The organism is Streptococcus suis, assembly GCF_019794615.1.
Taxonomy (GTDB): Bacteria; Bacillota; Bacilli; order Lactobacillales; family Streptococcaceae; genus Streptococcus; species Streptococcus suis_AI.
Window position 1 is genome coordinate 1 of record NZ_JAIMDU010000011.1, and the last position, 57,671, is coordinate 57,671.

Genomic DNA, 57,671 nt, shown 5'->3' on the forward strand with positions numbered 1-57,671 from the left:
ATTGTCAGTTACCAACTTGTCCCATAGTAAGTTCTACCTTATTTTTTTGTCTCAGTCTAATTTCCAGCTTTTGTGTTAGACTAGAACTTACTTTGAGAAGTTAGCTTTTTGGATTCTTGGTGAAAAGTCAGTCAGAACACCTTGACAAATAGTTTAATTTCTTATAAAATAGATTGGTATGTTTAGTAACTGATCAAAACTAGCCGGCTAAACGAATACGAAAATCTAGAGGAGGTATTCATCGTGAAACGTACTTTTCAACCAAGTAAAATCCGTCGCGCACGTAAACACGGTTTCCGTAACCGTATGGCAACAAAAAATGGCCGTCGTGTGTTAGCAGCTCGTCGCCGTAAGGGACGTAAAGTGCTTACTGTAGTGTAATTGATGAACAAGAAACCAGCAGAAACTCGAGTCTGCTGGTTTTTTTCTTCTCATAAGAATCTTCTGAAATATGTTACAATAGTAGGAAAGAAAGTGATGGAACGATGATACAAATATTTGACACCCACACCCACCTCAACGTAGAGCAGTTTGACGGTCGGGTCCAAGAAGAATTAGACTTTGCCAAGGAAATGGGGGTCACCCTCCACAATGTGGTCGGTTTTGACCGAGCAACCATTGACAAGGCTATGGAACTGGCTGACCAGCATCCTGAAATTTATCTGACACTGGGCTGGCATCCGACAGAAGCTGGTTTTTATGATGACGAAGTGGAGAAATTTCTTCTCCAAGCTCTCCAACACCCTAAAGTAATTGCCCTGGGGGAGATTGGGCTGGACTACTACTGGATGACGGCGGATAAGGATACTCAGGCTCGTGTTTTCAAGCGACAGATGGAGTTGGCCAAGCAGTTGGATCTGCCCTTCGTGGTTCATACTCGTGATGCCTTGGAAGATACTTACCAGATCATCAAGGAAGTCGGCGTCGGTCCGCGTGGAGGCATCATGCACTCCTTCTCTGGAACGCTGGAGGAGGCTCAGGCCTTCATGGACTTGGGGATGCACATCTCCTTCTCGGGGGTGGTAACCTTTAAAAAAGCCGTCGAACTTCAGGAAGCGGCGCAAGCATTGCCCCTAGAAAAAATCCTGGTCGAAACGGATGCGCCTTACCTGGCTCCAGTTCCTAAGCGTGGTCGGGAAAATCGCACCGGCTACACCAGATATGTGGTGGAAATGCTGGCCCAGCTTCGCAACCAGTCGGTCGAAGAAGTGGCGAAAGCGACCTACGAGAATGCAAGGAGCTTGTTCAGAATTGACTCAGAAAATTAAGATACAGGAAGTCCTCGTTGTTGAAGGCAAGGATGATACAGCCAACCTAAAACGATTTTACGAGGTGGATACCTACGAAACCAGAGGCTCTGCCATATCAGACGATGACTTGGAACGCATCGAGAAACTCCATGACCTGCGGGGCGTCATTGTCTTTACTGACCCAGACTACAATGGAGAGCGGATTCGGAAGATGATTATGCAGGCCATTCCAACGGTCAAACATGCCTTTTTACAGCGTGACGAGGCTCGGCCCCAGTCCAAAACAAAAGGGCGGTCCTTGGGCATTGAGCACGCCAGCTTTGAGGACTTGGAAAAAGCCCTCGCAGGCGTGCGTGGTCATTACGATGATGAAAATAACTTTGACATCACCAAGTCCGATCTGATGCGCCTAGGGCTCCTTATGGGCGGCGACAGTCGCAAGCGGAGGGAATATCTGGGAGAGAAGCTCCGCATCGGCTATTGCAACGGCAAGCAACTGATCAAACGCTTGGAGCTATTTGGGATAAGTTTGGCGGAAGTCGAGGAGGCGATGGAGAGCTATCATGGATAGGGTCTACGCTGTTAAGTGCTTGGTTAAAAACGAGTTTGAACCTTCTTATGAAAATTATTCATCTTATGAAGAAGTGACCTACTTGCTGCCGGCTAATGTCCTTGTTTGGGAGGATGAGCAGGTTGATAAGAACAAACTAGCAGACTATTTGCGTGGTCTAGTTGAAGATGGCTATGTCAATGCGGATGGTATATGGAAGCAGAGCTGTTTGTTTCATATTGCCGGTGTGCAAGAAATGGACGACATGGTAGAGTTTGATGGCCCAGCCGTGGAAGTCTATCGCTGGTTTTACAATTTTGAACGTCTAGTTACTGAGGAAGAATTTTTGAATCTCTATTATTTTGATGATTTGGGGAGATAAACAATCTAGAGCGGAAATGACTATTTCTGCTTTTTTGAAGATTGCTACTGACATCTATTCGTGTTACAATATAGAAAACTAGGAGATTGGGATGGCCAAAATGTGTTCAAAGTTAATTTGAAAAAAACTAAGGGCAGATTGCTTTTAATCAACTGCTTTTATTTCTGGTATTACTGTATTTTTCGGAACGTTGCTGAAAAAATGAATTTCGTATTTTATTGGATAAAAAATATATACTACTTTCCTATATTTTTTAAAAGAGGTTGGGAAAGAGTTTCTAATGTTTATTGATGAATACAATTAGTTGGTATCATATTAATTTGTTGGAGAGAACTATATGAAAAACAATGATAGACTTAAATTGATGGTATCGGTATTGTTTGGTATTGTGATAGTGTCCTTGTTTCTACTGGTGAACTATTTTACACATGGAAGTCATTTAATCTTTGAAAAATTGGTTCAAGGAGAAGTATTGACAGGCTTGATGGTAGCCTTTCCGACTCTGATGCTTTGGAACTATTCGATTATTGATAGGAATAATAGCGAGAAAGAAAAAATAGAAAATGATAAAAGTCGGATAAAAAATGAAAAAAGACAGATAGCTCAACAAGCTTTAGAGATTGTTAAACATTATGACGAGCAGCTATATGATATTACCAATGAGATTGCCAAAGATGGGAGTCTAAGTTTACAAAAGTCTTCCAAAATTGTGTACATTATAAGAACATTCGAAAAACTATTTCAGGAATTGAATGCTGAGGAAGAAACGGGAATATATCTCGACTTGACTCAGGTTTTAGCAACTGTCTGTACGATTCGTTATCCTGAAAATTTACTCAATGAGCCCCGTGATAAGGATGTTACTCTTTGGAAAGAATCTTTAGGAAGTGTACTGCAACCGTTGCTTAAAGCTATTTTAGAAAAACATGACGAAGCCGGAATGAAGATGTTGGAATCTCCATCAGTGAAGTATTTTTGTTTGGTTGTTTTCGATTATTCGAATATAGGCTGTATTGAATTTAAAGATAAATCATTTGTGGAATGTAGATTTACGAAAAAATTTATTGAAACAAATAAATTTGAAAATTGTGAGTTCATTGATTGTTACATAGAGGATTAAAAATGATAGAGTTTTTAAAAGATTTTTTAAAGAATAACAGCATAAAAGGGAAAATTACACTAGGTAATGAGGAATTCTCTGAGGATGATCTTAAGGATATATTGGAAGATCAATATGACGTAGCAGTCGAAGAGACTGTTGTGGAAACTGAGAATGTAATATTAGATAAAAGAGAAAATATTGATGTGACACCATTTGTTACTGGCAATCAGTATTATGATTTGGCAGTAGATACGAATATTAGTTCGAGGAAGGAAATTTATAAAGAGATCGTCAGATTGTTGTCCGAACAAGGAGTTGAGGACTTTGGGCTTGAAGTTAATGATAAGAAAATTAGTATTAGTAAGAATTATCTGAACGAAGAAAATAAAGATCAGTATCCTTCAAATGTAGTTTGGGCAGGTTGGCACAGTCTGTATGATGAAAAAATGACTAGTTCAATGAATTTTAAATACTATATATTCTGTGTTCGCGATAATAGAGAATCCAGCAAGTATTTTACGATTGTTTTTCACGAAAATGAATTAAAAGAGGTTCTACGTAGGAAAAATGTTGACAAATCTGGAAAATACAATTTTTATTTTACTGGATATGATAATAGAAATAAATGAGTTATAGTATGAGAATCGCAGACAAAAACGTTACTCGTGCCGTCCTTGAACGCCACGGGTTTACCTTTAAGAAATCTTTCGGTCAGAACTTTTTGACCGATACCAATATTTTACAGAAGATTGTGGACACGGCAGAGATTGACCGAAATGTCAATGTCATCGAGATTGGTCCTGGAATCGGGGCCTTGACCGAGTTTTTGGCGGAAAATGCCGCCGAGGTCATGGCCTTTGAGATTGATGACCGCCTGATTCCAATTTTGGCGGACACCTTGGGTCGCTTTGACAATGTGACTGTGGTCAACCAAGACATCTTGAAGAGCGACCTACAGACCCAGATTCAGAATTTCAAAAATCCTGACCTACCTATCAAGGTCGTGGCCAACCTGCCTTACTACATCACCACACCCATCCTCATGCACCTGATTGAGAGCAAGATTCCCTTCAGCGAGTTCGTGGTCATGATGCAGCGGGAGGTGGCCGACCGCATTTCTGCCGAGCCAAACACCAAGGCTTACGGTAGCCTGTCCATTGCGGTCCAGTACTACATGACTGCCAAGGTGGCCTTCATCGTGCCTCGCACCGTCTTTGTGCCCGCACCAAATGTGGATTCCGCCATTCTCAAAATGGTCCGCCGCGAGCAACCCATGGTCAGCGTCAAAGACGAAGATTTCTTCTTCCGGGTGTCCAAGGCCAGCTTTGTGCACCGCCGCAAGACCCTGTGGAACAACCTGACCAACTATTTCGGTAAGTCCGAAGAGGTCAAGGACAAGCTGACGCAGGCACTTGGCATGGCAGAGCTGGAAGCCAGTGTACGTGGAGAAGCACTTTCTATGGCTGACTTCGCGCGTTTGTCTGACAGCCTCCAGGAAGTTGGCTTATCATGATACTAGCGCAGGCAGTTAGTTAATCAATTAGCTCAGTTTTGTGGATTGAGAGAACTGTCCTCCTTGACAATGAAAGCTCTCCAAGCCGAGCAAGGACTAGAACAAGTAAATGTTCTAGCCTTTTTTGGTGGTTCCATTCTAGCTGGTGGTGAACAACTGGCAGAAGCTATTCGAAACACGCTCGCTAAGACCTACATCATCGTAGGTGGAGCAGGTCATGTTTTTGATATTCATTGAATAATAGAGCAAAAACAAAAAGCTCGTCAATAGCAAATATCCGTTGGTATCCTTTGAGATGTAAAGTTTCAAGGAAAAGATATACGAAATGTGCTTTGATTGAGCTTTTAAAATAATGATTATAGACTATCTAAAATTTGTTGGGTAGATAAAATAGTGGCAAATTCTTCGTTCAGACTAGCCAAAGTCGAGTCTTGAATTTCTTGGGCACTAAATATTCTACCTTTATGGTCATGTAGTGGGAATGATGCAGTAGCGTCTTCCGCTAATGTGACTGAAAAACCTAAATTTGTAGCCATACGGGTGGTGGTGGATACACAATGAGGGGTTGTCAAACCGGCAATAATTAAACGACTGACACTTTGTTCTTTGAGAATTGCTTCTAAACTTGTTCCGATAAAAGCACTGTTAACAGTCTTGGTGATGACTAATTCATCTTCCAAAGGTTTCACTATATCAATAGCAGAGAACCCGTTTGATTTAAAATAGAAACGAGAATCTGGATGCTGGCTCCAATGATGGATATGAAAAATAGGTAGTTGGTTTTGTCTAAAATGTTTTAGTAACTTAGCTGCCTGGACTTCGGCCTGATCATTACTAGAAGAGCCCCAAGACCCATCTCGAAATGTTTGTTGAAAGTCAATTAGTACTAATGCCGTTTTCATTTTAACTCCTAAAAAAAATAAATTTATGGTATTTTAACACAGATAAAAGTTGTAGTAAAGTAATATGGTTGTGCTGGCTCGATTATTATACTCCGCGATTACATATTGAAAGTGAATTCGTTTTCTTATTTATCTGGGTGTAAACAGGGGTGTTATTCATTGACAGGTACATGAAAGCTTGCTATACTAGGGAGAACTGAGGCTGGGCAATATTGTTCCAGCCTTATCCTTTGTGGGAGGCAATTCGATGCTTGTTTTTCAATAAATTACGGTCGAATTTTAAGATTAGTGTGTAGAGGTGCCTCACCTAATTGTGCTGGTTAAATAAATATACTTGAGAACAAATAATAAAATTGAAGTAGTTTTTTCTTCCTAAAAAGGTATGCATATGTTTAAGAATACATTAAAAAAACATCCCCACCTTGTGGCTATTAGCCTATTTGTGGGCTTTTCTGTATTGTTGCTCGTCCCTCATATTGTGACCCGAGGGATGGTAACAGGAGCAGACTTGATTTTCCACTACAATCGGTTTTATGATGCGGCCATGCAAATGAAGGAAGGCAATTTTTCCTATATTATCAGCTTGTATGGTTACCAACAGTCAGGACGGATTGTCAATGCGCTTTATGGTCCATACTTTGCATACTTGCAGGGTGCTTTGGTTCTGTTGAGTGGGACATGGTTTCGTTATCAAATTCTATCCAATTTACTTTTAGGTACTTTAAGTGCGACCTCTTTGTATCTTCTCATGCGCGAGCTTAAAGTTAACTATTGGCATGCGATTTCCTTATCCATGTTCTTTGTGACTACGTATTCCATCCAGTATTGGTGGGCGACACAAGGATTTACTAGTTGGGGTGTGGCGTTATTTCCACTTTGTTTGATTCCTGCAGTTCGTTTCCTACAGACTAAAAAAGTGCCGATATTCCTCATGGCAGGAGCGGTAGGGCTCATGTTGCAGGTTCATATGCTTTCGACCTTATTTTTAGTCATTGCCTACGGGATTATTTTCTTAATTGGCTGGATGAAATCACATCAAAAATTGAAGATTATCAGAGATGTTGTCTTTTCGGTAGGTATTTTTCTCCTTTTAACCATCAATATTTGGTTACCACTTATTTACATAAATGGAACAAATACATTAGTACCGCCATTTGTGAATAAGAAATTTGTCTTGAATACTGTCACATGGCTCAAAACTGCTTTTCTATATTATCCCTATCCTCTACCTCTTTTCTTTGGAATCTATCTCTATTTCTTAGTGAAAAATTGGAAGAAACAATCAGTGGTTCTAGCGGGTCTAGCATTGACCTATGTGGTATTTCTCATTCTGTCGACTAACCTATTTCCATGGCAGTTGATAGCAGGGAAAGGTATTACTATAGTAGAATTGATTCAATTCCCTTTCCGATTTTTCCTTTATGCCAATGCCTTGTTACTAGCGGTGGTAGGAGTGCAAGTTTCGGGATTATCAGAAAAATTGCAGAAAAACTTTTCAGGTATAATCGTTGTTTCTCTTCTTATTGGCGTTGGTTTTCTTTGGCGGGAAAGCTACAAGGAAATAGAAGGGCACTATTATAGTGATACCTTCTTGCAGAAACGAATTTATACAACTCTATATGGTACGACTGAAGAATTACGCGATTCATTTCATTCGACAGATTTAGGTGAATTCATTCATCTAGCTCAGAAGTCTACTCCAGATTATGTCCCGGATTTAACAGTAAAATCTGGACCATTAACGAATGAAGAATCAGATGATACCTATTATGTTTATCGTGATCAGGTTATCCTACCAAACCAATCTTTTGATAAGCAAGTTGATGGGAATCGGCTAGTGATTACATGGACAGCAAATGAAGCAGAAGATACAGCGATTCCGATTATTGTTTACCAAGATAGCCAGTTGGTCCTAAATCATCAGGTGTTAAACAGGGAAGATATAAAACTTTCCACTATCGGAGTCCCAACAGTCAAAAGCCAAAAAGGGCAGAACAGCCTTGTCTTATCCTATAAGCAACAGTGGTGGTTGTTACCGGTGATTGCGATTAGCTTGATGGGGTGGGGATTATGGCTTTGTTATTATATGGCTTTCTATCGCAAATCAAAACTTTTAAAATTGAGAATATACAATGAAACAAATCAATCCTAAAGTAAGTAAGCAATTTGTCCTTGTCATAGTGATGACCGTGATTCTAGCAATGGGACGTGCTCTACTACTGAGTGGTATGGCTTATCCAATATGGTTTATTCCTTTATCGATAATAGCCTATCTTATCTTTACTTTTTATATTTTAGTCTTATTAGAAAAATATGAAGAGTTTATCAGAACTAAAACGTTTGCAAAATATGTTGGTTATTTTCTGGGTTTTCTTTACCTTGTTATGTTAGTCTATCGGCTCAATGCTAAGAAGTTTCAACCCTGGAATATTTTTCGGAACAATCTTTTTCAAATTGAGCTGCTTTTGATGCTGGCATTACCAATTATTTTGGCTCTTTTCTTACATAAGAATAGAGTGGTTCGTGAAAGGCTTCGTTCTTGGTCGACAAAGCATTTGGTACCCGATGTTTATTTATTATTAACGACTTTGTTCTCACTTAGTCCATTAGCAATTTCATATTGGAAAGATAGCCATTATGAGAGTTTAATCGAAAATGGTTCTTATACGGAATTTTTCAGCCAGACTCCCATTTTTGCGGCCATACATTTTGTGGCAATGTATTGTTTTCTACGCTATCTTTACAAATGTTTTAATGAGTTTAAATCAAATCGGACCAATGTGCATAGTATGCTTTTCATTAGTTTAGCCTTGGCAACCATTTCACATATTGGTTATCAAGCATCTATGGCAGGAGGCACAGGTTCTTATTTTACTAGGCACCTTTTCCCAGGGGCGATTGTTTTTCAAATTGCGTGTCTCTTTTTCTTAAATGTGATAATCAGTTTGGTCCTTAATCGACAAATTTTATCAGTTGCGTTAATCGCCTGTTTGAACGTAACTTTGATAACAGCTAATTTTCTTAAGTTCCGTTATCGTTCAGAGCCGTTAACTCCAAATGATTTCAAGTGGATTGGGAACATTGGGATGATTTTTAGTTTTATTAGCGTGAGAGTGGTACTTGTTACGCTTCTATTCTTGGTTATTCTGCTTTTTATTTATCGCCATCTTCGTACTCGCTTTTTTTTAGGGGTAATTGTTCAATCTTTTTGGAAACGACTCGCCGGAATTTCCGTCATCGTATCGTTGATCGTTGGAATGGGATGGGCGATTCGTAATGAGAAAGATCACAAGATTGTTGGTTGGGTTCCAATTCTTTCTCCGGTTAACAATTGGCGGAATGTTGACTGGAAAGGCTATGCTTTTGTGGCACGTTACCGTACATTATCCTTTCTCTGGTTGCAACAGCTTAGCAAGACAAGTATGGAGGAACCTCAAGATTACTCCGAGAAAACAATGAAGGCCATTGTTAAAAAATATACAGAGTTAGCTGAGGAAATCAATGCAGAACGGGGTGGGCAGCTAACTGACCAAACGGTTATTTATGTATTGAGCGAAAGTTTTGCGGATCCTCGTCGTGTTCCTGGGGTGACGATCAGTCAAAATGTAATACCTAATATTGAATACATTATGAGTCAAACAACAAGTGGTTTGATGAAGAGCGATCATTATGGTGGTGGGACGGCTAATATTGAATTCCAAGTATACAGTGGCTTGCCTTTCTACAATTACAACTCCTCTATTTCATCGGTCTATTTAGATGTTGCACCGAATATGAAGAAATTCCCAAGTATCAGTGACTTATATAATGAAAGTAATCGGGTCGCTATTCATCCATACTACGATACCAGTTACAACCGTAATACTATTTATAAACAGTTGGGGATTGATCGGTTCTATACCTTGAATAGTTCACAGTATCCGATAACTGTAGCGGATACAGATTACCAAGGGAATTTTGTTAGTGATCGAAAGACTTATGATTTGATATTGGATCAGGTTCGTTCTACTGACAATAAATTTGTGTCTGCCATTACTATGCAGAACCATGTGCAGTGGAATTCTTCAGAGCCTGCTACAATTACAGCAACTGGTCAAGGTTTTACTGCTGAGGAGAATGAAAACCTAAATAGCTATGTTCGTCTCTTATCCTTTACAGATCAGGAAACAAGGGATTTTCTAGACCAGCTTAAGACCTTGGATAAGAAAGTGACAGTTGTTTTTTACGGTGACCACCTACCAGGTTTGTATCCAGAGTCTGCTTTCGTGACGGACCCAAGTGCGCAGTACAAGACGGATTATTTCGTGTGGAGTAATTTTGAAACAGAAGACTATCATTACGACTTGGTCAATTCTAGCGACATGAATGCACTTATGCTGGAGACGACCAATAACAAGGTCAGTCCTTACTATGCTCTCTTGACGGAAGTGCTCCACAAGGATCGAGTGGGTCAGGCGGAACGCGACGCAACAGTTGCAGAAGAGCTCAAACTGGTCCAATATGACCTATCCACGGGAAAAGGCTACCTTTTGAAATACAAAGACTTTTTCAATGTGGCGACTGAAACGACAGAATAAAAATAGACCAAGTCAGATAGCTGGCTTGGTTTTGTTATGTGAAAAATCACACAAACTTGGAAAGTTGTGGTATAATAACGGTGTTTAATACAGATTTTTTATTGCTTTGCTTAGAAATCTATAAAATGGTGGAGAAGAAATGAAAAAGAGGGATTTTTGGCTAACCTTAACTTGTATTTTTGCAGTAGCCCTGCTCAATGTTGGCTTTCTGTACCAATATCGCTATATTATTGATGCTATTGCAGCTGGAGATAGACAGGCCTTTGAGTCCTATTTTGTGCTGATGGGGCTAACTGTCCTTGTCATGCTGGTCTTTGAATACATTCGTCAAATTGCCAATGTCAGCTATCTCAATCAAGTGGGTTTCCATTTGCAGGCGACCTTTATTGGGAAAATGTTTGATTTACCTTTTAGGCAGTTTGTTGAGCAAGGGGCAGGTGCTTATATTTCTCAGCTCAATAATGATTTGGAGACGGTGAAAGAAGATTATTACGACGCTTTCTTTACGATTTTTCAAGGTGTTTGTACCTTTGGCATTGCCAGTCTAGCCTTGCTTAGCCTGGATGGTCTGACCGCTATTTTCTTGATTCTGATCTCATTCTTACCAGTTGTGATTCCCTATTTGTTTAAAAAGCGGAGAAGGCTCAATCAGGAAGCGGTTTCAGACCGTCAGCAGGTCTATAATACAAGGGTTTCAGATGTCTTTCTGAGTTATTTGCAAGTGAAAAATAGCCACAAAAGACAGCAAATTTTAGATGGGCTGAGTGATCGCTATCAAGCAGTCAATGACAAGGTCGATCAGGCCAATCGAACGACAGTAACCATGCGGCTCTTAGTCGGTTTCGTCTTTTATCTGACCACGCTTTCGATTATCTTTATCGGTGGTTTTCAGGTTTTATCTGGGGCCTTGACCATCGGTGGCTTGACAGCTATTTTGACCATTTCAGAGCAGTTGGTGGATCCCATTAATAGCATTGCGGCAGCCTTTTTGGATAGGCATGCTGTTAAGGAATTGAAGAAAGAGTTTGAGCTATCTACTTTGGGTCAAGAAACGAAGGGACAGGAACTAGCTTCAGCTTTCCAGAGTATTCAACTGGTCAAGGCTAGTTATGCCATGGGTGAGAAACAGGTCTTTGAAGACCTGACCGTAGCGTTTGAACGTGGCAAGAAGTATTTAATTCTTGGGGAAAGTGGTTCTGGCAAATCTTCCTTGGCTCTTATTTTGACCAAGAATAGCCAACTGCAAGCAGGGGATATTTACTTTGATCAAATCTCTCTTTCAGACTTATCCTACAAAGCCATTCAAGACAAGATTTCCTATCTGCCACAAGAGGGAGCCCTTTTCCATGATACGGTTCTATACAACTTGACCATGGGACAGGATGTTTCAGAAGATAGGCTGATGTCCCTCATTAAGACCATGAACCTTGACAGTCGTTTCCCAAGTTATACTTCTTTGAGCGAGGAAATTAGTGATGATAGTGGACTGTCTGGTGGACAAAAGCAACGCCTGCTCTTGATCCGTGCCTTGCTGCAAGATAAGGATATCTTGTTGCTGGATGAAAGTCTATCTGCCTTGGATCAGGAAACCTATACAGTAATTGAAACCTACCTTACTTCACTAGCTGATAAGACGCTCATTCATATTTCCCACCGCGTGTCCGATGAGGTTCTTAGCCGTTATGATGGGGTAGTACGGATTGGGGCAGGTGAGTAAAATTAAAACAACCCAAGTAAGTTTATCTTACTCGGGTTTATTAACTAAAAAAGAATAGACTCTAAAACTAAAATATATTCTAATAAGATAGATAATATAGATAGATGAGGTTCTGTTTTGATTATTTCAAAATAAAAATTTGTATAATTTTTTCTAATACCGTAATGGCAGAAAAGAGTGAGACAACTATTAGCAGAGTTCGAGTACTTTTTTTCATATGAAAGCTCCTGTTTATGATATTGTTTTCTAAACTTTGTAACTAATGTAACACATACTTTATAAGTTGTAAAAAAAATCCCGTATATGCAAAAGAGGAATTGTGAAATGAATAGTTTTGGCCAAACATTTAAATTTATTAGGGAAGGTAAGGGAAAGAGCTTGGTGGAGGTTGCCAGAGGGCATCTCTCGACTTCGCAACTCTCACGGTTTGAAAACGGGGAATCTGACATAACAATTAGCAAACTTTTTGGTGTATTAGCAGAGTTGAATGTAGACTTTGATGAGTATTGTTATGCAAGTCAGGATTTCCAGAGAGATGAGTTGACTATAATTTTAGAACAACTGAGACAATCAATATATGGTAGAGATATAATGAAAATAAGAAAAATGCTGTCCGATCAACTAGTGAAAGCCCAGGGGGATTATCGTAGAGAATTTTATCGATTAAATGCTGTTTTAATCAAAATTAAATTAAGTGATCTAGATCAGGTGACAAAAGTTTCTTTGGATGAGTTAACGTATTTAACAGACTATCTCTTCCGAGTAGAGAATTGGGGCTACTATGAATTGACGTTATTTGCTAACACAATGGATGAATTGAATCATAGCTGTACTATGCTATTCTGTAGAGAATTGATAAAACGAACACAGTATTTTTCTGAAATACGACAAAATCGAAATGCTTTATCACAAATTTTACTAAATGCATATTTGGTTTGCATTGACCGAAATAAATTGTCGGATGCAGTTTATCTTGAAAAAATCATAAAAAATAATTTTTTTGAGGAAACGGCTGTGTTTGATCGTATTCTTTTTCGATATGGAAAGGGTTTCTATGACTATAAAAAGAATAAAGATCAAAATGGTATATTAGAGATGAGAAAGTGTATCGGTTTGCTGAGAGCAGTAGATAGTCAGAATATAGCAGACTGGTATGAAAAGTGTTTAGAAAATGTAATTGTGAATGATTGATTGCATAAATGGGATACGATTTTATTTATCCCATTTTTTTGTTTATAATAAAGTCACTTTGAAGGGAGAAGTAATATGTACACATTTTCAAATAATATTTCTTGGCAGAAAATAAATGATTATATTTATATTGTGAATGAGAGCACAGGACAAATTTATTATCTTGATCATATAAGTAAATATATATGGGAAGCAATTGACAATTCAATTGAAATTAGTAGTGTAATACAAGAGTTAAGTGACACTTACAATTTGAATAATGCTCAACTCAACAAAGATGTATTTTCATTTTTAATAGAGTTACAAAAAGAGGGGTTACTTTTATGAAAGATAATGCATCGTTTTTTTCGCTTTCGACTGTCATGGATGATGCATTTAAAAATGATAGTCCGGTTTTTGTAATAATTGAATTGACAACAAGATGTAATTGGCGTTGTAAACACTGTTATCTTCCTGAACATGCAAAAAATGGGTTGTCTACTGAGGACTTGAAAGAAATACTGAATGATTTACGGAAGTTTGGGGTTCACCATGTTGCGTTTACAGGTGGTGAGTTATTCATGAGGAACGATGCGTTGGATATTATCGAATATGCAAGAAAAAAATATTTTCGGGTAAGTATTTTGAGTAATGCTTCCTTAATAACTGATAGTATTGCAAAAAAACTCAAGGAATTATATATTACAGACTTTTCATCTACAATCTTTTCAATGGTGCCTGAAGTGCATGATTCGATAACAGGCATAAGAGGTTCGCATCGAGCAGCTATGAGGGGAATTAGAAGATTAAAAGAGAATGGAATAAAGATTGAACTCAAATCTCCAATTTTAAAGCAGAACAAGGATTCATTTGATAGTGTTTATTCCTATTGTCTAGAGAACGGATTCTCTTATTTATCTTCTACTTGTATCTTTCCTCGAACCGATGGTAATTATGCTCCATTAAGCTACTCACTAAATAATAACGAGTTAGAAGACGCGATTAAAATTTCTGATACGATAATGAATTATGAAGTCCAAGATTATTTAACAGAAAATATGTGTACTATTCTAAAAACTAGTTTTGCTATCTCGGCTACAGGGGATGTTTTTCCGTGTAACTCATTTTTTGTAAAAATGGGTAATATTTTGGAAGAATCCATTGTAGATATATGGAACAAGCCAAAATATCTGAATGTTAGAAATCTGAAAAATAGAGACTTGACTGATTGTTTAGAATGTGAGCTTGTTTCAATTTGTGATAGATGCCCAGCTACATCTTATTCAGAAGGAAATAGTTTTTATGGTTGCTCTAGTATAGCTAAAAATATTGCTAGAGCAAGATATAATAATTTTAAAAAGGAGAAAACAGATGTTAATTGAAAATAATGTTACTTATGCGGTGCCTCTATTGAATAAAGGGTTAACAGAACCAATATATGCATGCAGGCAAGGAACTTGTAATGGAAAATCGCATAATAAATGTTCTACAGAGGTAGATGAACCATCGGAACTTATTATGATTAGAAAAATTAGTTGATAGTTTGTAAATGATGTGGCTTAGGGTAGGGAGTAGCCTTCGCTCCCTTTTATTTATAAAAAATGTTAGGAAAAAGAAATGAAAAAAATCATCTATCAATTGAGGTCTGTTATTGCCATTCAGTTGATTTTCCATATCTTATATAGTTTAACAAATGTCGCTTTGCCGGAGTTAAATAAGTATCTTTTTGATCATATTTTTCAGATGGGCTGGATAGGACTTGTCTGGCTCTTATTGGCCTACGCTTTGACCATCATTGCCAATTCAGTCTTTCAGTACATTTCCCAGGTTTATGAGTGGAAGGTGTCTCAGGGATTCTATGTCACGGCTAAAAAAGGTCTGGCAAACAGCTTGTTATCACAGCCTTTAGCCAAATTTTTAGAGAAGAATGTCTCTGCCTATCTATCCATTTTTGACAACGATTTGGAAACCATTGAGGAGAGTTACCTGAGCCCCCTCATGGACATTATCCGCTCTAGTTTGAGCATGTTCATCTATGCGGTTTCCCTCTTTCTCTTTGTTCATCCCCTGGTTGCGGTTGGGATTATTCTGTCGTCTGCCTTGGCGGTTTTCATTCCCAAGTGGATTTCTGGTCCTCTTTCTCAGCGTCAGCGGGCATTTTTACAGAGTTTGGAAAGTTATTTTCAGGTGGTGACAGACCTCTTTTCTGCTAAGAACCGCGTTAATACCGAAACTTTCGGCTCCATCAGCCGTGTCCATCATCAGTCAGTAGAAGAAAGTGAGCAAGCCCGTTTTCGCTTTGGGCAATTCAAAACCTTGGCCAATGTTGTCAATGGATTTTCCATGTTTTTGGTGCAATTAACAGCTTTTGGCTTGGTCGGCTACCTCTTGTTGCAAAAAGAGTTGACCATTGGAGCTGCCATTGCGACTTTTAGCTATGTTGAAAATTTCATCTATCCTATGAAATACATCCTCTTGGATGTCAATTATATCCATTCGACCAAGGAAACGGTAGCCAACCTAGAAGACTATCTTGTTGGTCAGGTCTTGTCTGAGCAAGTGCCAAGCTATCCCAATGTGACAGCCTTGGAAGTGAAAGATGTAGCTTATCATGTGGGAGAATTAGCAGTCACCGATTTTTCCTATCGGTTTGACAAGGGGAAAAAGTATGCCATCATTGGTCAGTCAGCCAGCGGGAAATCCACTTTTCTACGAGTGTTGGCAGGAGAACTAGCTCTGGACAAGGGAAGTATTTCCTATCTGGAACATGATGTTTCACATGAAATGGAAGCAGCTACCGCCTTCTATCTCAGCCAGTTTGAGCATCTTTACCATACCGATTTTGAAAACAATGTGTCTGTTTTTGGGACCTATGAGAAGGGAAGAGATGTCATGCTTGGCTTGTTGAAGAGCTTGCCAAAGAGTTTACAGGACACCTTGCGTACAACAACAGACCCCAGTCTCTTGAGTGGTGGCGAAAAAAATATCCTGTGTCTGCTCCGTGCCCTGATGAGTGGTAAGGATGTCTTGCTCTTGGATGAACCGACCGCCCATTTAGATCCTGCCCTGACCAAGCAGGTCTTGACCAACCTCTTGCAGCTGGAGGACAAACTTATCATCACCATCTTGCACCAATCAGACCCTGCCATCCTAGACATGTTTGATGTGGTTTTGGAAATGCGTGATGGGAAATTGAGTGAGAAGATATAAAGGATAACCCCAAGTCATAAACTTTGACTTGGGGTTGTCCTTTATAAATAATGCGGAGGAAGGGATTTGAACCCTCACACCCAATGGGCACATGCGCCTGAAGCATGCGTGTCTGCCGTTCCACCACCTCCGCTTGCTTTTTATTATACTATTTTTCAATTGAAATAACTAGAGTAAAATGTAAAATCGAAACCGCTTGCGGTTTTTTCTTAGGAAATTTGGTATAATAGGAACAAGTACATACAAAGGAGTCTTCATTGCAAGGAAGAATTATCAAGGCCTTGGCTGGTTTTTACTATGTCGAGGCAGATGGACAGATTTATCAAACCAGAGCCAGAGGAAATTTTCGTAAGAAAGGCCAAACGCCCTATGTGGGTGATTTTGTGGATTTTTCTGCGGAGGAAAACTCAGAAGGCTATATTTTAAAAATCCATGAGAGGAAAAATAGTCTGGTTCGACCTCCTATCGTCAATATCGATCAGGCGGTAGTTATCATGTCGACCAAGGAGCCTGATTTTAATGCCAATCTACTAGACCGTTTCCTAGTGCTTTTGGAACAGAAGGATATGGATCCCATTATTTATATCTCTAAGATGGACTTGGTAGAAGATCGGGCGGAGATGGATGCCTTCAAGGCTATCTATGAGAAAATTGGCTATCCTTTTGTCTATAGTTTGGAGGAATTGACGCGATTATTGCAGGATAAGGTGACGGTCTTTATGGGGCAGACAGGGGTTGGCAAATCGACTCTTCTCAATCGCATTGCACCAGAATTAGCCTTGGAAACAGGGGCGATTTCAGATAGTCTGGGGCGTGGTCGCCATACCACTCGTGCGGTCAGTTTCTACAATGTCTTCGGTGGGAAAATTGCGGATACGCCAGGTTTCTCATCCCTAGACTATGAAGTCAAGGAGGCTGAGGCACTGACAGATTGTTTCCCAGAGATTGCGGAAGCCAGCCAGAACTGCAAATTTAGGACCTGTACCCACACTCATGAGCCGGATTGTGCAGTCAAAGAAGCTGTTGCCAGCTCTGCCATTTCCCAAAGTCGCTTTGACAATTATCTCCAATTCCTCAGCGAAATCCAAAATCAGCGTGAAACCTATGCCAAGGTAAGTAAGAAATTCAAATAGAAAGTTGGTTCTGTATGTCACATTATAAGATCGCACCGTCTATTTTGGCGGCAGATTATGCAAATTTTGAAAAAGAGCTCAAGCGTCTAGAAAAGACAGGTGTGGAGTATGTGCACATTGATGTCATGGACGGTCATTTTGTGCCAAATATTAGCTTTGGGGCGGATGTGGTTGCGGCTATGCGTCCTCATAGCAAGCTGGTTTTTGATTGTCATCTCATGGTGTCCAATCCTGAAAATCATATTGAGTCCTTTGCACGTGCGGGTGCAGATATTTTAACCATTCATGCAGAAGCAACGGTTCACCTGCATGGAACCTTGCAGAAAATCCGTGCTGCTGGTATGAAGGTGGGCGTGGTCATCAATCCAGGTACACCTCTTGTGACCATTGAGCCTGTGCTTAACTTGGTGGATCAGGTGCTTCTCATGACGGTCAACCCAGGTTTTGGTGGTCAGGCCTACATTCCAGAAGTGGCTGAGAAGATTGAGGCCTTGGTCAAACTTCGTGAAGCTAAAGGCTTGACCTTTGACATCGAAGTGGACGGCGGGATTGACGATAAGACCATTCATTCAGCCAAAAATGCGGGTGCCAATGTCTTTGTGGCAGGTTCCTACCTCTTCAAAGGCGATTTGGATGCCAACGTTGCCAAATTGAAAACAGCCCTCCATGATTAAGATTGCCCTAATAGCAGGTGGTTCATTTGACTGTCTTCCTGAGCCTGTAGACCTCTATGTAGGGGTAGATGCAGGCTCACTTCGTCTACTGGAACATTCCCTACCTCTTGACTGGGCTATCGGTGATTTTGACTCGGTGACATCTGAAGAATTAGGGCGGATAAAGGATCTAGCAGAGCGGTTCCTACAAGCACCTGCTGAAAAAGATGACACAGACTTAGAATTAGCGTTAAAGGAAGTGTTCAAAGTTTATCCGCAGGCCCAGGTTCACATATACGGTGCTTTAGGTGGACGCATGGATCATATGATGGCCAATCTCTTTCTAGCTGCAGAGCCTGACTTGGCACCCTACATGGAGCAAATTGAATTGGTGGACAGTCAGAATATCGTTCGTTTTCGACCAGCAGGACGTCATGTCATTCAACCTATTCAAGGAATGACCTATATTTCCTTTATGCCGTCGGACCAGAGTTGCCTGACCATTCGTCATGCCAAGTACCCGCTGGATGCCAGCAATTATTTTTTCAAAAAATGCTATTCCTCTAACGAATTTATAGATAGAGACATAGTCATTCAACTGGATAAGGGCTACGTGGTCCTGATCTACAGTAAGGACAAGAATTAGATGGATATTGTTTTACTTATTTTGCTGATACTGGTCTTGCTCGCCTTGGTTTTTCTTTATGGAAAATGGCAGAGCTTGGCCCTGCTTTTGCAAGATCAGGCAGAAGACACTGCAGACAACTTGTCTGATCAGCTCAGCTATCAACTAGAAAATGCAACCCTCAAACAGCAGCAAGCCATTCATCAGGAAGTGGAAAGACTCCGCACGGAGCTTTACCAACAGCTAACAGACATCCGTCAAGAGCTAAATAAGAGCCACTTGGAAACGCGAGATGCTACCGACCGCCGTTTGCAGGCCATTCAGGAGTCCAATGAAAAACGCCTGGAAGAAATGCGGCAGACGGTTGAGGAAAAACTAGAGAAAACCCTGCAAACCCGCCTACAAGCTTCCTTTGAAACAGTGTCCAAGCAGTTGGAATCGGTCAATCGTGGTCTGGGCGAAATGCAGACGGTGGCGCGTGATGTTGGTAGTCTTAACAAGGTTCTGTCTGGCACCAAAACCCGTGGCATCATGGGTGAATTGCAGCTGGGACAGATTATCGAAGATATTTTGACACCTAGCCAATATGAGCGAGAGTTTGCCACGGTTTCAGGCTCTAGTGAGCGCGTGGAGTATGCGGTCAAGCTACCAGGACGGACTGAAGGCGACTATATCTATCTGCCGATTGACTCCAAGTTTCCGCTGGCGGATTACTATCGCTTGGAAGATGCCTACGAAAGTGGGGACAAGGACCAGATTGACTTCCATCGGAAAAATCTCTTGGCTGCTATTAAACGTTTTGCAAAGGACATTCAGAGCAAGTACCTCAATCCGCCTGAAACGACTAATTTTGGTGTGTTGTTCTTGCCAACCGAAGGGCTTTATTCAGAGGTGGTCCGCAATCCGATTTTCTTTGACGACCTTCGCCGTCAGGAAAATATTGTGGTAGCAGGACCGACCACCCTTTCTGCCCTGCTTAATTCGCTCTCTGTCGGCTTTAAAACCCTCAATATTCAACGGTCGGCCGATGATATTTCCAAGGTCTTGGGCAATGTCAAGCTGGAATTTGGCAAGTTTTCTGACCTCTTGCTTAAGGCTCAGAAACAACTCAATCAGGCCAGCAGCAATATTGACAAACTCCTAACCACTCGCACCAACGCCATCGAGCGTAGTCTTCGAGCCATCGACCTATACGAAGATGACCAAACTAAGGGACTGCTTGGCTTATCCCCATTAGATGAGGAAGATAATGAAAATTAACCAAATGAAAAAAGATGAATTCTTCGAAGGATTCTATTTGATTAAAACAGCAGAAGTCCGTCAAACACGGGCTGGTAAAGACTACCTGGCTCTGACCTTCCAAGATGAGACAGGTGAGATTGAGGGCAAGGTCTGGGACGCCCAACCAGGGAAAATCAAGGATTTTACTGCTGGAACTGTAGTTCATATGCAGGGACGCCGTGAAGTCTACAATAATTCACCCCAAGTCAATCAGTTGGTTCTCCGTTTACCAAAAGCTGGCGAACCAAACGACCCTGCTGAGTTCAAGGAAAAGCCACCTGTGGATGTCAAGGACACCAAGGACTACCTAAATCAGATGATTTTCCGCATCGAAAATGCCACTTGGCAGCGGATTGTCCGTGCTCTTTACAGTAAATATGAAAAGGAATTTTATTCCTATCCAGCGGCCAAGACCAATCACCATGCCTTCTATTCAGGTTTGTCCTTCCATACAGCGACCATGGTCCGCTTGGCTGATAAAATTGGTGACATCTATCCTCAGCTCAATAAGAGCCTACTCTTTGCAGGAATCATGCTGCATGACCTAGCCAAGGTGATTGAACTGACAGGTCCTGATAACACAGGCTACACTGTCCGTGGAAATTTGATTGGGCACATTTCCTTGATTGATGAAGAGATTACCAAGGTTTTGGTGGAATTGGGCATTGATGACAGTCTGGAGGAAGTGACTGTTCTGCGCCACGTTATCCTCAGCCACCACGGGCTCTTGGAGTATGGTAGCCCAGTCCGTCCGCAGATTATGGAGGCGGAAATCCTCCACATGATTGACAACATCGATGCGGAAATGATGATGATGCTATCGGCCTTGGACAAGGTCGGTCCAGGCGAGATGACCAACCGTATCTTTGCCATGGACAACCGCGCCTTCTATAAGCCCAATATCGACTAATGGTAGTTAAGATTTTATCTCGACAGCCCCTCACCAAAGGCTGGTCCACGGACCAAAAGTACAAGGTCCAGCTAGAAGATGGTCGCTTTGGTCTGTTGAGAATAGCAGAGCGGCCAGCCTATGAGGCTAAGCGATTAGAGTTTCAGTTAGTTGAAAACCTGTTTGGTTTAAGTTTGCCTGTGGCAGAGCCACTAAGATTTGGGGCGGATGATTTGTCAGTCTACACCCTTTATGAATGGGTGGAAGGACAGGATATGAATGAAGTGGCTTCCGATTTGCCTGATTCTGTCTTGTATGAATTGGGCTGTCAGGCTGGAAAGTTTTTACGAGCCCTGCATGGTCTGCCTATTGATCAAAGTCTGCGCGACTGGAACAGTTTTTATCAGGCAAAGATTGACTGTAAATTAGCTGCCTACCAAGCAGCTAGTCATTCCTATCCAAATGGTCAAGCTATGATAAACTTTGTCCAGGCCAATCGCCACTTGCTTGAAGGGAGGCCGATTGCCTACCATCATGGAGATTTTCATACAGGGAATTTTCTACTGGGAAGAGATGGAAAACTAAAAATCTTAGACTTTGATCGCTACGATATAGGAGACCCCTGGGAAGAATTTAATCGATTGATTTTCACGGTAGATTTGTCTCCAGCCTTTGCACGTGGTCAGGTGGATGCCTATTTTGATGGCGCTATTCCAGAGGAATTTTGGAGACTCACTGCACTTTATGTCACAGTAAATAGTCTAGGAGCTCTTTCTTGGGCAGAACAAGTAGATCCCGAACAAATTCCCTTGATGCAGTCACAAGCTGAGAGAATAGTTGAGTGGTATGAACACTATAGGCATTTTTTCCCTACATGGTATCGGTAGTATTTCTATAAAATGCGAAAAAAGACGGACTTTTTATATAAAAAGTTCGCTTTTTGTTGTTTTTGTGATATAATAGAAAAAATAAATTTAGAGGATGATTATATGAAGTTAAGAAGAAGCGAACGGATGGTAGTGATTTCCAATTATCTCATCAACCACCCTTATGAATTGACAAGTTTGAATACCTTTGCTGAAAAGTATGAATCAGCTAAATCTTCCATTTCCGAAGATATTGCCATCATTAAAAAGGCTTTTGAGGAAAGCTCGATTGGGAAAATTGAAACCATCACTGGTGCTAGTGGAGGTGTTGTGTTCACACCGTCCATCTCAAAAGAAGAGTCGTTGCAAATCGCAGAGACACTGCGCAGTCAGATGGCTGAAAGTAGCCGTATCTTACCTGGCGGTTATATTTATTCCTCAGACCTCTTATCAACACCTCACATCCTAAAAAATGTGGGTCGCATTATTGCTAATGCATTTAAAGATGAAAAAATCGATGCTGTCATGACAGTTGCAACAAAAGGTGTTCCATTAGCTAATGCGGTTGCCAATGTTCTTAATGTACCATTTGTCATCGTTCGCCGTGATTTGAAAATTACTGAAGGGTCAACTGTTTCTGTCAACTATGTGTCAGGATCTAGCGACCGTATTGAAAAGATGTTCCTGTCTAAGCGTAGTTTGAAGGCGGGAAGCCGTGTCTTAATCGTCGATGACTTCTTGAAAAATGGTGGAACTATCAATGGTATGATTAGCCTCTTGTCTGAGTTTGACTCGACTTTGGTAGGCGTGGCTGTCTTTGCGGAAAACCAAAAAGGGGACCGCAGCGTAGCGAATTACAAATCCCTGCTGGCTGTGACGGATATCAATGTCAAGGAAAACCGCGTTGACGTCGAATTGGGGAATATTTTTGAATAATTCTGTAGCCTCTCTAACGAGAGGTTTTTTTGTATCCGTGAATATCCTGTTATAATGATGCACAAATTTACTGTTGAAATAATGCAAGGAGGGATTTGTTAGTGCGATTTTATGGGGAAAATCCAATATAATTGTAACAAAAAAATAGCAAAAATTATTGACTAAAAACAAATACGTTGTTATAATACAAATATAAACAAGTTTTATTGAATATATAGTTCTGTGAAGAATCCCAGTTACGAGTGATATAAAGTTATTAAAAAATTTCCTTGTTCAATCGTGTAACCAATCCGATTATCATGCTGTCAAAAATCATCTGTATTCTATAGCTATCAAAAAAATGTCAGGGTAATGAAATAATGAAAATTGAAAAAGTATATGTACTTATCTTTTTTGGGTGTCTAATGCTTTCATCCATCACATTTCTAGCATATGATCATGTCAACGAAGAAATAAAGAAATACATTATTTGGGTCAATATTCTATTCTTTATAGTAGTCCTAGCCATGATTCTATATGCAAAATTGATTTTAAAAAAATAATAGTTACACTTGCAAAAGTGGATGCTACAGTCGTTGTTGGTGTGGTTGTGTAGTACAAAGGGAGACGTTGTAAGTTCTGGTGATGAAACTTCAAAGTGAAAAAGAAATTTCAATGGTTGTTATACTACTTATTGCTTTCACTATTCTAAGCATTTTAAGTGTAACGAATAAACTTATTTTAAACAGGCGCATTCATACAGAACTAAGAATAAGGAGTGGTTTACACACGATTTTTCAACAGTTCTGTGAGAGGGAAGTTGTAGATCCCTCTAAAATTGTCGAATCAAAGGCTTTTTGGTATCGCCCAATAGCACATACAGTCGGAGTAAAAAATATAGAAAGCAATTATTTGGTTGATGCCTTTGCTTTTTTACATGAACTCTATCATTCTAAGGACAGAAATAGATTGCTAAAGCTACAATCCTTTACATCTCTATATTTTAATCTGATTTCGGTATCTCTGAAGTTATTAGCTTCGTATTCATTATTGTTTCAGAAATACATTTCTTTTTTGAAGTCGCTAATGCTAATTGATTCGGCCATGCTACTAGTTTGTATACCCATCACGCTATCTATAGAAACATACGCTTCTGAAGGAGCTCTCTCCTTTTTAGAAGAAAAGCAGTACCTAGAGCCAAATAGACTTGTGAAATGTCTATCAAGCCAAGCAATACTTAGCTATGTTTTTCAATTCATTATTTATTCAATATTGTCAATGATTTTGTTCTATCTGGTGGAGTAAAAATAAAGTTTTTGGTGAAGTTGGTATATATAGGCTTGTTTTATCTGCTATGGACGGAAACTCATGTTGTATGCAGGTGTTCTAGTTTTTTCAAATTTCCTAATTCCATTTTTAAAACAGTGGGAATACAAGTTACGTAGGCAAGGTAATAGTGAAGAAGCGGATTTTCAAGATTTATCGTACGACAGTTTAGGGTTAATGCAGACTGTTGTTTCTGGAAATACTATGGAAAAAATAAAATTTGTCAAAGAAATAGGTTACGTTATTCTGGTAGCAATATTGTTGATAGCCTTTATCTATCGATTGGGCTTGTCCAATGTCGGGAAGCTTGAATTGATGATCTATGTTATGTTTTTCAGTCTTGCCCTTGTGCATCTGTTGAAACGAAACAAGAAAAAATAATTTAAGATTTAATCAAAGGAGCAAATCTATGCCAATCTATCTACTATTTGTTACCCTTTCGCTAAATGTAGTTGTGCTGAACCAACTCTATCTCTTTTACAAGAAAAAGAAAGACTTGAATAGCACTGTTGTTTTTTCTGGTGTGCTTACTTGTGATAGTACTTCCCAATGCACAAGACTTAAATGCAATGTTAGGCTTGGTGACAGGAGTCATTGATATTAACTATTTGGGAAGTTTTGTTAATTCTAGGCTGGCTTCTCGGAGAAAGGCTGTCAAATAGCTTTTGCTAGTGATGACACATAAAAACTCACTATTTCAACAGTTGAAGTAGTGAGTTTTTGGCTATTTTTTCAACCCTTTTTCAAAACTCTCCGACCGTGCTTCCACGCTGATTTTTTCCAGAGTTAGCGGATGCGTTAAGCTGAGTTTTTGGGCGTGGAGCATGAGGCGAGGTGCTGCGACTTGACTGTAGAGTGGGTCTCCGATTAGGGCGTGGCCATGATGAGATAAATGCACCCGAATCTGATGCGTCCGCCCTGTCTGGAGGCGACAGGATACCAGGCTATTTTTACCAAGGGTCTTCAAGAGGCGGACTTGAGTGAAGGCTGCTTGTCCATTTTGGTTGTCAACGACTCTCTTTCTGCGATCGTGGCGGTCCCGTCCAATCTTATCGGTAATGGTCCAGTCGTTCTTTTTTAACTGTCCTTGGCAGAGGGCTAGGTAGTCACGGTAGATGACCTTGTCTTCCAAAAGCCGATTGAGAATGGGAAGGATAAAGGGATTTTTGGCGAAGAGAATGGCTCCGCTGGTTTCCATATCGAGTCTGTGGACAACATAGCAGGTCTGTCCAACATAGGCAGATACATGGTTGAGCAGGGCAATCTCTGTCGGCTCGTTACCGTGGGTCTTCATACCTTCAGGCTTGTTGACAATTATCATATGTTCATCCTGATAAAGTTCCTCCACCATGTCCGCCTGTCCCAGAGGAATACTTTTTTCAGGATAGTCTTCTTGGTCAAAAGTCAATTCTAGCAAATCACCTGCTGCTATGGTGCTTTGCCAGTTTATCAACTCACCGTTGACACGGACGTGTTTCTTGGTGCGGAGGAAATGGCGGATTTTTCTAGGAATAAGAAAATAATCTTCCAAGACTTCCTTAACAGTGAGTTGTGGAAAGGCTTGGGGAATGCGAATGTCAATTTTCATCTTACAGACTGGTTGAGTGCTTAGGTTGCACTTTTTCATTTGGATTGAGGTAGTTCATGGCATTGTTGACGGCGGTTGGGGCTTCGCCAAGACCAGTCGCAATCAGGTCAACCTTGCCCTCGTAGAAGCAACAGTCACCGATGGCATAAATACCTGGAACAGAAGTTTCTTGCTTGCTATTGACGACGATGCGGTGGCGATTGAGCTCCAAACCCCATTCTTTCAGCGTTCCGACGGATGATTTAAAACCGTAGTTGACAAAGAGGTGGTCGAAAGGCAGGGTGAGCTTGTCTTCGCTCTTAACCTTGTCGAAATGAATGGCAGAAGCTCTGCCATTTTTCCCAGAAAGCCCTTTAGGGACAAGTGGTGTATGGATGTTGACGTTGGACTGCTTGAGTTCCTCTACGCTGTGCTCAAGGGCGCGGAAGTTGTCGCGACGGTGGACAATATGAGTAGTTTTAGCGATTTTTTCAAAAGCTAATGACCAATCAACCGCGGAGTCTCCTCCACCTAAGATGACAACATCTTTGTCAGCATATTGTTGGATATTGGATACATGATAGTGAACGTTTTCAAAGCTGTCTGCTCCCTCAATTTCCAGTGGACGAGGCTTGAAGGCGCCACCTCCCATGGCGATAAGGAGAGTTTTTGTCTGGTGGATGCCTTTGGTGGTTGTCAGGGTAATAACTTCTCCTGGTTCTATGGCGGTCAGAGTTTCATTGAGGCAAATGGTTGTTTCAAAAGTCGAGAGTTGGGCAAGGAGGTTATCGGTTAATTCTTGTCCTGTTAAGCTAGGGAAGGCTGGAATATCCAAAATTGTTTTTTCTGGATAGAGAATAGCCGGTTGGCCCCCAAGCTGTGGTAAGGAGTCAATGATTTTGACTTTAGCTTGGCGGAGATGGGCATAGAAGGCGGCAAATAGACCAACTGGTCCGCCACCAATAATGGTAATATCATATACTTGTGTCATTGGAAATCCTTTTCTGATTCAGAATCTCCCTATTTTATCATATTTTGCCAAAAATTTCCGCTGTTCGGCTGTGACAGGTTTGCAGTAGTGTTTTTCTCAGCTAGCTGAAAGAAAATATTGTATAATGGTACAAAATCACTAGAAAGAGGTGTTCTATGGACGATTTGCAACATCAGCCGATTGAAGTTCCAGATGATTTTCAATCTGACAATGATGACAGACCTAGCCGTAGTCGCAGGGGAAATCGTGGTCATTCAGACAAACCAAAGAAAAAGTCTCGTATTCCAGAGCCAGTTCGTAAATTTTGGCGGCGCTATCAACTGACAAAAATAGTTTTGATCTTGATAGGCGTAATGGTTCTTACGGTAGGTGGTTACCTATTCTTTCTTGCAAAGACTGCGAATGTTGGGGATTTGCAGGAAGCATTAAAGGCTACAACGATTATTTATGATAAGGATGGTGCTGAGGCAGGGACCTTATCTGGTCAAAAAGGGACTTATGTAGAATTAGATGCTATTTCTGATAATCTTGAGAATGCGGTGATTGCTACAGAAGACAGGAGTTTTTATAAAAACTCAGGGATAAACTATCAACGGACCATCTTAGCTGTTTTGACCTTGGGGCGTTCAGGTGGTGGTTCAACGATTACCCAGCAGTTAGCTAAAAATGCATTTTTGACACAAGAGCAGACCATTAGTCGAAAAGCTAGAGAGTTCTTCCTAGCCCTTGAAATCAATAAAAAATACAGTAAGCAAGAAATACTTACAATGTATCTCAACAATGCCTATTTTGGTAATGGGGTTTGGGGAGTTGAGGATGCTAGTCAAAAATATTTTGGTATTTCTGCAAGTGATTTGACGATTGAACAATCAGCTGTTTTAGCAGGGATGCTTAAGGGTCCAGAAATTTATAATCCCTATTATTCCTTAGAAAATGCAATCAATCGCCGAGATACAGTCTTGCAAAATATGGTCAATGCTGGCTATATTGATCAGGCAACTGCCGATGCAGGTTTTCAAGTCGATTTAGCGAGCCAGTTAGCAGATACCTATACGGGTAAGCAAGATAACTATTCTTATCCATCTTACTTTGATGCGGTTATTGCTGAAGCGATTGATCGCTATGGCCTTAAAGAATCAGATATCATTAATAACGGCTATCGAATATATACCGAAATGGACCAAAATTCTCAAGCGAGTATGCAGGTTATTTTCAATGATGAAACTATGTTTCCGACTTCAAGTTATGATGGAACCTCGGCTCAAGCTGCTAGTGTAGCTTTGGATCCTACAACTGGCGGTGTTCGAGCCTTGGTTGGGCGCGTGAATAGTTCGGAAGATGCTGTGTTTCGAACATTCAACTTTGCGACTCAAGCTAAGCGTAGTCCCGGTTCAACTATTAAGCCCCTTGTTGCCTATGCGCCAGCAATAGCAGCGGGTTGGGCTATTGATACACCATTGGATAACCATACGGAAACCTATGGGGATTATACCTTACACAACTATGACTATTCAACTTCGGATACCATTCCAATGTACCAAGCTTTAGCTTTATCTTACAATCTGCCAGTTGCATATATTGTAAATACCTTTGGGATTGACAAAGCTTTTGAATTTGGTCAAAAGTTTGGTCTTGATATGGAAAATGTTGAAAAGGTACTTGGTGCGTCAATCGGATCAGGTGTGGAAACGAACCCCTTGCAAATGGCTCAGGCCTATAGTGCTTTTGCGAATGATGGTGTAATGAAGGATGCTCATCTAATTACACGTATTGAAACAGCGAGTGGAAAGGTATTGGCTCAGCATCGCGAGACAAGTACAAAAGTAATTGACCGCTCGGTTGCAGATAAAATGACCTCTATGATGCTTGGGACCTATACGAATGGTTTAGGTGTATCTGCAGATGCGACGAATTACTATCTTGCAGGAAAAACGGGAACAACCGAAACAAGTTTTGATGTAAATCTTGTTAATGACCAGTGGTATATTGCTTATACACCTGATTTGGTTATCAGTCAATGGGTTGGTTTTGAACAGACGGATGAGAATCATTACATTGATAGCAGTGGCTACTGGATGGCTCCAACAGTCTTCCGCACAGTAGCTGATGCGATTTTGCCAAATACAGCAGGGACTTCCTTCGATGTGGAGAATGCCTATGTTCAAAATGGTATTGTAGCGATTCAAGAAGAGGATACAAGTGCTTCAGATTCGGTCGTTACCTCTGATCAAGTGCAAGATATTACTACTCAAGCTCAGGATTTGATTGAAAAGACAAAACAACAAATCCTAGATGCTAAGATTCCAGAACGGGCGAAAACGCTATGGGATACAGTAAGAAGTTGGTTTGAGTAGTTGTCAAACTGAATAAAACATGTTAGAATAGTAAAGATGGAGGGCTATGATGGCACTAAAAAAAGCAAGTTTAGCCTGTACAGTTTGTGGCTCTCGAAATTATTCGATAAACCTTTCGAGCAATCCCAAACCAACACGGTTAGAAGTAAATAAATTTTGTAAACATTGTGGTCAGTACACTGTTCACAAGGAAACCCGATAGGAGTTGCATATGAAATTCGTTTCAGATATTTTTAGCATTTTAAAAGAGACTGCTTGGCCTACTGGAAAACAAAGCTGGAAAGACTTTGCTTCAGTGATTCAGTATTCCGCATTCTTTGTTGCTCTCATTTACCTATTTGACCTTATTTTGTCAAAAGGAATTATGAGTTTAATTAATCTTTTCTAGAAAATACTTGCCATATTCAAAATGGAAGTGATATAATAGAGAAAAGCGAAAGCCTTCGGGCTTTTTTTAGCGTCTTCAAATGACATACCGTAGTTTTTGAATGAAACTTTCATTGAAGAATACGAGGCACAGGTTCGAAAGAAAGGAAAGATAATGTACGATAGTTTTGATAAAGGTTGGTTTGTTTTGCAAACTTATTCTGGTTATGAAAATAAAGTAAAAGAAAACTTACTCCAACGTGCGCATACTTACAATATGCTGGAGAATATTCTTCGTGTAGAAATTCCGACTCAAACAGTACAAGTTGAGAAAAATGGCGAAGTTAAGGAAGTGGAAGAAAATCGCTTCCCGGGTTATGTATTGGTTGAAATGGTCATGACTGATGAAGCTTGGTTTGTGGTGCGTAATACTCCAAACGTAACTGGTTTCGTGGGCTCGCACGGGAACCGTTCAAAACCAACACCACTTTTGGAAGAAGAAATCCGTCAAATTTTGGTATCAATGGGTCAAACTGTACAAGAATTTGATATTGATGTGAAAGTTGGTGACACTGTTCGCATTATTGACGGAGCCTTCACAGACTATACAGGAAAAATCACAGAAATTGATAACAATAAGGTCAAAATGGTTATCTCTATGTTTGGTAATGATACCATTGCCGAAGTTAACTTGAGCCAGATTGCTGAGTTGTAAGAAAAGAAATATTAAGGGGCGAGAAATCGCTCTTTTTTTGTAGTACGACGGGCATGTCGTACATCTGAGGTGAAAGTCCTCTGCGGGCACCCGCTACCGGTGAACCCTATAGCGACTCCCAAGCCTGACTATCGTGAGGTAGCGGGGAGAGGAAGGGATAGCGAAATCGTGGCGCTACGAACAGAAACGTGATACAAAGGCGTATATAGCGGATAAGGTGGCTACAAGCACCAAAGTCCAAAAAGGTAGTCGTAACCTATATGCGTAAATCACGAGTGTAAACGAGGAAAGATGTACGACTTATCCCGTGAGGTCTCATGAGCGTCAATAAGACGTAGTAACAACGAATCATGAGAAGTCAGCCGAGGTCATAGTAGCGATGAAATTTCTGTAATGGAAACGGAGCGAAGGACCGAACAATTAACCGAAGTATACCTACTTCGATTGTGTCTGTAAAGAATGGTCTGATAGAACTGGAGACGGTCACGTATTGACTGGAAGAAAGCTCATCAATATAAGATATCCTACAGACACCGAAACAAGAAAGGAGTACGCACATGTCACAGTTACTAGATAATATCCTATCACGTTCAAATATGTTGGATGCTTACAATCAAGTTAGAGCCAATAAAGGTTCAGCAGGAATTGACGGCGTAAGTATTGACGAAATAGATGACTATCTCCGCAAACACTGGCGTTCAACTAAAGAACTCATAAAGCAGAGAAAGTACAAACCACAGCCCGTTTTACGAGTTGAAATTCCCAAGCCTAACGGCGGAGTTCGCCAGCTAGGCATTCCAACGGTCATGGATAGAATGATACAACAAGCCATTGTCCAAGTCATTAGTCCTATCTGTGAACCCTATTTCTCTGATAAGAGCTACGGATTCAGACCCAATCGGTCCTGTGAACATGCCGTTGTCCAGTTATTAGAATACCTTAATGACGGCTATGAGTGGATAGTGGATATAGACCTCGAGAAGTTTTTCGATACCGTTCCTCAAGATAGACTGATGTCGCTTGTTCATAACATTATCCAAGATGGGGATACAGAATCTCTGATTCGTAAGTACCTTCATTCAGGTGTAGTCATCAACGGCCAACGGCATAAAACACTAGTCGGAACGCCACAGGGAGGAAACCTATCACCGCTCCTATCCAATATCATGCTTAATGAGCTAGATAAAGAGTTGGAAAATCGTGGACTTCGCTTTGTTCGCTACGCAGATGACTGTGTCATCACAGTTGGTAGTGAGGCGGCGGCTAAACGTGTGATGCATTCAATTAGTCGTTATATTGAAAAACGATTAGGTTTGAAAGTCAACATGACCAAGACCAAGATTGTGAGACCGAGCAAATTGAAGTATCTAGGATTTGGGTTCTGGAAATCATCGGGGGGTTGGAAAAGTCGTCCGCACCAGGATAGCGTACAGAATTTCAAGAGAAAACTCAAGAAACTAACGTCCCGTAAGTGGAGTATTGACTTAGACAGCCGAATTGAGCGACTAAACTGGGTCATCCGAGGTTGGATAAACTACTTTTCTATGACGAACATGAAATCAGCCATGGAAAGCATTGATGAACGACTAAGAACTCGAATAAGAGTTATTATCTGGAAACAATGGAAGAAGAAATCTAAGCGATTATGGGGACTTCTCAAACTAGGAGTACCGAAGTGGATAGCGGATAAAGTATCTGGCTGGGGAGACCATTATCAATTAGTGGCTCAGAGGTCTGTACTGAAACGTGCCATATCAAAACCAGTCCTCGCTAAACGTGGACTGGTTTCTTGCCTAGACTATTATCTAAAACGACATGCGTTAAAAGTTAGTTGAACCGCCGTGTGCCGAACGGCACGCACGGTGGTATGAGAGGGACTAGAAATTAGTCCCTACTCGATTCACATTTTTGATTAATAGGATTGCTCCTAATGAGCATGAATCTAAGGAAATTGGCTAAGAAATTAGTCCAAAATAAAAGAGATAAAAAAACACAGAAAGTTCGGCTGGATTTCATCATACTCAGCTTGAATCTATCTGTGTTTTTTATTCACTGGCTAGTTTTGCCCAGTTACTTTCTCTTGTCCCAAATTCGCCCCAAAATATTTTCAAAGTTTGCCGAATTTAACCTGACGGAAAAACAAAAAAGCCCGATTTTACGGACTTTGTGTTCGGTTAAATCCTGTCAATTCAGGTATATTAAGGCGGTAGACGGATTTGAACCGACGATCAAGCTTTTGCAGAGCCGTGCCTTACCACTTGGCTATACCGCCATAACAGAAACTATTTTACCGAAAAAAATGCCATACGTCAAGTGGAAATTCCTTGTCAAAAGTGAAAAAATTTGGTATGATAATAGAGTTGCTGTAGCAACAAATACTCATCTCGAACCAATTGTGATCCTGTTGCCGTAAGGTTGGGTTGCAAGTCGAAGTTTGGGAGAGGAGAAAAAACAAAAAGGAGAAATACTCATGGCAGTAATTTCAATGAAACAACTTCTTGAGGCTGGTGTACACTTCGGTCACCAAACTCGTCGCTGGAATCCTAAGATGGCTAAGTACATCTTCACAGAACGTAACGGTATCCACGTTATCGACTTGCAACAAACTGTAAAATTGGCTGACCAAGCATACGACTTCATTCGTGATGCTGCAGCAAACGACGCAGTTATCTTGTTCGTAGGTACTAAAAAACAAGCTGCTGAAGCTGTTAAAGACGAAGCTATTCGCGCTGGTCAATACTACATCAACCACCGTTGGTTGGGTGGAACTCTTACCAACTGGGGTACAATCCAAAAACGTATCGCTCGTTTGAAAGAAATCAACCGCATGGAAGAAGATGGAACTTTCGAAGTGCTTCCTAAGAAAGAAGTAGCATTGTTGAACAAACAACGTGCTCGTCTTGAAAAATTCTTGGGCGGTATCGCTGACATGCCACGCATTCCAGACGTTATGTTCGTAGTTGACCCACATAAAGAGCAAATCGCTGTTAAAGAAGCTAAAAAATTGGGTATCCCAGTTGTAGCGATGGTTGACACAAACACAGATCCAGATGATATTGATGTTATCATCCCAGCTAACGATGACGCTATCCGCGCTGTTAAATTGATCACAGCTAAAATGGCTGACGCTATCATCGAAGGCAACCAAGGTGAAGACAGCGTAGCAGCAGTTGAAGCTGAATTGGCAGCTGAGCCAGCATCTACAGAATCAATCGAAGAATTGGTTGGAGTTGTAGAAGGTAAATAAGTAACGAAGGCGTTTAGAAAAGCGTTAGATTTCTCTAAATTAAAGCTTTTTAGTCCGAGTACATTCTACATCATTTATCAAACACAAAAACAATCCTAGAGGGGCAGGGCTGAGCCCGCTCCTCTATTTTATAAATACAAACAAGGAGAATAGACATGGCAGAAATTACAGCAGCTCTCGTTAAGGAATTGCGTGAAAAATCAGGTGCTGGCGTTATGGACGCTAAAAAAGCATTGGTTGAAACTGAAGGTGATATCGAAAAAGCGATTGAATTACTTCGCGAAAAAGGTATGGCTAAGGCGGCTAAGAAAGCTGACCGTGTAGCAGCTGAAGGTTTGACAGGTGTTTACGTTGACGGTAACGTTGCAGCAGTTGTTGAAGTGAATGCTGAAACTGACTTTGTTGCGAAAAACGCTCAATTCGTTGAATTGGTAAACACTACTGCTAAAGTAATTGCAGAAGGTAAACCAGCTGACAACGAAGCGGCTCTTAAATTGACTATGCCTTCAGGTGAAACCCTTGAAGAAGCATACGTAAATGCAACTGCAACAATCGGTGAGAAAATCTCATTCCGTCGCTTTGCTTTGGTTGAAAAAACAGATGCTCAAGCATTTGGTGCATACCAACACAATGGCGGCCGTATCGGTGTTATCTCAGTTGTTGATGGTGGTGACGAAACTCTTGCAAAACAAATCTCAATGCACATCGCTGCGATGAAACCAACTGTTCTTTCTTACACTGAATTGGATGAGCAATTCGTTAAAGATGAGTTGGCACAAATCAACCACAAGATCGAACAAGACAACGAAAGCCGTGCAATGGTTGACAAACCAGCATTGCCATTGTTGAAATACGGTTCAAAAGCTCAATTGACTGACGAAGTGATTGCAGCAGCTGAAGCAGCTATCAAAGCGGAATTGGCAGCTGAAGGCAAACCAGAAAAAATCTGGGACAAAATCATCCCAGGTAAAATGGATCGCTTCATGCTTGACAACACTCAAGTTGACCAAGCTTACACACTTCTTGCTCAAGTTTACATCATGGACGACAGCAAAACAGTTGAAGCTTACTTGAACTCAGTGAACGCTTCAGTTGTAGAATTCGCTCGTTTCGAAGTGGGTGAAGGTATCGAGAAAGTTTCAAACGACTTTGAAGCAGAAGTTGCAGCTACTATGGCAGCAGCTCTTGGTAAATAATTAGTAGTCTTCATTTTATCTTTTATTACTTCGTTAACTCGCCTTGCCGTACTTCAGTACAGCCTGCAGCTCGTTGCCTAGTACTAAAAGCAAACTGAAAGACTACTCGACAATTCAAGAACTTCCGAAAGGGAGTTCTTTTTATATTGAGGCCGTACATCACAAATGTGATTTGTTTTGCAAGTTCGATTTCTAACCTTGCACATATACAAGTTGTCTACGGCTCTTTTTGAGGCGAACTTGGTTCGCACTATCTCCAGCCTTCAAAGGTTCCCCAAACCTTTGAAGTGAGTACTAAAAGCAAACTGAAAGACTGTTCGACAATTCAAGAACTTCCGAAAGGGAATTCTTTTTGCAAAATCGGTCTTAGGGCGGATGTTGGCTATGTTTGATTCGGTTATACTAGTATCAATCCTAAATATTTTTCATATCTCCTTAAAAAGCACCGGCCAGATGGCAGGTGCTTTTTTTTAGGGATTATTCCTCAATAAATGCCGCAATCTCTTCTTCGGTCATGCTGGAGTCGCAGCGGACTTGGACCCCGCTTGCTTTTGCGACAAGAAGACCTGGGACAGTTGGCACATGGTAGTGGTCGCGTAAGGCTTGAAGTTCAGGGCTATTTTGGCTAGAATCAATAAAATGTACTGTTGCTTGTTTATCCTGAGCTACCTTGTGTAGTTTTGGCGCGAACCGATTGCAGTATGGGCAGGTTGCGCGTCCGATAAAGAGGATGCCTCCCTCTTTTGCTGAAAGCAAAGTTTGGGCCTGCTCCACGTCAATTGTAATAAAATCTTGAATATATGTTTTGAAATCCATTATTTACTCCTTTTTCTTCCTATTATAAAGAATTTTAGGATTGATTTCAAAAATCTACTACGGTCGACTCTGTTGCTTTTACTTTAAAAAAATCTATTTTTACGGTATAATGGTCAAAGAATGTCAAAGAAAGAGGCGATACTATGGCGATGAAAAATACATCGGATTATATCGAGGAACATATCAAGGCCATTCTAGATCAAGTCAGTGTTGCTGAATTGCGTCGGAGTGAATTAGCCAGTCAATTTGAAGTGGTTCCGAGTCAGATTAACTATGTCATCAAAACACGATTTACTGCAAGTCGTGGCTACATTGTAGAAAGTAAGCGTGGCGGAGGAGGGTATATTCGTATTGGTCGGATTACCTTCTCGGATAAACATGAATTGGTACATGATCTAATAAAAAATATGGGTGAGCAATTATCAACAACAGTATTTGCTGATATATTACAATTGTTGTTTGATGAAGGCTTGATGACAGAACGCGAAGGAAATTTGTTTTTAGCAACGGGTTCCGACGATGTCTTGGGGAAAGATGCGGATAAAATTCGAGCGCGAATGATGCTGCAACTACTCCGTCGTTTAGATAGGAAAGAGGATTAATTTTCATGAAAATTTCAACAGGCTTACAACGGGTTTTTGAAGATGCTCAGTTGATTGCCCAACGGTATGCATGCGATTATTTAGAAACGTGGCATATTTTGCTAGCATTTGTCATCAATCACGATACGGTAGCTGGTGCTGTTTTGGCAGAATACCCAATGAGTATTTCAGATTTCGAACATGCTACTTTTGTTGTTACAGAAAAAGTATACCGTGAAGAATTGGATAAATTTAATATTCTACCCTCCTCAAAGAGATTAGACGATACAGCTCAGTTCGCTAGAAAGATTGCAGAAGTCGTTAAGGCAAAAGAATTAGGAAGCGAGCATTTGTTTCAGGCAATGCTGTTAGACAAACGTTCGACCGCAAGTCAAATTCTAGATAAAGTAGGTTTTCATTTTGAAGAGATAGAAGATGAATTCCGTTTTGTTGATTTGCGTAAAAACTTAGAGTATCGTGCAGGATTCACCAAAGAAGATTTGAAAGCTATCCGTAGCGTGATGAAAGGTGGAAAGGCTAAAACAGCAAGTGTAGGTCAAATGATGGGCATGCCACCAACTGCTCAAAGTGGTAGATTGGAGGATTATACACGAGATCTGACAGCCTTAGCCCGCGAGGGGAAAATTGAACCTGTTATTGGTCGCGATGCTGAAATTTTACGGATGATTCAAATTCTATCACGTAAAACGAAGAACAACCCAGTTCTAGTTGGTGATGCTGGTGTCGGAAAAACTGCGCTTGCTTTGGGTCTTGCTCAACGTGTTGCTGCAGGTGATGTCCCTGTCAGCTTGGCTAAGATGCGGGTTTTGGAACTTGACTTGATGAACGTTATTGCAGGAACTCGTTTCCGTGGTGACTTTGAAGAGCGGATGAATAATATCATCAATGATATTGAAGAAGATGGTCAGGTTATCCTCTTTATTGATGAATTGCATACTATTATGGGGTCGGGTTCGGGAATTGATTCAACCTTAGATGCTGCCAATATTCTCAAACCGGCCTTGGCTCGAGGGACCCTACGCACTGTTGGTGCAACGACACAGGATGAATACCAAAAGCATATTGAAAAAGATGCTGCTCTAGTCCGTCGTTTTGCCAAAGTGACTATTGAAGAGCCGACAGTTGAGGACAGTATAGCCATTTTGACAGGGCTTAAAGGGACTTTTGAAAAATACCATAGAGTCCGTATTGGAGATGCGACTGTTGAGACAGCTGTGACTTACGCCAAGAGGTATCTGACTAGTAAAAACTTGCCAGACTCAGCAATTGACTTGTTAGATGAAGCCAGTGCAACGGTACAAAATAGAGTGAAAGGGCAGGCTGAGGAAACAGGACTGACGAGCATAGACAAGGCCTTGATGGCTGGAAACTACAAGACTGTCAGTAAGCTCTTAATCAAGACTACAGAAGAGAATCTGTTGAGTCAAAACGATGACTTAGAAGTGACAGAAGATGACATTTTGGAAACACTTAGTCGCTTATCAGGTATCCCAGTAGCCAAGCTCAGCCAATCAGATACTAAGAAGTACCTGAATCTGGAAGCAGAATTGCATAAGCGTGTGATTGGGCAGGAAGAAGCTATTTCTGCAGTTAGCAGAGCTATTCGCCGTAATCAGTCAGGGATTCGTACAGGTCGCAGACCGATTGGTTCCTTTATGTTCTTGGGACCAACTGGTGTCGGTAAGACAGAGCTTGCTAAAGCCTTGGCAGAGGTTCTCTTTGATGATGAATCTGCTCTTATCCGTTTTGATATGTCTGAGTATATGGAGAAATTTGCGGCCAGCCGTCTCAATGGAGCGCCTCCAGGCTACGTGGGCTATGAAGAAGGTGGCGAATTGACGGAGAAAGTTCGTAACAAACCTTATTCTGTTCTTCTTTTTGATGAGGTTGAAAAGGCTCATCCAGATATTTTCAATGTTCTCTTGCAGGTCTTGGATGATGGTGTTCTGACAGACAGTAAGGGACGTAAGGTTGATTTCTCAAATACTATTATTATCATGACGTCAAACCTTGGAGCAACAGCCCTTCGTGATGATAAGACAGTTGGTTTTGGTGCCCTTGATTTGTCTAAGGACCACAAGGAAGTGGAGAAACGCATTTTTGAGGAATTGAAAAAAGCCTATCGTCCAGAATTTATCAACCGTATTGACGAGAAAGTTGTCTTCCATAGCTTGACTGAGTCCCATATGCAGGATGTTGTTAAAGTCATGGTTAAACCATTGTTGGCTGTAACAAATGAGAAAGGGATTACCCTTAAACTTCAACCATCAGCCCTTAAGTTATTGGGCAAACAAGGTTACGACCCAGAAATGGGAGCTCGTCCTCTTCGTAGACTCTTACAAACCAAATTGGAAGATCCGTTGGCAGAAATGTTGCTCCGTGGTGACCTGACTACTGGTTCGACCTTGAAGGTTGGGGTCAAGGGCGATGAGCTCAAGTTTGATGTGGTAAAGGGGTAAGGAGTGCCTGTTGTTCTTAGACTTTCTAGATGCAGAAATGTTCTTCCGTTTTGAAAAGAGTCTGAATTAGTTGGAGAGGTGAGCCTGCTCGCCTCTTTAGCAAGTAGAAAGGAAATCGATGATTCAAACCATAGCTGTTGTTTTCGGAACCTTTGCTCCCATGCATAAGGGACATTTGGATTTAATTGGACGAGCAAAGTTGGCTTGTGGTCAGGTTTGTGTCCTGGTGTCGGGTTATGACAAGGATCGTGGCGACTTGATTGGCTTGGATTTATTTACTCGCTTTAGAGCTATTCAATCCCAGTTTGAGGGTGATAATTTGGTTAGAGTTCGTGCCTTGGATGAGACAGATTTGCCTGCCTATCCGGATGGCTGGGACCTTTGGTTAGAACGTTTGCTTGGTTTGTTGGACTTGGCTGAACATCAGGCGCCAGTCTTCTATGTTTCTGAGGAAGAATACGCTCAAGAACTGCAAAATCGAGGCTATCAAGCTCATTTTAGTCCTAGAAAATTTGGTATTTCAGCAACCTTCATACGCGAGAATCCAGAGAAGTATCGAGACTATATTGCCCCTGCCTTTGTTGACTTTTTTGAAGATAGGGAAGATATGTAATCAGTATGGAAAAATGTATAAAATCGGTGTATAAACCTGGTTTTATGCGTTTTTTTATATCCAAGAACTTTTAAAAGTCTTACCATCATTAACGAAAGTTCGGAAAAAACGTTCACATTTCAAAAAAAATTTTGATTTTTTTGACTATTCTGGTTTTTTTGTTACTATATACTCATAAAAAGGAGGTGGTTCTTATGAAAAAGAATCTTTTAAATCGAAATGGTCAACGACTAGGTACATATGACAAGTATGGGAATTACCTACGTCCATAGTAAATAAACTAGGAGAAATATGCAAATTATTCAATTAAATAATTTTGAAATTAGGATTCCAGAAAGATTACACTCTATTTATGATGGCAAAGATGAGATATTAGTTATCTTTCCAGACCATACCGCAATCTGCGGTCGGGTAAAAATTTCTCAAGCAGGCAGACTATTGATAGATACATTTTGGGGTGTGGAATTTGAAATCTCAGGTAACGTAGTAACAATCTATTATACGGATGAGGAGGAATCGGAATGAAACAGTATATATTTAGAAAATATGCTATCCATGTTCATCCAAGTCTAAATGTTTTCATTGGAAATGATGAAACAGAAATGGTTTTCTATAGCAAAGAACCTGATTTCACACTTTTTGCCTTGTTAAGATGGTTACCAGATAAAAATTCTATTCGTATTATCAACCGTTGGAAATTAACCTTTGAATACGACGGTAACAATAATATCTACATTCATTACGATCCCGACTATCGTTACTAAACATAAGAGTTGAGATTCTAAACACTAAGAAAAAACGCATAAAATCAGGTTATAACCTTGGTTTTATGCGTTTTTGTATCGGTTTAATGTTAGTGAATGCCACTCTATTCAGATTTTCATTGAGTATTACTTAGTGATCCGTTCTTGATAAGCCTCTCTAGCCTGGTCAAAGAGTTCTTGGACCTGCTCGATAGTCTCTGCTCGGGCAACGGCGCCACGAATCTTAGCGGCACCAGCTGAACCACGAAGATAGTGGGGAGCAAGACCACGGAATTCTCGAACGGCAATGGATTCGCCTTTGAGATTGGTCAATCGGGTCAAGTGATCGAAGGCGACATTGAGTTTGTCATCGAAGGAGAGGTCGGGCAGAACTTCTCCAGTTTCAAGATAGTGGTTGATTTGGTTGAAGATGTAAGGATTTCCCATAGCAGTCCGTCCGACCATGACGGCATCGGCACCAACTTCCTCGATACGTTGACGAGCATCTTCGACAGTGCGGATGTCGCCGTTTGCGATGAAAGGAATCTTGGTCAGGCTGCCAGCCACCTTGGTCAAGGTTTCTAGGTCAACCGTTCCTGTGTACATCTGCTCGCGGGTCCGTCCGTGCATGGCCAGGGCAGACACACCGGCACTTTCTGCGGCCAGGGCATTTTCGACCGCTAGGTCGGTATTGTTCCAACCCGTCCGCATTTTAACAGTCAAGGGAATATCGAGGACTGAGGTCACTTCCTTGATGATATGGTAAATCTTGTCGGGGTCCTTGAGCCACTTGGCACCAGCTTCGTTTTTAACGACCTTGTTGACAGGGCAGCCCATGTTAATATCCACGATATTAGCTTTGGTGTTGGTTTGGATGAAGTCGGCAGCCCGTTTCAGTCCTTCGGCATCGCCACCGAAAAGCTGGATGGACATAGGGTATTCGTTGTCGTCGATATGGAGCATATGGAGGGTCTTCTCGTTGTTGTAGAGAAGGCCTTTTTCAGAAATCATTTCCATAACGACCAGGCCTGCGCCCATTTCTTTGGCAATGGTGCGGAAGGCCGAGTTGGTCACGCCAGCCATTGGGGCCAGCACGCAGCGATTGGGGATTTCCACATCACCAATCATGAAAGGGGTGTTGAGATTAGTCATTGATGAGTTCCTCCAAATCGTTTTCGTCAAAGTGGTAATGGGTCTGGCAGAATTGACAGGTGATGTCCACGCCCTTGTCTTCTTCCTTCATCTCTTGTAGGTCGGTTTTTGGCAAACTAGCTAGAGCATCAAGGAAGCGGTCTTTAGAGCAGTCGCAGACAAAGCCGATTTCCTCTTCTGACAGGCGTTTGAAGTCGTCGTCGCCATAAATGGCGGATAGCAGAGCTTCTATATGGTTTTCAGAAGCCAGCAAGCTCGAAATGGCAGGCATTTCTTGGATTCGTTTCTCGAAACGGGCAATTTCAGCCTCGGTCGCACCCGGAAGTACTTGTAGCAAGAATCCGCCAGCCACCTTGACCTTGTCTTCCTCGTCCAACAAGACGTTCAGTCCCACCGCAGAAGGTGTCTGCTGGCTATCAGTTAGGAAGTAGGCAAAGTCTTCACCGATTTCACCAGAGATTAAGGGAGTCATGGAGTTGTAAGGATGACCTGTTCCGTAGTCTGTGATGACTAAGAATTGACCGTTCCCCACAAGAGGTCCAACGATGACTTCACCAGTCGCTGTCCGTTTGTAATCCAAGTCCGGATTTTGAATGTAGCCCTTGACCTGACCTTTGGTATTGGCAACGGAGATAATGGCACCAACGGCACCATCTGCCAAGATTTTCAGGGTGATTTTTGTATCGCCTTTTTCATTGGCAGCCAAAATTTGATTGGCAATGAGAGTGCGACCCAGAGCAACGGTGGACGACGCCATAGTATCGTGTTTTTTTTGAGCCGTTTTTACGGTTTCTGTGCTGTCTAGCACAAAGGCACGGAAATGCCCGCTATTTGATAGTGTTTTAATAATTTTATCCATAATTTTAATTATAGCACAAGTAAAGAAAATGCGGAAAGGAGACGACCATAAGAAAAAACTGACCGTGTCAGCCAGTTTTTATTTAATGCATTAGAAAGAAAGCAAACTATGTAACTTTTAATTTCGTGGGAATTGAGAGAAAAGTTCCTCTGGATTCATTTACTCATTAAGGCTTTTGACAATGGAGCATTCAGTATTAAATTTCCGCAAACAGTTTCCGTAGAACTTTCGGTGTGATACTTTGTCCTGGTCCTGCAAAGGTATAGGTGTGCAGGTACATAGCTGGGTTAAAGTTGAGTTCGATACACGTGCAGTTCGGTTTTTCTTTGCTGGTTGCCTGATGTATATCTGGGATAATCAAATCTACACCGCAAGCCCAGGCCCCCATTGCGCGTGCCATGTCGGCAGCTAATTGCTTGTAAGATTCACCCATCTGGTCAGTCATATCGATAGAGTCACCACCCGTTGAGATATTAGAATTACCGCGTAGAAAGGCTTGAATGCCCTCGGGAAGTACTGTATCTGGAGTATAGCCCTGCTGTTCTAACATAAGTAGTTCAATTTCACCGAGATTGATGATTTCAAGTGGTGAACGATGGTCACGTCCTCTCAGAGGGTCTTGATTTTTTTGAGCGACCAATTCTCGGATAGTTGAATGCCCATCACCTACGACATTAGCTGCGACACGGAGCAGGACAGCCTCACATTTTCCATCTAGTATGAAGAAGCGGTATTCGGTACCGGCTATGAACTCTTCTACCAACACATGACTATCTTCTGAAAAGGCAATGTCTAAGGCTTTTTCATAATCTACAAGACTAGCAGGTTCTTGGAAGATTGAGATTCCTAAGCCAAAGTTGGTGGATTTAGGCTTGACGACAATGGCAGAGCTGGAAATTTGTCCATAATAGCGCAGGGCATCTGTTTTATTTGCAAATTCTGCTCCCGCAGGAACTGGGAAACCAGCCTCTGCTAAAATTTTCTTAGTGACAACCTTGTTGGCCATGGCAAGGGGAACCACGTAGTTGTCCTTGGATGTCATATTGCCATTTTTGATGTATTCAATATGGTCATCATGCCAAAGTTTGAGAAATTGGTCTTCTTCATCCAAAATCTCCACATTCAAGCCCATCTGGATAGCATCGAAGAGAATCATCTGAGTAGAGAGTTCCATATTTTCATAGCCTTTAAGGGCGTAAGGGGCTGTCCAAGCATAGTCATGAAAGGCTTGTCCTTGTTGCTGGCCAAAATGTTCCAGAGATCCATCTTCAACCTGCTCTGCTATTTTTCCAGAAAGGGTTAGTCGCGGGTCTTGAAGAGCTGCCTCCACATGTGCAATGAGCTGCCTATAGTAGTCGTCCAGTCCAAAGTGTGTGACTATCGCTTTCATGGCAATCAAGATTGGTGTGGGATCAGCATCGCTAGGTAGAGGTGTATGGGGGTGGCTTAGGGCAATGAGGTTGTTCAGTCTATCTGCTTTTGTTAAAGCATTGTCTACGTCAGCTAGTTGGTCCAGCCAAAGAAGGGCTAAGAGAAAGAGGTGAACGGTGTCAAGGGTTTCTTGACTGATCGCAAGCGGGTCATAGGGGTTAAGGTCGAAGGAACGGAATTCTAAATAAGAAATCCCCTTGCTGAGATAGTCGCGACTCGTTTTGGCCCCACGTAGTCGAACAGAGGAATAAAATTCTTTTTCCGCGGATAGTTGACCAGACTGGACAGCTTGTTCGATGTCAGCCACGTATTGTTCGAGAGAAGAGAAAGAAATATGAACGTCTTCGGCATTAACATAGCCATGTTTGGAGTTGCGAATGGAACGAACGCAACCGACTTCCTCGGATAAAAATCCTTTCTCGGCTAAACTACTTGCTCCATATAAGTAAGTTAAGAGCCAGCGATAGTTGAGAAAGTTTTGTGCCAACTTGAGGTAGAGGGTATTTTTGAATGCGACAAAATCTGTTTCCTCGCTTAATTCAAAAAGTTGTTGGATTAAGTCTTTTCCTAATTCAAAATTGTAATGAATGCCTGACATAGACTGGAGGAGCTTACCATACCGTTCTCCTAAGCCGACGCGATACTGGTATTCGTAGTCACTTTCTAGTTGAGCAATCTGGATGTCGTCCTCTGAAATGACAGGTGGCATGGATAAGGGCCAAAGGTATTCACTCTTATCCATTGATCGCATCGCCACGTCTGTAATCGCACCAAGGAATCGTCTCGCTTCCTTAGTGGAATGAGCAATGGGGGTAATCAATTCAATTTGTGGCTCACTATAGTCAGTTTGAATATACGGATGAAAGCTACGTGAACCTAATTTTTCTGGGTGAGGTGTTTGAGCAACTTTGTGGTTTGCATTGATGCGTAAGGATTCTCGTTCAATACCGAAGGTGGCCTGAAGAATAGGGCTATTTGGGGATAATTTCTGTAACATATTCAGTCCTTCTTATTTCTGTTAAAGTCTTATTCCAATTTTATCTAGTTTGATAGACAAATACAAATTTCTGCTACGTTTTTTTGTGAAAATATCATTGAAAATAATTGAAAGTGATAAAAGACTTCGGAAATCCTTTATAAAAACTTTTTTAAAAATGCTTGAAGGTGTAATTTGTTCAGAATATTTCGTGAAAATAAGAAAATTTAACAGCAATGTTCGTAATAATTGAAAATAACGGAAATTCTTGAAAAAATGTTCGTTTTTTGATAAAATAATGTGTAAAACGAAACTTGCAGGTGAGATTCCTGCCAGAAGTAGAAGAAAGGCTGGACTGGTCAGCCAGTTCAGAAAAAGAGTGAATATGACATCAGTAGTTGTTGTAGGAACCCAGTGGGGCGATGAAGGTAAGGGTAAAATCACAGACTTTTTATCTGCTAATGCTGAAGTAATTGCGCGTTATCAAGGTGGAGATAATGCTGGGCATACTATCGTTATCGATGGGACTAAGTATAAATTGCACTTGATTCCATCAGGAATCTTCTTCCCAGAAAAGATTTCTGTTATCGGTAATGGTGTGGTTGTCAATCCAAAATCATTGGTGAAGGAAATCAACTATCTCCATGATTCAGGTGTGACAACAGATAACTTGCGGATTTCAGACCGCGCACACGTTATCTTGCCTTACCACATCAAATTGGATCAATTGCAAGAAGAATCAAAAGGTGAAAACAAGATTGGTACAACCAACAAGGGTATCGGCCCTGCGTACATGGACAAGGCTGCGCGTGTTGGTATCCGTATTGCAGATCTGTTGGATAAAGATATTTTCGCAGAGCGTTTGCGAGTAAACTTGGCAGAAAAGAATCGTCTATTTGAAAAAATGTACGAGTCAACACCAATCGAATTTGATGAAATCTTTGAAGAATACTACGCATATGGTCAAGAAATCAAGAAATATGTGACCGATACCTCTGTTATTTTGAATGATGCTCTCGACCAAGGCAAACGTGTCTTGTTTGAAGGGGCGCAAGGGGTTATGTTGGATATTGACCAAGGTACCTACCCATTTGTAACTTCATCAAACCCTGTTGCAGGTGGTGTGACAATCGGTAGTGGTGTCGGCCCAAGCAAGATTGATAAGGTGGTTGGTGTATGTAAGGCCTACACTAGCCGTGTTGGTGACGGACCATTCCCAACTGAATTGCACGATGAAATCGGAGACCGTATCCGCGAAATCGGTAAGGAATACGGTACGACAACTGGCCGTCCTCGCCGTGTCGGTTGGTTTGACTCTGTTGTCATGCGCCATAGCCGTCGTGTATCAGGTATTACAAACTTGTCACTCAATTCTATTGACGTTCTGTCAGGCCTTGAAACAGTGAAAATCTGTGTGGCTTATGATTTGGATGGTGAACGTATTGACCACTATCCTGCAAGTTTGGAGCAATTGAAACGTTGTAAACCAATTTATGAAGAGATGCCAGGTTGGTCAGAAGACATTACAGGTGCGCGTAGCTTGGATGACTTGCCAGAGGCAGCACGCAACTATGTTCGACGTGTTAGTGAATTAGTTGGCGTTCGTATTTCAACTTTCTCAGTAGGTCCTGGTCGTGAACAGACTAACATTCTTGAGAGTGTATGGAGTGCAAAATAGTGTATGAAGACTGAACGAATGTTCGGTCTTTTTTTGCCAAGTCTAATTTTGCTTTCTTGTTTAGAATTTGGTATAATCAAGCTTATCAAACAAAAAATGAGGTAAACAAATGGAAGGTTTATTTTTGCCACTTGTCATGGTTGCCATGATTGGCTTTATGTTTTATTCGCAACGTAAACAACAAAAACAACGCCAAGAAGCATTGAACCAAATCAAAAAAGGTGATGAAATTGTGACAATTGGTGGTTTATATGGTATTGTAGACGAAATCGATGACAAAAAGGTTGTTCTTGATATCGATGGTATCTATTTAACATTTGAGCGTGGTGCGATTCGTAATCGTGTCGCTAGTTCTAACACACCAACTGCTGTAGTTGAAGAAGTTGCAGTTGAAACGAAAGAAGCGACTCCAGAATCTGCTATTGAAGAATAAGGATGAGAAACCGAGGGAAACCTTGGTTTTCTCTTGTTTTAGACTTGCCTGATTTTTGCTATCCTAGCAAAAAATATGGTATAATGAAACGATTATAAATGAAGGAAAATAGCATGTTTACGTTTAAGTTTAAAAAGAAAGAAAGCATTGAGACGGCAATAGAAGTTCCAAAGCATATTGCGGTCATTATGGATGGTAATGGTCGTTGGGCGAAAAAGCGGATGCAACCCCGTATTATGGGGCACAAAGCAGGTATGGATGCCCTACAAAAAGTTACTAAAACTGCCTCTGACTTGGGTGTTCGAGTATTGACAGTGTATGCATTTTCTACAGAAAATTGGTCTAGACCAGAAAAGGAAGTAAAGTTTATAATGAACCTTCCTGTGGAATTTTATGATAAGTATGTTCCTGAACTCCATGCCAATAATGTCAAAATTCAGATGATTGGTGACCATTCCAAACTACCTCAAGCCACCCTTGATGCTCTCTATAAGGCTGAGCAAAAAACGAAGAATAATACTGGATTGATTCTCAACTTCGCCTTGAACTACGGTGGTCGTGATGAAGTGACTCGAGCAGTTAAGGCCATAGCGCAAGATGTCTTGGATGCCAAGTTTAATCCTGGAGATATTGACGAGAAATTAATTGCGGACTACCTCTATACAGGGACCTTGTCACCAACGCTACGCGATCCCGATTTAGTTATCCGTACAAGTGGCGAACTCCGTCTCAGCAATTTTCTGCCTTGGCAATCTGCATATAGTGAGTTGTATTTTACAGACGTTGCTTGGCCTGATTTTGATGGAGATGCCCTCAAATTAGCAATTAAAGAGTATAACCGACGTCATAGACGATTTGGTGGTGTATAAGGAGAAGTTATGACAAATGATTTACAGAAACGAGTGATATTTGGTGCAATTGCTTTAGCCATTTTCACTCCCTTCTTGCTAGCTGGAGGCATGGCCTTTCAATTTTTTGTCGGTTTATTAGCGATGATTGCGACAGCTGAGCTGATTAAGATGCATCGTCTAGCGCCGAATTCAATTGAAGGTGTTTTAGCCATGTTGGCAAGTCTAGTATTGACGCTTCCGTTACAGAATTATCTAACATTCTTGCCGACAGATGGGAACTATACAGCATATGCGATTGTAGTCTTCCTTCTTCTTGGGGCTACAGTTTTCAATATTGGACGATACAATTATTCAGACGTAGTCTTTCCAATTGCATCAAGTTTCTATGTAGGAATTGGTTTCCATAGCTTGGTATTGGCTCGAATGGATGGTCTAGATAAGGTCTTTTTTGCCCTCTGTTTGGTTTGGGCTACGGATATAGGCGCTTACATGATTGGACGCCAGTTTGGACGCAGAAAACTATTACCAAAGGTTTCACCGAATAAAACAGTTGAAGGCTTTGTAGGTGGTATTCTTTCTGCTGTGGTAGTTGCTATCATTTTCTTGATTGTCGATAAGTCTTTGTTAGCTGGTTATTCCTTCGGCATGATGTTGTTGTTAGTTGTGATTTTCTCGATATTCTCACAATTTGGAGATTTAGTTGAAAGTGCTATTAAACGCCATTTTGGTGTAAAGGATTCTGGAAAAATTATTCCAGGACATGGTGGTATATTGGATCGCTTCGATGGTATGATTTTTGTCTTTCCGATTATGCACTTCTTTGGCCTATTTTAAGGAGGTCCTATGAAGGGAATTTTAGCATTTATATTTATATTTGGTGTCATTGTAGTCGTCCATGAATTTGGTCACTTCTACTTTGCTAAGAAAGCAGGAATCCTTGTAAGGGAATTTGCGATTGGGATGGGGCCAAAGATATTTGCTCATACAGGTAAGGATGGCACACTTTACACGATTCGTATTCTTCCTCTTGGTGGTTATGTTCGAATGGCTGGTTGGGGCGAGGATAAGACAGAGATTAAGACAGGGACGCCTGCTAGCCTCAGTCTGAATGAAGCTGGTGTTGTGACGCGGATAAATTTATCTGGAAAACAGCTAGATAACCTTAGCTTACCGATGAATGTGACTAGTTTTGATTTCGAAGAAAAATTAGAAATCACAGGCTTGGTCTTGGAAGAAAGCAAGACTTATAAAGTTGATCACGATGCAACGATTGTCGAGGAAGATGGCACTGAAGTTCGAATTGCTCCGCTGGATGTTCAATACCAAAATGCGACAGTCTGGGGGCGCTTGATCACCAACTTTGCTGGGCCGATGAATAACTTCATTTTGGGAATCTTAGTTTTTATTCTTTTGATGTTCATGCAAGGTGGTGTCGCCGATTCGTCAAGCAATGCAGTTAGTATTACTGATGGTGGTGCCTTACAAGCGGCTGGACTTGTGACTGGTGATAAAATTTTATCTGTCAATGGTAATGCAACAGACAGCTACACAGAAGTCGCGACGATCATTAGCACGGCGGCGGCAGATGCAACAACTGCTCCAAGCTTTGATTTGGTTGTGGAACATGATGGAGCAACCAAAAATGTGACCGTTACTGCGGAGAAAGTGGACGGAGCCTATCGAATTGGGATTTCACCAATCTTGAAGACGGGCTTCGTTGATAAAATAGTCGGTGGTTTCCAAGAAGCAGGTGCGACGGCACTCTTGATTGTAACAGCTTTGAAAAATCTAATTGCAAACTTTGATGTGAAACAATTAGGTGGTCCTGTAGCCATCTATAAAGTTAGTGCCCAAGCTGCTGAATTTGGTTTGGCATCTGTATTGGGGCTAATGGCCATGCTTTCCATCAACCTCGGAATATTTAATTTGATTCCAATTCCAGCTTTAGATGGTGGTAAAATTGTGATGAATATTCTGGAAGCAATACGCAGAAAACCATTAAAGCCAGAAACAGAATCTTATATTACCCTAGCGGGTGTAGCCGTAATGGTAGTTCTTATGATAGTAGTCACATGGAATGACATTATACGTGTTTTCTTCTAGACTAATTGAAATTTATATAAGGAATTGAATGCGTGCTAAACGCAGGATGTTCTGAAAACTACGAAAAAGAAAGGAACAGAGAGTTTCAGATTTGAACTCGAGCGTCAGCGAGGATTTTGAAAAAATAATTCTTTGTCTTCCAATCAAGTAACATAAGAAAGGAATTGAATGCGGGCTGAAACCTGTGTCTTCCTGTCAAACAAAAGATGAAAGGAATTAAGGAGGTTCGTAATTGAACTCGGTCTAAAAACTCGGAAAATAGATTGAGGACTACCCCCTCTGGATTTCCAGATGATAAATATAAGAAAGGAATTGAATGCGTGCTACGCAGGATGTTCTGAAAACTAAGAAAAGAAAGGAACAGAGAGTTTCAGATTTGAACTCGAGCGTCAGCGAGGGTTTTGAAAAAAAATTCTTTGTCTTCCAATCAAGTAAACTACGAAAGGAATTGAATGCGTGCTACGCAGGATGTTCTGAAAACTACGAAAAAGAAAGGAACAGAGAGTTTTAGATTTGAACTCGAGCATCAGCGAGGGTTTTGAAAAAATAATTCTTTGTCTTCCAATCAAGTAACTACGAAAGGAATTGAATGCGGGCTGAAACCTGTGTCTTCCTGTCAAACAAAAGATGAAAGGAATTAAGGAGGTTCGTAATTGAACTCGGTCTAAAAACTCGGAAAATAGATAAACTGACTGATGTGCAAGCACATTGCGCCAGTTTCCTAATTTTCAGTCGTTTTTTACGACCTCCGTATCTTAATTATGAAACAGTCTAAATTGATTATCCCTACTTTGCGGGAGATGCCTTCGGATGCGTCGGTGATTAGCCACGCTTTGATGTTGCGTGCGGGCTATGTCCGTCAGATTTCTGCAGGTATTTACAGCTATTTGCCATTGGCAAACCGTGTGATTGAAAAAACGAAAAAAATCATGCGTGAGGAGTTTGACAAAATTGATGCTATTGAATTTTTAGCGCCAGCGCTTTTGTCAGCAGATATCTGGCGTGAGTCAGGTCGTTACGAAACATATGGCGATGACTTATACAAACTCAAAAACCGCGAAGGTTCTGATTTTATCTTGGGACCAACCCACGAAGAAACGGTGACACTTTTAGCGCGTGATGCAGTTCAATCTTATAAGCAGTTGCCGCTTAATATCTATCAAATCCAACCAAAATACCGCGACGAAAAACGTCCTCGTAATGGTCTCCTCCGTGGGCGCGAATTCATCATGAAAGATGGCTACAGCTTCCACGCTAGTTATGAGAGTCTGGACCAGACCTACGATGATTACAAAGCGGCTTACGAGGCAATCTTCACTCGTGCAGGCTTGGAGTTTAAGGCCATTATCGGTGATGGTGGTGCAATGGGTGGTAAGGATAGTCAAGAATTTATGGCTATCACCCCAGACCGTACCGATCTAAATCGCTGGGTTGTCTTGGACAAGTCTGTTGCTTCTTTTGAGGAAATCCCAGAGGATGTTCTTGAAACAATCAAGGCAGAACTCTTGGCTTGGTCTGTGTCTGGTGAAGATACTATCGCCTACTCTAGCGAGTCTGGCTACGCTGCCAACTTAGAGATGGCAACGAGTGAGTACAAACCACGGACAGCTGTGGTTGCTGAAGAGACATTAGTAAAAGTTGCTACACCAGAAGCAAAAACAATTGATGAAGTGGCCGCCTTCTTGAATGTTGCGGAAGAGCAAACCATTAAAACCATGCTCTTTATGGCAGATGGGGAGCCTGTTGTTGCCCTACTTGTTGGCAACGACCAGGTCAATGATGTTAAATTGAAAAACCACCTTGGAGCAGATTTCTTTGATGTAGCAAGTCCAGCGGATGCGGAAAAAGTCTTCGGTGCAGGTTTTGGTTCCCTTGGACCAGTCGGCTTGCCAGAAAACATCAAGATTATTGCAGACCGCAAGGTCCAAGATGTGAAGAACGCTGTAGTTGGTGCCAACGAAGATGGTTTCCACTATACAGGTGCCAATGCGGGACGTGATTTCCAAGTGACTGAGTATGTGGACATTCGCGAAGTCAAAGAAGGGGAGCCATCACCAGACGGTCACGGGGTTCTCAACTTTGCCCGTGGTATCGAAATCGGTCACATCTTCAAACTCGGTACACGCTATTCAGACAGTATGAATGCCAACATCTTGGATGAGAATGGTCGTTCAATGCCGATTATCATGGGATGCTATGGAATCGGTGTTAGCCGCCTCTTGTCAGCCGTTCTTGAACAACACGCTCGCCTCTTTGTTAACAAGACACCAAAAGGCGAATACCGTTACGCTTGGGGGATCAACTTCCCTAAAGAGTTGGCACCGTTTGATGTGCATTTGATTCCAGTAAATGTCAAAGATGAAGCGGCAATGGAATTGACTCAGGCTATCGAAGCAAGTTTGGTTGGTGCAGGCTATGAAGTATTAACTGACGACCGTAATGAGCGTGTCGGCGTGAAGTTCTCTGATAGTGACTTGATTGGCTTGCCAATCCGTGTGACTGTTGGTAAGAAAGCAGCGGATGGCATTGTCGAAGTGAAAATCAAGGGCACAGGTGATACTGTAGAAGTTCATGTGGATCAACTCCTTGAAACCTTGCAAATCCTTACAAAAGAAAATGAATAAACAGCAAAAGACTTGGTTGATGATAGCCAAGTCTTTGTTGATAAAATGGGCTTGGTTCTAGTTACCCAAGCCTATTTTTTTATAACATATTTAGTAGGAGGTTATAGAGGATAGCTCCTGCGACGCCTCCAAGAATTGGGCCAGCAACTGGGATCCAGCTATAAGACCAGTCAGAATCTCACTTGTTAGGAATTGGAAGGATAGCGTGCATGATACGAGGGCCTAAGTCACGAGCTGGATTGACTGCGTAGCCTGTCGTTGATCCTAGTGAGAAGCCGATTGCAAATACGATAAGTCCCACGATGATTGGGCCGAGACCAGCGCTGACATTGTTAGGGCCAATTGCAAGGATTCCCATGACTAAGACAGCTGTGCCAAGAGCCTCGCCGAGCAAGTTTGAAGCTGTGTGACGAAGAGCTGGTCCAGTAGAGAAGGTAGCAAGGATTGTTCCGCTATCTTTTGTTTCCTGCCAATGTGGGTAGAAATGGAGATAGAGGACGATGGATGCCAACATTGCTCCAGCAAATTGAGCGAGTAGGAAGCCTGGGACTTCAGCCCAAGGTAGAGATCCGATAGATGCCATTGCGATAGTGACAGCTGGATTCAGGTGGGCAGGTCCAAAAATTCCTGATACGTAGACAGCGATTGTTACAGCGATGCCCCATCCTAGTACGATGGTCAGCCAGCCGCTATTTTCAGCCTTGGTTTTAGAGAGGATGCAGGATGCAACCACACCATTTCCAAGTAATACTAGTATGAACGTTCCAAGTAATTCTCCAATCAGATGCATAATAACCTCCTATTTATTGATTGTCAGTTCTTTTAATTGTTCAAGAATAGTCTCCAAGTCAGCTCCAGCCTGTAAGAGAGCTGCGGCAGTATAGCAACCTTCGACGACTGGTACAGTTTGGATAAGAATTTGTTTGTCTGTAAAATCGGCAGCAAGTTCCATGTTCATTCGGGCGCTACCTAAGTCGAAAAAGGCAAGGAGGGTATCAGCAGAGTTTGCCTCGATTCGCTCTTGTACAATTTCAAAGCTAGTACCGATGCTACCATCTTCTAGTCCGCCACAGTAGGTGATGGGGATATCTTTTGCGACTTCAGATACTAGGTCAATGATTCCTTGTGCCAAATTTTTTGAATGGGATACGAGTAAGATGCCAACCTTTGTCATAGTCCTGCCTCCAACATGGCTTCAAAGAGAAGTCCAGATGAGAAAGAACCTGGATCAATGTGTCCGATTGATCGTTCTCCGACATAAGAAGCGCGTCCCTTGGTTGCAGCAATATCCTTTGTCCCTTGAACGGCTTTATGGATAATTTCCGCTGACAGTTGGCTTTCTCTTAGGGCAGAAATAACAGGAATCCAAACGTCTACCATGGTTTTCTCGCCTAATTCAGCCTTGCCACGTTTTTGGATCATGTCCAAACCTGCTTGAAGCATGTCTGCCAAATCAGCGCCAGCTTGACTGGCTTTAGTAATCCCCATAAAGGCAGAGCCGTAGAGAGGGCCGGAAGCACCGCCAACCTTGCTGAGAAGTTGCATGGCAACCACTTTAAAAACTTGGTCAGCAGTCTCATAGTCTTTTTCAGATAGCTCCTGCATGACCGCAGCCATACCGCGCGCCATGTTGCCCCCATGATCTCCATCTCCGATTGGAGAATCTAGTTCACTTAAATAATCTTTGTTTTCTTGAATTTTCTTGTTGAATGTCTCCATCCAAAGCAATGCTTGTTTTACATCCATATTTTTTATCCTACCAAGCTACCACTTCAACAGGGGCCTGCAAAGCATCAATCCAGCTTGGGTCTTCTAGTTTGATTAAGGTCAATGACAGTCCAGCCATATCAATCGATGTCATGTAGTTACCGATTTTCTTGTAGTCAACGACCACGCCTTTTTTAGCCAGCAATTGAGCAACGTCGTTGGCAAAGACATATTGTTCCATGAGAGGAGTTGCGCCGAGACCGTTGATAAGGACACCATAGTGCTCGCCATCTTGAATATCGAAGCCTTCAGCCAATTTGTCAACCAATTCTTCAGCCAATTTAGCAGATGGTTGGAGTTTTTCTTTCTTATAGCCAGGTTCGCCATGGATACCGACACCATATTCAAATTCATCTTCTTCAAGGACGAAGCCTGGTTTACCCACTTCTGGTACTGTAGCGCCTGATAGGGCTAAGCCGATAGTCTTGATTTGTGGGACGAGACGGTCAGCCAGTTCCTTGATTTCTGCTAGGGATTTGCCAGTTGTTGCAGCGTGACCGAGAATCTTGTGGACAAGTATGGTACCTGCTACCCCACGACGGCCTTGGGTATAGAGGCTATTTTCCACAGCGATGTCATCGTCCACAACGACACTGGCCACTTCGATGCCCTCCATTTCCGCCAATTCTTGCGCCATCTCAAAGTTCATGATGTCGCCAGAGTAGTTTTTGATGACCATAAAGACGCCTGCACCCTCGTCAGCAGCCTTGATGGCTTCCAAGATTTGGTCTGGTGTTGGTGAGGTAAATACTGCGCCACATACAGCGGCGGATAACATGCCCTTGCCGACAAAGCCTGCATGAGAAGGTTCGTGACCAGAGCCACCTCCTGAGATGATGCCGACTTTACCAGTTTTTTCAGCCTTGCGGATAATCACATCAAATCCATCGATACGATCGACAAGATCTTGGTGCATAAAGACAAGTCCTTTTAACATTTCATCAACGATATGTTCGGGTTGATTGATAATTTTTTTCATGAGAAAACTCCTTTGTTTTTTGTTTGCGCTTTCATTTTACATTGTCCGAAAGAAAAAAGGAAGGGACAGATTGTCCAATGTGTCCCTTTTGTTCCAAAGAAAAGCATGATAGGGTATAATAAAGAGGAAGCGAAAGGAAGTGACATATGCCAACCTCGTTGATTACAAAGAAAAGGATTGCAAAGGCTTTTAAAAAACAGCTATCTCAAAAATCCTTTGATAAAATATCAGTTGTCGACATCATGCAGGAAGCAGGGATTCGTCGTCAAACCTTCTACAACCATTTTTTAGACAAGTATGAGTTACTGGACTGGATATTTGAAACAGAATTGCAGGAGCAGGTAACTGACAATCTGACCTATATTAGTGGAATCAAGCTTCTGGATGAGCTTTTGTACTATATCGAGAGTAACCAATCTTTCTACAGACAACTCTTTGAGATTAAGGGGCAAAATGATTTTGTCAGCTATTTAGAAGGCTACTTTAGGGTTTTGATGGAGAAAATTATCAACGAATACCAGCTTCAGGAGGGGAAAATGATTTCCCAACAGGATAAGCATTTTTTGATTCTCTATCATGCTAATGCTTGGATTGGACTGATAAAGGAAGGACTGACGCAGTCGCCTTGTCAAATTCACAGTTATTGGAAGCAAATGGTGGCTCTTGTTCGCGAGTCGTTTTTGATTTTGTAGGAGTTAATATATGGTGTTTATTAGAAATAGACAGGCAACAATTATTGAAGATTATTTGGATGGTTTCTGTCGAACCAATCCTAAAGTGAAGAAAGTGAAGGGGCTTCCGATTGTTCTGCAAAGAAGACAAAATGGAGAACGGATTCCGATTGTTTCTGGCGGTGGTTCTGGTCATGAGCCAGCCCATGTTGGCTTCGTCGGTAAAGGAATGCTGACTGCAGCAGTCTATGGAGAGATTTTTACTCCTCCAACTGCCGAAGAAGTCTTGGCAGCAATTCGTACAGTGAATAGGGGTAGAGGTGTTTTTCTAATTGTGAAAAACTTTGAGGCGGATCTACTTTCTTTTGGGAAAGCTATTGAACGGGCTCGACAAGAAGGAATAGAGGTAAAGTATATTGTATCTCATGATGATATTTCTGTTGACACGAAAAACAACTTCCGTATGCGACATAGGGGGCTAGCTGGGACAATTCTACTGCATAAAATTCTAGGGGCAGCAGCTCTTTCTGGATATGATTTGAATGCCTTGGAACAATTGGGGTTGTCCATAGCAACAGAAATTGCGACCATCGGTTTTGCGACTAAGTCAGCTTATTTACCAAATGCGGCACTACCTTTATTTGATCTGGAAGAAGGAGAGATTTCTTATGGCATTGGGATACACGGAGAAGAGGGCTATCGGACAGTTCGTTTTGAATCCTCTGAGCAGTTAGCCAACGAAATTGTAAACAAATTAAAATTAAAATTCCGTTGGCAGGAGGGGGAAGAATATATTCTTTTGGTCAATAATCTTGGTTCTATGTCGGAGGTTGAGCAAGGAATCTTTTTGAATGACATTTGCCAATTTCTAGAGCTAGAAGGTTTACAGCTTTCCTATATAAAAACAGGTAAATTTATGACCTGTCTTGATATGGGAGGAATCTCTGTCACCCTCTGTCGTGTCAAGGATCAAAAATGGCTGGACTTTTTAGAAGCACCGACAGAAGCTGCGGCTTGGTAGGCTCCTCTTTTCATAGAACATCCACCTCTAGGGGCTTCCCCATAGAGGTTTTTTCGTGCAATTTTTTCTATTTTTTAGACAAAATACCTTGACAAAAATGGTCGGGGGGGGGTATTATAATAGTGATACAATTTAGGAAGTTGGCATTAATTATTTAAGTTAGGAGATTGTTATGGAATTAAATGATTTAGTAAGCTTAGAGAAAGATAAAAGATTTCCAAAGCAATTTGGAGATTTTGCAGAGCACTTAGTGATGTAAACCTTGGGTTTACGAAGATATAGAGTTGCCACCATAGATCATGTTGGTGCCGATGTAATTGCTGTAGAGGAGGTACAAGGTTCAGGGGCTTTAAATTCAGAGTTTAAAAGGTATTGTATTTCTGTAAAAGGTAGAAACCTCCCTAAAGGAGAGAGCAAATCATTCCACTTTAACAAAAATAATGTAAGAAAATTGGAAGAAATTTCGACGGTACTTGGGATGGAAGCAACAATTGCTTTTGTTTTTGTTGATAATCAAGAGGGAATCAAAAAAGCACGTCTAATTATTTCGGAGTTAGAAACATTTAGAAAATCATCAGATGATGAACAAGTTAAGTTTATAAATTGGCACAAGGATAAAGAGGGGTTTCATATTAAATTTACCCAATCCAGATATCAAAAGCATTTAGATGCAATAAAAGCTCGTGAGGATGTTATCTATATTGAATTTACGTTGGATGAAAAATTAACTGAATATTAAGGAGAGAAATAATGAATCAAAAAGAATGGGTAGAGATTTTCAAAGAAATCAATGGTCGAAATCCTAGTCCACAAGAATTTGAGGCAGGGAAAACAGCTGGAGAATTTGTTATTATTGAAGAAAACGATATTCATATTGCTTCTCCAGAAAATGTAACTGTTGGTAAACCCAAAAGAAAAAAGAAGAGAAGATGGTTAATGATACCAGTAGTCATTTTCTTGTTGCTAATCGGAATTGGTATAGCTGATGAAGTGTTTAAGGGCTCGAGTGTAAGTTTTGTCAACAGTCTGATTACCGATACTAGCGATAATGGTGGTGTCTATTATAATGTTCCTGCGACTGGATATTATCAAGTTCTTAATTTTCAGGATGATAACAATTTAAAAGTTGAATACCAAGCTTTTAATTATACTGAGGATAAATTAGAAAGTAAAACAGATTATGAAGGTGAATATCTCAAAGATTTTAATGAGCTTATCTCATATCTAGAAAAATCAAATGTTTCGGAAGAACGTCGGAACAAATTGAAAGATAGATTTGAACAGTCACCATTCGAATCGATGGAGATTACCGCGATTTTTAACATTGAATTTGATTCAGATGTGATTACTTTCAATTTTATTGCGGACTCAGTTCAATATAATTATTTTGTAGATG

57 protein-coding genes, 2 tRNA genes and 1 pseudogene (1 of these 60 running past the window's edge) are annotated in these 57,671 nt (G+C 41.2%); 47 read left to right on the top strand and 13 right to left on the bottom strand.

What is annotated here, in order from left to right; genetic code table 11:
* Window positions 1-243 precede the first annotated feature (243 nt).
* From rpmH to K6V43_RS04225, 8 genes are all read left to right on the top strand, one after another.
* The gene (gene rpmH, locus K6V43_RS04190) at window positions 244-381 is read left to right on the top strand and encodes a 50S ribosomal protein L34 (RefSeq protein WP_222381833.1); all 138 of its coding nucleotides are present in this window, start codon (window positions 244-246) and stop codon (window positions 379-381) included.
* 104 nt (window positions 382-485) lie between these two features.
* Entirely contained in the window at window positions 486-1,268 is a 783-nt protein-coding gene (locus tag K6V43_RS04195) for a TatD family hydrolase (RefSeq protein WP_222381835.1), read from the top strand.
* Complete coding sequence (gene rnmV, locus K6V43_RS04200) at window positions 1,252-1,821, top strand: ribonuclease M5 (protein WP_222381925.1); 570 nt, start codon at window positions 1,252-1,254, stop codon at window positions 1,819-1,821. Before K6V43_RS04195 ends, rnmV begins: the two co-directional genes overlap by 17 nt.
* Entirely contained in the window at window positions 1,814-2,182 is a 369-nt protein-coding gene (locus tag K6V43_RS04205) for a hypothetical protein (RefSeq protein ID WP_222381837.1), read from the top strand. The genes rnmV and K6V43_RS04205 overlap by 8 nt, the downstream gene beginning before the upstream one ends.
* A gap of 337 nt (window positions 2,183-2,519) precedes the next feature.
* Window positions 2,520-3,302: a hypothetical protein gene (locus K6V43_RS04210; protein WP_222381840.1), complete on the top strand. Its 783-nt coding sequence runs from the start codon at window positions 2,520-2,522 to the stop codon at window positions 3,300-3,302.
* Window positions 3,303-3,304: 2 nt separating this feature from the next.
* The gene (locus K6V43_RS04215; RefSeq protein WP_222381843.1) at window positions 3,305-3,913 is read left to right on the top strand and encodes a hypothetical protein; all 609 of its coding nucleotides are present in this window, start codon (window positions 3,305-3,307) and stop codon (window positions 3,911-3,913) included.
* Between the two features lie 8 nt (window positions 3,914-3,921).
* Entirely contained in the window at window positions 3,922-4,797 is an 876-nt protein-coding gene (gene rsmA / locus K6V43_RS04220; protein ID WP_222381845.1) for a 16S rRNA (adenine(1518)-N(6)/adenine(1519)-N(6))-dimethyltransferase RsmA, read from the top strand.
* A gap of 63 nt (window positions 4,798-4,860) precedes the next feature.
* Window positions 4,861-5,034 (top strand): hypothetical protein, encoded by a 174-nt coding sequence (locus K6V43_RS04225; protein ID WP_222381847.1) that lies wholly within the window; start codon window positions 4,861-4,863, stop codon window positions 5,032-5,034.
* 119 nt (window positions 5,035-5,153) lie between these two features.
* Here K6V43_RS04225 and K6V43_RS04230 read toward each other — a convergent pair whose 3' ends face one another.
* On the bottom strand, window positions 5,154-5,699 hold the full coding sequence (locus K6V43_RS04230; RefSeq protein WP_222381849.1) for a cysteine hydrolase family protein: 546 nt from the start codon (window positions 5,697-5,699) through the stop codon (window positions 5,154-5,156).
* A 388-nt stretch (window positions 5,700-6,087) separates the two neighbouring features.
* Here K6V43_RS04230 and K6V43_RS04235 point away from each other — a divergent pair, with 388 nt between their 5' ends.
* From K6V43_RS04235 to K6V43_RS04270, 8 genes are all read left to right on the top strand, one after another.
* Window positions 6,088-7,851 (top strand): glycosyltransferase family protein, encoded by a 1,764-nt coding sequence (locus K6V43_RS04235; RefSeq protein ID WP_024403805.1) that lies wholly within the window; start codon window positions 6,088-6,090, stop codon window positions 7,849-7,851.
* Window positions 7,832-10,276, top strand: a complete 2,445-nt coding sequence (locus K6V43_RS04240; protein ID WP_222381850.1) for a sulfatase-like hydrolase/transferase — start codon at window positions 7,832-7,834, stop codon at window positions 10,274-10,276. Before K6V43_RS04235 ends, K6V43_RS04240 begins: the two co-directional genes overlap by 20 nt.
* Window positions 10,277-10,415: 139 nt before the next feature.
* On the top strand, window positions 10,416-11,993 hold the full coding sequence (locus K6V43_RS04245) for an ABC transporter ATP-binding protein (RefSeq protein ID WP_222381852.1): 1,578 nt from the start codon (window positions 10,416-10,418) through the stop codon (window positions 11,991-11,993).
* Window positions 11,994-12,317: 324 nt separating this feature from the next.
* Window positions 12,318-13,184, top strand: coding sequence for an Rgg/GadR/MutR family transcriptional regulator (locus tag K6V43_RS04250; RefSeq protein ID WP_024403802.1), 867 nt, complete (start codon window positions 12,318-12,320; stop codon window positions 13,182-13,184).
* Window positions 13,185-13,259: 75 nt separating this feature from the next.
* Window positions 13,260-13,511 carry a PqqD family protein gene (locus K6V43_RS04255; RefSeq protein WP_024403801.1) on the top strand — a complete coding sequence of 84 codons (252 nt, stop codon included), beginning with the start codon at window positions 13,260-13,262 and terminating at the stop codon, window positions 13,509-13,511.
* Window positions 13,508-14,545: a radical SAM/SPASM domain-containing protein gene (locus tag K6V43_RS04260; RefSeq protein ID WP_222381854.1), complete on the top strand. Its 1,038-nt coding sequence runs from the start codon at window positions 13,508-13,510 to the stop codon at window positions 14,543-14,545. Before K6V43_RS04255 ends, K6V43_RS04260 begins: the two co-directional genes overlap by 4 nt.
* The gene (locus tag K6V43_RS04265; protein WP_153309272.1) at window positions 14,535-14,702 is read left to right on the top strand and encodes a KIS family RaS-RiPP peptide; all 168 of its coding nucleotides are present in this window, start codon (window positions 14,535-14,537) and stop codon (window positions 14,700-14,702) included. The genes K6V43_RS04260 and K6V43_RS04265 overlap by 11 nt, the downstream gene beginning before the upstream one ends.
* A 78-nt stretch (window positions 14,703-14,780) precedes the next feature.
* Complete coding sequence (locus K6V43_RS04270; protein WP_222381856.1) at window positions 14,781-16,373, top strand: ABC transporter ATP-binding protein; 1,593 nt, start codon at window positions 14,781-14,783, stop codon at window positions 16,371-16,373.
* A 51-nt stretch (window positions 16,374-16,424) separates the two neighbouring features.
* Here the strand turns inward: K6V43_RS04270 and K6V43_RS04275 are convergent.
* Window positions 16,425-16,506 (bottom strand) — tRNA-Leu (locus K6V43_RS04275).
* A 124-nt stretch (window positions 16,507-16,630) separates the two neighbouring features.
* Between K6V43_RS04275 and rsgA the strand changes: the two genes are divergently transcribed.
* The 9 genes from rsgA (at window position 16,631) to K6V43_RS04320 (ending at window position 24,442) form a co-directional block, all read left to right on the top strand.
* Window positions 16,631-17,506, top strand: coding sequence for a ribosome small subunit-dependent GTPase A (gene rsgA / locus K6V43_RS04280; RefSeq protein ID WP_222381859.1), 876 nt, complete (start codon window positions 16,631-16,633; stop codon window positions 17,504-17,506).
* A gap of 14 nt (window positions 17,507-17,520) precedes the next feature.
* Window positions 17,521-18,180, top strand: coding sequence for a ribulose-phosphate 3-epimerase (rpe, locus tag K6V43_RS04285; RefSeq protein WP_222381862.1), 660 nt, complete (start codon window positions 17,521-17,523; stop codon window positions 18,178-18,180).
* The gene (locus tag K6V43_RS04290; RefSeq protein WP_222381865.1) at window positions 18,173-18,805 is read left to right on the top strand and encodes a thiamine diphosphokinase; all 633 of its coding nucleotides are present in this window, start codon (window positions 18,173-18,175) and stop codon (window positions 18,803-18,805) included. Before rpe ends, K6V43_RS04290 begins: the two co-directional genes overlap by 8 nt.
* Window positions 18,806-20,044 (top strand): DNA recombination protein RmuC, encoded by a 1,239-nt coding sequence (locus K6V43_RS04295; RefSeq protein WP_222381869.1) that lies wholly within the window; start codon window positions 18,806-18,808, stop codon window positions 20,042-20,044.
* Entirely contained in the window at window positions 20,034-20,975 is a 942-nt protein-coding gene (locus K6V43_RS04300) for a 3'-5' exoribonuclease YhaM family protein (protein ID WP_222381871.1), read from the top strand. The genes K6V43_RS04295 and K6V43_RS04300 overlap by 11 nt, the downstream gene beginning before the upstream one ends.
* Window positions 20,975-21,841, top strand: a complete 867-nt coding sequence (locus tag K6V43_RS04305) for a phosphotransferase (RefSeq protein WP_222381874.1) — start codon at window positions 20,975-20,977, stop codon at window positions 21,839-21,841. Before K6V43_RS04300 ends, K6V43_RS04305 begins: the two co-directional genes overlap by 1 nt.
* Window positions 21,842-21,943: 102 nt before the next feature.
* The gene (gene purR, locus K6V43_RS04310; RefSeq protein ID WP_024391625.1) at window positions 21,944-22,756 is read left to right on the top strand and encodes a pur operon repressor; all 813 of its coding nucleotides are present in this window, start codon (window positions 21,944-21,946) and stop codon (window positions 22,754-22,756) included.
* A 621-nt stretch (window positions 22,757-23,377) separates the two neighbouring features.
* Window positions 23,378-24,040, top strand: coding sequence for a hypothetical protein (locus K6V43_RS04315; RefSeq protein WP_222381876.1), 663 nt, complete (start codon window positions 23,378-23,380; stop codon window positions 24,038-24,040).
* 63 nt (window positions 24,041-24,103) lie between these two features.
* Window positions 24,104-24,442: a hypothetical protein gene (locus tag K6V43_RS04320; RefSeq protein ID WP_222381877.1), complete on the top strand. Its 339-nt coding sequence runs from the start codon at window positions 24,104-24,106 to the stop codon at window positions 24,440-24,442.
* A 343-nt stretch (window positions 24,443-24,785) separates the two neighbouring features.
* Here K6V43_RS04320 and K6V43_RS04325 read toward each other — a convergent pair whose 3' ends face one another.
* Window positions 24,786-25,649, bottom strand: a complete 864-nt coding sequence (locus K6V43_RS04325; RefSeq protein WP_222381879.1) for an RluA family pseudouridine synthase — start codon at window positions 25,647-25,649, stop codon at window positions 24,786-24,788.
* Between the two features lies 1 nt (window position 25,650).
* Window positions 25,651-26,619: an NAD(P)/FAD-dependent oxidoreductase gene (locus K6V43_RS04330; protein ID WP_222381881.1), complete on the bottom strand. Its 969-nt coding sequence runs from the start codon at window positions 26,617-26,619 to the stop codon at window positions 25,651-25,653.
* Between the two features lie 155 nt (window positions 26,620-26,774).
* On the opposite strand from K6V43_RS04330, the gene pbp2a reads away from it, so the two are divergent.
* The 5 genes from pbp2a to ltrA all read left to right on the top strand — a co-directional run bounded on the left by pbp2a (window position 26,775) and on the right by ltrA (window position 31,889).
* Entirely contained in the window at window positions 26,775-28,973 is a 2,199-nt protein-coding gene (gene pbp2a, locus K6V43_RS04335) for a penicillin-binding protein PBP2A (RefSeq protein ID WP_222381883.1), read from the top strand.
* Between the two features lie 49 nt (window positions 28,974-29,022).
* Window positions 29,023-29,175 (top strand): 50S ribosomal protein L33, encoded by a 153-nt coding sequence (gene rpmG / locus K6V43_RS04340; protein WP_032512074.1) that lies wholly within the window; start codon window positions 29,023-29,025, stop codon window positions 29,173-29,175.
* Between the two features lie 9 nt (window positions 29,176-29,184).
* Window positions 29,185-29,361 carry a preprotein translocase subunit SecE gene (gene secE, locus K6V43_RS04345; protein ID WP_024391629.1) on the top strand — a complete coding sequence of 59 codons (177 nt, stop codon included), beginning with the start codon at window positions 29,185-29,187 and terminating at the stop codon, window positions 29,359-29,361.
* Window positions 29,362-29,514: 153 nt separating this feature from the next.
* Window positions 29,515-30,054: a transcription termination/antitermination protein NusG gene (nusG, locus tag K6V43_RS04350; protein ID WP_002940254.1), complete on the top strand. Its 540-nt coding sequence runs from the start codon at window positions 29,515-29,517 to the stop codon at window positions 30,052-30,054.
* Window positions 30,055-30,611: 557 nt separating this feature from the next.
* Window positions 30,612-31,889 (top strand): group II intron reverse transcriptase/maturase, encoded by a 1,278-nt coding sequence (gene ltrA, locus K6V43_RS04355; RefSeq protein WP_222381884.1) that lies wholly within the window; start codon window positions 30,612-30,614, stop codon window positions 31,887-31,889.
* A gap of 366 nt (window positions 31,890-32,255) precedes the next feature.
* On the opposite strand, the gene K6V43_RS04360 is transcribed toward ltrA, so the two are convergent.
* Window positions 32,256-32,326: transfer RNA gene (locus K6V43_RS04360), tRNA-Cys, on the bottom strand.
* A gap of 198 nt (window positions 32,327-32,524) precedes the next feature.
* Here K6V43_RS04360 and rpsB point away from each other — a divergent pair.
* Window positions 32,525-33,301, top strand: coding sequence for a 30S ribosomal protein S2 (rpsB, locus tag K6V43_RS04365; RefSeq protein ID WP_222381887.1), 777 nt, complete (start codon window positions 32,525-32,527; stop codon window positions 33,299-33,301).
* 155 nt (window positions 33,302-33,456) lie between these two features.
* A complete protein-coding gene (tsf, locus tag K6V43_RS04370) occupies window positions 33,457-34,497 on the top strand; it encodes a translation elongation factor Ts (RefSeq protein ID WP_222381889.1) in 1,041 nt (346 codons plus the stop codon).
* Window positions 34,498-34,974: 477 nt separating this feature from the next.
* Here tsf and K6V43_RS04375 read toward each other — a convergent pair whose 3' ends face one another.
* Window positions 34,975-35,313 (bottom strand): DUF6568 family protein, encoded by a 339-nt coding sequence (locus K6V43_RS04375; RefSeq protein WP_024391633.1) that lies wholly within the window; start codon window positions 35,311-35,313, stop codon window positions 34,975-34,977.
* Window positions 35,314-35,456: 143 nt separating this feature from the next.
* Here K6V43_RS04375 and K6V43_RS04380 point away from each other — a divergent pair, with 143 nt between their 5' ends.
* The 5 genes from K6V43_RS04380 to K6V43_RS04400 all read left to right on the top strand — a co-directional run bounded on the left by K6V43_RS04380 (window position 35,457) and on the right by K6V43_RS04400 (window position 39,751).
* Window positions 35,457-35,915 (top strand): CtsR family transcriptional regulator, encoded by a 459-nt coding sequence (locus tag K6V43_RS04380; RefSeq protein ID WP_024391634.1) that lies wholly within the window; start codon window positions 35,457-35,459, stop codon window positions 35,913-35,915.
* 5 nt (window positions 35,916-35,920) lie between these two features.
* Window positions 35,921-38,374: an ATP-dependent Clp protease ATP-binding subunit gene (locus tag K6V43_RS04385; RefSeq protein WP_222381890.1), complete on the top strand. Its 2,454-nt coding sequence runs from the start codon at window positions 35,921-35,923 to the stop codon at window positions 38,372-38,374.
* A gap of 118 nt (window positions 38,375-38,492) precedes the next feature.
* Window positions 38,493-38,987 (top strand): adenylyltransferase/cytidyltransferase family protein, encoded by a 495-nt coding sequence (locus tag K6V43_RS04390; protein ID WP_222381891.1) that lies wholly within the window; start codon window positions 38,493-38,495, stop codon window positions 38,985-38,987.
* Between the two features lie 291 nt (window positions 38,988-39,278).
* Window positions 39,279-39,512: a hypothetical protein gene (locus K6V43_RS04395; protein ID WP_222381894.1), complete on the top strand. Its 234-nt coding sequence runs from the start codon at window positions 39,279-39,281 to the stop codon at window positions 39,510-39,512.
* Window positions 39,509-39,751: a hypothetical protein gene (locus K6V43_RS04400; RefSeq protein WP_024391637.1), complete on the top strand. Its 243-nt coding sequence runs from the start codon at window positions 39,509-39,511 to the stop codon at window positions 39,749-39,751. The genes K6V43_RS04395 and K6V43_RS04400 overlap by 4 nt, the downstream gene beginning before the upstream one ends.
* Window positions 39,752-39,877: 126 nt before the next feature.
* Here the strand turns inward: K6V43_RS04400 and dusB are convergent, their stop codons facing one another.
* The 3 genes from dusB to gshAB form a co-directional block, all read right to left on the bottom strand.
* Entirely contained in the window at window positions 39,878-40,882 is a 1,005-nt protein-coding gene (gene dusB / locus K6V43_RS04405; RefSeq protein WP_222381897.1) for a tRNA dihydrouridine synthase DusB, read from the bottom strand.
* Complete coding sequence (gene hslO, locus K6V43_RS04410) at window positions 40,875-41,741, bottom strand: Hsp33 family molecular chaperone HslO (protein WP_222381900.1); 867 nt, start codon at window positions 41,739-41,741, stop codon at window positions 40,875-40,877. Before hslO ends, dusB begins: the two co-directional genes overlap by 8 nt.
* A 196-nt stretch (window positions 41,742-41,937) precedes the next feature.
* On the bottom strand, window positions 41,938-44,169 hold the full coding sequence (gene gshAB / locus K6V43_RS04415) for a bifunctional glutamate--cysteine ligase GshA/glutathione synthetase GshB (RefSeq protein WP_222381902.1): 2,232 nt from the start codon (window positions 44,167-44,169) through the stop codon (window positions 41,938-41,940).
* A 364-nt stretch (window positions 44,170-44,533) separates the two neighbouring features.
* Between gshAB and K6V43_RS04420 the strand changes: the two genes are divergently transcribed.
* From K6V43_RS04420 to K6V43_RS04445, 6 genes are all read left to right on the top strand, one after another.
* Window positions 44,534-45,826, top strand: coding sequence for an adenylosuccinate synthase (locus K6V43_RS04420; protein WP_024391664.1), 1,293 nt, complete (start codon window positions 44,534-44,536; stop codon window positions 45,824-45,826).
* A gap of 109 nt (window positions 45,827-45,935) precedes the next feature.
* On the top strand, window positions 45,936-46,259 hold the full coding sequence (yajC, locus tag K6V43_RS04425; RefSeq protein WP_024391665.1) for a preprotein translocase subunit YajC: 324 nt from the start codon (window positions 45,936-45,938) through the stop codon (window positions 46,257-46,259).
* 113 nt (window positions 46,260-46,372) lie between these two features.
* On the top strand, window positions 46,373-47,128 hold the full coding sequence (gene uppS / locus K6V43_RS04430) for an undecaprenyl pyrophosphate synthase (protein ID WP_024404408.1): 756 nt from the start codon (window positions 46,373-46,375) through the stop codon (window positions 47,126-47,128).
* A 9-nt stretch (window positions 47,129-47,137) separates the two neighbouring features.
* Window positions 47,138-47,944: a phosphatidate cytidylyltransferase gene (locus K6V43_RS04435; RefSeq protein ID WP_222381904.1), complete on the top strand. Its 807-nt coding sequence runs from the start codon at window positions 47,138-47,140 to the stop codon at window positions 47,942-47,944.
* Window positions 47,945-47,953: 9 nt separating this feature from the next.
* The gene (gene rseP, locus K6V43_RS04440; RefSeq protein ID WP_222381906.1) at window positions 47,954-49,213 is read left to right on the top strand and encodes an RIP metalloprotease RseP; all 1,260 of its coding nucleotides are present in this window, start codon (window positions 47,954-47,956) and stop codon (window positions 49,211-49,213) included.
* Window positions 49,214-49,974: 761 nt separating this feature from the next.
* The gene (locus K6V43_RS04445) at window positions 49,975-51,837 is read left to right on the top strand and encodes a proline--tRNA ligase (protein WP_222381909.1); all 1,863 of its coding nucleotides are present in this window, start codon (window positions 49,975-49,977) and stop codon (window positions 51,835-51,837) included.
* A 79-nt stretch (window positions 51,838-51,916) separates the two neighbouring features.
* Here the strand turns inward: K6V43_RS04445 and K6V43_RS04450 are convergent.
* The 4 genes and pseudogenes from K6V43_RS04450 to dhaK form a co-directional block, all read right to left on the bottom strand.
* Window positions 51,917-52,627, bottom strand: a pseudogene (locus tag K6V43_RS04450) (MIP/aquaporin family protein).
* A gap of 9 nt (window positions 52,628-52,636) precedes the next feature.
* Window positions 52,637-53,011 (bottom strand): dihydroxyacetone kinase phosphoryl donor subunit DhaM, encoded by a 375-nt coding sequence (gene dhaM / locus K6V43_RS04455; RefSeq protein ID WP_044690289.1) that lies wholly within the window; start codon window positions 53,009-53,011, stop codon window positions 52,637-52,639.
* Window positions 53,008-53,583 carry a dihydroxyacetone kinase subunit DhaL gene (gene dhaL / locus K6V43_RS04460; protein WP_222381912.1) on the bottom strand — a complete coding sequence of 192 codons (576 nt, stop codon included), beginning with the start codon at window positions 53,581-53,583 and terminating at the stop codon, window positions 53,008-53,010. Before dhaL ends, dhaM begins: the two co-directional genes overlap by 4 nt.
* A 10-nt stretch (window positions 53,584-53,593) precedes the next feature.
* Window positions 53,594-54,583, bottom strand: a complete 990-nt coding sequence (dhaK, locus tag K6V43_RS04465) for a dihydroxyacetone kinase subunit DhaK (protein ID WP_222381914.1) — start codon at window positions 54,581-54,583, stop codon at window positions 53,594-53,596.
* A 146-nt stretch (window positions 54,584-54,729) separates the two neighbouring features.
* On the opposite strand from dhaK, the gene dhaS reads away from it, so the two are divergent.
* From dhaS to K6V43_RS04485, 4 genes are all read left to right on the top strand, one after another.
* A complete protein-coding gene (gene dhaS, locus K6V43_RS04470; protein WP_184495742.1) occupies window positions 54,730-55,275 on the top strand; it encodes a dihydroxyacetone kinase transcriptional activator DhaS in 546 nt (181 codons plus the stop codon).
* Between the two features lie 10 nt (window positions 55,276-55,285).
* On the top strand, window positions 55,286-56,275 hold the full coding sequence (dhaQ, locus tag K6V43_RS04475) for a DhaKLM operon coactivator DhaQ (protein ID WP_222381916.1): 990 nt from the start codon (window positions 55,286-55,288) through the stop codon (window positions 56,273-56,275).
* Between the two features lie 262 nt (window positions 56,276-56,537).
* Window positions 56,538-57,014: a hypothetical protein gene (locus tag K6V43_RS04480; RefSeq protein ID WP_222381918.1), complete on the top strand. Its 477-nt coding sequence runs from the start codon at window positions 56,538-56,540 to the stop codon at window positions 57,012-57,014.
* Between the two features lie 11 nt (window positions 57,015-57,025).
* Window positions 57,026-57,671: the 5' portion of a hypothetical protein gene (locus K6V43_RS04485; protein ID WP_222381921.1), read on the top strand. The gene runs 464 nt beyond the window's last position; 646 of the gene's 1,110 nt are visible here — the first part of the coding sequence; it begins with the start codon at window positions 57,026-57,028; its stop codon lies off the right edge, out of view.

Excerpts from the sequence above, each read along its gene's own strand:
- K6V43_RS04195 (WP_222381835.1), top strand. The coding sequence starts at position 486 with ATGATACAAATATTTGACACCCACACCCACCTCAACGTAGAGCAGTTT.
- K6V43_RS04205 (WP_222381837.1), top strand. The coding sequence starts at position 1,814 with ATGGATAGGGTCTACGCTGTTAAGTGCTTGGTTAAAAACGAGTTTGAA.
- K6V43_RS04210 (WP_222381840.1), top strand. The coding sequence starts at position 2,520 with ATGAAAAACAATGATAGACTTAAATTGATGGTATCGGTATTGTTTGGT.
- K6V43_RS04215 (WP_222381843.1), top strand. The coding sequence starts at position 3,305 with ATGATAGAGTTTTTAAAAGATTTTTTAAAGAATAACAGCATAAAAGGG.
- rsmA (WP_222381845.1), top strand. The coding sequence starts at position 3,922 with ATGAGAATCGCAGACAAAAACGTTACTCGTGCCGTCCTTGAACGCCAC.
- K6V43_RS04230 (WP_222381849.1), bottom strand. The coding sequence starts at position 5,699 with ATGAAAACGGCATTAGTACTAATTGACTTTCAACAAACATTTCGAGAT.
- K6V43_RS04235 (WP_024403805.1), top strand. The coding sequence starts at position 6,088 with ATGTTTAAGAATACATTAAAAAAACATCCCCACCTTGTGGCTATTAGC.
- K6V43_RS04240 (WP_222381850.1), top strand. The coding sequence starts at position 7,832 with ATGAAACAAATCAATCCTAAAGTAAGTAAGCAATTTGTCCTTGTCATA.
- K6V43_RS04245 (WP_222381852.1), top strand. The coding sequence starts at position 10,416 with ATGAAAAAGAGGGATTTTTGGCTAACCTTAACTTGTATTTTTGCAGTA.
- K6V43_RS04250 (WP_024403802.1), top strand. The coding sequence starts at position 12,318 with ATGAATAGTTTTGGCCAAACATTTAAATTTATTAGGGAAGGTAAGGGA.
- K6V43_RS04255 (WP_024403801.1), top strand. The coding sequence starts at position 13,260 with ATGTACACATTTTCAAATAATATTTCTTGGCAGAAAATAAATGATTAT.
- K6V43_RS04260 (WP_222381854.1), top strand. The coding sequence starts at position 13,508 with ATGAAAGATAATGCATCGTTTTTTTCGCTTTCGACTGTCATGGATGAT.
- K6V43_RS04265 (WP_153309272.1), top strand. The coding sequence starts at position 14,535 with ATGTTAATTGAAAATAATGTTACTTATGCGGTGCCTCTATTGAATAAA.
- K6V43_RS04270 (WP_222381856.1), top strand. The coding sequence starts at position 14,781 with ATGAAAAAAATCATCTATCAATTGAGGTCTGTTATTGCCATTCAGTTG.
- rpe (WP_222381862.1), top strand. The coding sequence starts at position 17,521 with ATGTCACATTATAAGATCGCACCGTCTATTTTGGCGGCAGATTATGCA.
- K6V43_RS04290 (WP_222381865.1), top strand. The coding sequence starts at position 18,173 with ATGATTAAGATTGCCCTAATAGCAGGTGGTTCATTTGACTGTCTTCCT.
- K6V43_RS04295 (WP_222381869.1), top strand. The coding sequence starts at position 18,806 with ATGGATATTGTTTTACTTATTTTGCTGATACTGGTCTTGCTCGCCTTG.
- K6V43_RS04300 (WP_222381871.1), top strand. The coding sequence starts at position 20,034 with ATGAAAATTAACCAAATGAAAAAAGATGAATTCTTCGAAGGATTCTAT.
- K6V43_RS04305 (WP_222381874.1), top strand. The coding sequence starts at position 20,975 with ATGGTAGTTAAGATTTTATCTCGACAGCCCCTCACCAAAGGCTGGTCC.
- purR (WP_024391625.1), top strand. The coding sequence starts at position 21,944 with ATGAAGTTAAGAAGAAGCGAACGGATGGTAGTGATTTCCAATTATCTC.
- K6V43_RS04320 (WP_222381877.1), top strand. The coding sequence starts at position 24,104 with ATGTTGTATGCAGGTGTTCTAGTTTTTTCAAATTTCCTAATTCCATTT.
- K6V43_RS04325 (WP_222381879.1), bottom strand. The coding sequence starts at position 25,649 with ATGAAAATTGACATTCGCATTCCCCAAGCCTTTCCACAACTCACTGTT.
- K6V43_RS04330 (WP_222381881.1), bottom strand. The coding sequence starts at position 26,619 with ATGACACAAGTATATGATATTACCATTATTGGTGGCGGACCAGTTGGT.
- pbp2a (WP_222381883.1), top strand. The coding sequence starts at position 26,775 with ATGGACGATTTGCAACATCAGCCGATTGAAGTTCCAGATGATTTTCAA.
- rpmG (WP_032512074.1), top strand. The coding sequence starts at position 29,023 with ATGGCACTAAAAAAAGCAAGTTTAGCCTGTACAGTTTGTGGCTCTCGA.
- secE (WP_024391629.1), top strand. The coding sequence starts at position 29,185 with ATGAAATTCGTTTCAGATATTTTTAGCATTTTAAAAGAGACTGCTTGG.
- nusG (WP_002940254.1), top strand. The coding sequence starts at position 29,515 with ATGTACGATAGTTTTGATAAAGGTTGGTTTGTTTTGCAAACTTATTCT.
- ltrA (WP_222381884.1), top strand. The coding sequence starts at position 30,612 with ATGTCACAGTTACTAGATAATATCCTATCACGTTCAAATATGTTGGAT.
- rpsB (WP_222381887.1), top strand. The coding sequence starts at position 32,525 with ATGGCAGTAATTTCAATGAAACAACTTCTTGAGGCTGGTGTACACTTC.
- tsf (WP_222381889.1), top strand. The coding sequence starts at position 33,457 with ATGGCAGAAATTACAGCAGCTCTCGTTAAGGAATTGCGTGAAAAATCA.
- K6V43_RS04375 (WP_024391633.1), bottom strand. The coding sequence starts at position 35,313 with ATGGATTTCAAAACATATATTCAAGATTTTATTACAATTGACGTGGAG.
- K6V43_RS04380 (WP_024391634.1), top strand. The coding sequence starts at position 35,457 with ATGGCGATGAAAAATACATCGGATTATATCGAGGAACATATCAAGGCC.
- K6V43_RS04385 (WP_222381890.1), top strand. The coding sequence starts at position 35,921 with ATGAAAATTTCAACAGGCTTACAACGGGTTTTTGAAGATGCTCAGTTG.
- K6V43_RS04390 (WP_222381891.1), top strand. The coding sequence starts at position 38,493 with ATGATTCAAACCATAGCTGTTGTTTTCGGAACCTTTGCTCCCATGCAT.
- K6V43_RS04395 (WP_222381894.1), top strand. The coding sequence starts at position 39,279 with ATGCAAATTATTCAATTAAATAATTTTGAAATTAGGATTCCAGAAAGA.
- K6V43_RS04400 (WP_024391637.1), top strand. The coding sequence starts at position 39,509 with ATGAAACAGTATATATTTAGAAAATATGCTATCCATGTTCATCCAAGT.
- dusB (WP_222381897.1), bottom strand. The coding sequence starts at position 40,882 with ATGACTAATCTCAACACCCCTTTCATGATTGGTGATGTGGAAATCCCC.
- hslO (WP_222381900.1), bottom strand. The coding sequence starts at position 41,741 with ATGGATAAAATTATTAAAACACTATCAAATAGCGGGCATTTCCGTGCC.
- gshAB (WP_222381902.1), bottom strand. The coding sequence starts at position 44,169 with ATGTTACAGAAATTATCCCCAAATAGCCCTATTCTTCAGGCCACCTTC.
- K6V43_RS04420 (WP_024391664.1), top strand. The coding sequence starts at position 44,534 with ATGACATCAGTAGTTGTTGTAGGAACCCAGTGGGGCGATGAAGGTAAG.
- yajC (WP_024391665.1), top strand. The coding sequence starts at position 45,936 with ATGGAAGGTTTATTTTTGCCACTTGTCATGGTTGCCATGATTGGCTTT.
- uppS (WP_024404408.1), top strand. The coding sequence starts at position 46,373 with ATGTTTACGTTTAAGTTTAAAAAGAAAGAAAGCATTGAGACGGCAATA.
- K6V43_RS04435 (WP_222381904.1), top strand. The coding sequence starts at position 47,138 with ATGACAAATGATTTACAGAAACGAGTGATATTTGGTGCAATTGCTTTA.
- rseP (WP_222381906.1), top strand. The coding sequence starts at position 47,954 with ATGAAGGGAATTTTAGCATTTATATTTATATTTGGTGTCATTGTAGTC.
- K6V43_RS04445 (WP_222381909.1), top strand. The coding sequence starts at position 49,975 with ATGAAACAGTCTAAATTGATTATCCCTACTTTGCGGGAGATGCCTTCG.
- dhaM (WP_044690289.1), bottom strand. The coding sequence starts at position 53,011 with ATGACAAAGGTTGGCATCTTACTCGTATCCCATTCAAAAAATTTGGCA.
- dhaL (WP_222381912.1), bottom strand. The coding sequence starts at position 53,583 with ATGGATGTAAAACAAGCATTGCTTTGGATGGAGACATTCAACAAGAAA.
- dhaK (WP_222381914.1), bottom strand. The coding sequence starts at position 54,583 with ATGAAAAAAATTATCAATCAACCCGAACATATCGTTGATGAAATGTTA.
- dhaS (WP_184495742.1), top strand. The coding sequence starts at position 54,730 with ATGCCAACCTCGTTGATTACAAAGAAAAGGATTGCAAAGGCTTTTAAA.
- dhaQ (WP_222381916.1), top strand. The coding sequence starts at position 55,286 with ATGGTGTTTATTAGAAATAGACAGGCAACAATTATTGAAGATTATTTG.